Origin of the sequence: Photobacterium piscicola (genome assembly GCF_900166965.1) — a bacterium.
In the GTDB taxonomy this organism is placed as follows: domain Bacteria; phylum Pseudomonadota; class Gammaproteobacteria; order Enterobacterales; family Vibrionaceae; genus Photobacterium; species Photobacterium piscicola.
The window spans coordinates 1-57671 of sequence record NZ_FUZI01000012.1 but is presented as its reverse complement, the minus strand read 5'-3'; the positions used below and the strand labels follow the sequence as shown (position 1 = coordinate 57671).

General features: G+C 40.7%; 50 protein-coding genes, 1 tRNA gene and 2 rRNA genes (1 of these 53 running past the window's edge). 25 read left to right on the top strand and 28 right to left on the bottom strand.

Going from position 1 to position 57671, the window contains the following annotated elements; all coding sequences use genetic code 11:
• The 8 genes from rseP to rpsB all read right to left on the bottom strand — a co-directional run.
• A protein-coding gene (gene rseP, locus CZ809_RS18475) for a sigma E protease regulator RseP (RefSeq protein ID WP_080159002.1) crosses the window boundary here: on the bottom strand, positions 1 to 484 show its 5' portion. It extends 872 nt beyond the left edge of the window; only the first 484 of its 1356 coding nucleotides appear in the window; its start codon is at positions 482 to 484; its stop codon lies beyond the left edge, outside the window.
• A complete protein-coding gene (ispC, locus tag CZ809_RS18470; RefSeq protein ID WP_080159001.1) occupies positions 481 to 1677 on the bottom strand; it encodes a 1-deoxy-D-xylulose-5-phosphate reductoisomerase in 1197 nt (398 codons plus the stop codon). Before ispC ends, rseP begins: the two co-directional genes overlap by 4 nt.
• A gap of 66 nt (positions 1678 to 1743) precedes the next feature.
• Complete coding sequence (locus CZ809_RS18465) at positions 1744 to 2592, bottom strand: phosphatidate cytidylyltransferase (RefSeq protein WP_080159000.1); 849 nt, start codon at positions 2590 to 2592, stop codon at positions 1744 to 1746.
• Positions 2593 to 2699: 107 nt separating this feature from the next.
• On the bottom strand, positions 2700 to 3461 hold the full coding sequence (gene uppS / locus CZ809_RS18460) for an undecaprenyl pyrophosphate synthase (RefSeq protein WP_080158999.1): 762 nt from the start codon (positions 3459 to 3461) through the stop codon (positions 2700 to 2702).
• A 75-nt stretch (positions 3462 to 3536) separates the two neighbouring features.
• Complete coding sequence (gene frr / locus CZ809_RS18455; RefSeq protein ID WP_036793412.1) at positions 3537 to 4094, bottom strand: ribosome recycling factor; 558 nt, start codon at positions 4092 to 4094, stop codon at positions 3537 to 3539.
• A 70-nt stretch (positions 4095 to 4164) separates the two neighbouring features.
• Positions 4165 to 4893, bottom strand: coding sequence for a UMP kinase (pyrH, locus tag CZ809_RS18450; RefSeq protein WP_036793410.1), 729 nt, complete (start codon positions 4891 to 4893; stop codon positions 4165 to 4167).
• A gap of 92 nt (positions 4894 to 4985) precedes the next feature.
• On the bottom strand, positions 4986 to 5831 hold the full coding sequence (gene tsf, locus CZ809_RS18445) for a translation elongation factor Ts (protein ID WP_080158998.1): 846 nt from the start codon (positions 5829 to 5831) through the stop codon (positions 4986 to 4988).
• Between the two features lie 117 nt (positions 5832 to 5948).
• A complete protein-coding gene (gene rpsB, locus CZ809_RS18440; protein WP_080158997.1) occupies positions 5949 to 6677 on the bottom strand; it encodes a 30S ribosomal protein S2 in 729 nt (242 codons plus the stop codon).
• A gap of 367 nt (positions 6678 to 7044) precedes the next feature.
• Here rpsB and map point away from each other — a divergent pair, with 367 nt between their 5' ends.
• Together map and glnD are read left to right on the top strand one after the other, a co-directional pair.
• Entirely contained in the window at positions 7045 to 7884 is an 840-nt protein-coding gene (gene map / locus CZ809_RS18435) for a type I methionyl aminopeptidase (RefSeq protein WP_080158996.1), read from the top strand.
• A gap of 136 nt (positions 7885 to 8020) precedes the next feature.
• The gene (gene glnD / locus CZ809_RS18430) at positions 8021 to 10642 is read left to right on the top strand and encodes a bifunctional uridylyltransferase/uridylyl-removing protein GlnD (RefSeq protein ID WP_080158995.1); all 2622 of its coding nucleotides are present in this window, start codon (positions 8021 to 8023) and stop codon (positions 10640 to 10642) included.
• A 102-nt stretch (positions 10643 to 10744) separates the two neighbouring features.
• Here the strand turns inward: glnD and CZ809_RS18425 are convergent, their stop codons facing one another.
• The 3 genes from CZ809_RS18425 to CZ809_RS18415 all read right to left on the bottom strand — a co-directional run bounded on the left by CZ809_RS18425 (position 10745) and on the right by CZ809_RS18415 (position 12418).
• On the bottom strand, positions 10745 to 11206 hold the full coding sequence (locus CZ809_RS18425) for a flavodoxin (protein ID WP_080158994.1): 462 nt from the start codon (positions 11204 to 11206) through the stop codon (positions 10745 to 10747).
• A gap of 147 nt (positions 11207 to 11353) precedes the next feature.
• Complete coding sequence (truC, locus tag CZ809_RS18420) at positions 11354 to 12091, bottom strand: tRNA pseudouridine(65) synthase TruC (protein ID WP_080158993.1); 738 nt, start codon at positions 12089 to 12091, stop codon at positions 11354 to 11356.
• A gap of 9 nt (positions 12092 to 12100) precedes the next feature.
• On the bottom strand, positions 12101 to 12418 hold the full coding sequence (locus CZ809_RS18415; protein ID WP_080158992.1) for a YqcC family protein: 318 nt from the start codon (positions 12416 to 12418) through the stop codon (positions 12101 to 12103).
• Between the two features lie 157 nt (positions 12419 to 12575).
• On the opposite strand from CZ809_RS18415, the gene CZ809_RS18410 reads away from it, so the two are divergent.
• From CZ809_RS18410 to CZ809_RS18385, 4 genes are all read left to right on the top strand, one after another.
• Entirely contained in the window at positions 12576 to 13622 is a 1047-nt protein-coding gene (locus CZ809_RS18410) for a DUF3549 family protein (protein WP_080158991.1), read from the top strand.
• 33 nt (positions 13623 to 13655) lie between these two features.
• Positions 13656 to 13970: a DUF3301 domain-containing protein gene (locus CZ809_RS18405; protein WP_080158990.1), complete on the top strand. Its 315-nt coding sequence runs from the start codon at positions 13656 to 13658 to the stop codon at positions 13968 to 13970.
• A 2351-nt stretch (positions 13971 to 16321) separates the two neighbouring features.
• The gene (locus tag CZ809_RS18390; protein ID WP_080158989.1) at positions 16322 to 16552 is read left to right on the top strand and encodes a DUF2789 family protein; all 231 of its coding nucleotides are present in this window, start codon (positions 16322 to 16324) and stop codon (positions 16550 to 16552) included.
• 25 nt (positions 16553 to 16577) lie between these two features.
• Entirely contained in the window at positions 16578 to 16850 is a 273-nt protein-coding gene (locus CZ809_RS18385) for a hypothetical protein (protein WP_080158988.1), read from the top strand.
• A 39-nt stretch (positions 16851 to 16889) separates the two neighbouring features.
• Here the strand turns inward: CZ809_RS18385 and CZ809_RS18380 are convergent, their stop codons facing one another.
• Together CZ809_RS18380 and syd are read right to left on the bottom strand one after the other, a co-directional pair.
• Positions 16890 to 17666 (bottom strand): Zn-ribbon-containing protein, encoded by a 777-nt coding sequence (locus tag CZ809_RS18380; RefSeq protein ID WP_080158987.1) that lies wholly within the window; start codon positions 17664 to 17666, stop codon positions 16890 to 16892.
• A gap of 3 nt (positions 17667 to 17669) precedes the next feature.
• A complete protein-coding gene (gene syd, locus CZ809_RS18375; protein WP_080158986.1) occupies positions 17670 to 18224 on the bottom strand; it encodes a SecY-interacting protein in 555 nt (184 codons plus the stop codon).
• Between the two features lie 86 nt (positions 18225 to 18310).
• On the opposite strand from syd, the gene queF reads away from it, so the two are divergent.
• From queF to xni, 5 genes are all read left to right on the top strand, one after another.
• Entirely contained in the window at positions 18311 to 19162 is an 852-nt protein-coding gene (gene queF / locus CZ809_RS18370; RefSeq protein WP_080158985.1) for an NADPH-dependent 7-cyano-7-deazaguanine reductase QueF, read from the top strand.
• 121 nt (positions 19163 to 19283) lie between these two features.
• A complete protein-coding gene (locus tag CZ809_RS18365) occupies positions 19284 to 21563 on the top strand; it encodes a tetratricopeptide repeat protein (protein ID WP_080158984.1) in 2280 nt (759 codons plus the stop codon).
• A 132-nt stretch (positions 21564 to 21695) separates the two neighbouring features.
• On the top strand, positions 21696 to 23252 hold the full coding sequence (locus CZ809_RS18360; protein WP_080158983.1) for a GGDEF domain-containing protein: 1557 nt from the start codon (positions 21696 to 21698) through the stop codon (positions 23250 to 23252).
• 219 nt (positions 23253 to 23471) lie between these two features.
• Positions 23472 to 24845, top strand: a complete 1374-nt coding sequence (gene ppnN, locus CZ809_RS18355; RefSeq protein WP_080158982.1) for a nucleotide 5'-monophosphate nucleosidase PpnN — start codon at positions 23472 to 23474, stop codon at positions 24843 to 24845.
• A gap of 77 nt (positions 24846 to 24922) precedes the next feature.
• Entirely contained in the window at positions 24923 to 25702 is a 780-nt protein-coding gene (gene xni / locus CZ809_RS18350) for a flap endonuclease Xni (protein ID WP_080158981.1), read from the top strand.
• Positions 25703 to 25783: 81 nt separating this feature from the next.
• Here the strand turns inward: xni and rlmM are convergent, their stop codons facing one another.
• From rlmM to CZ809_RS18330, 4 genes are read right to left on the bottom strand one after another with little or no spacing between them, the layout of a single operon-like run.
• Positions 25784 to 26869 carry a 23S rRNA (cytidine(2498)-2'-O)-methyltransferase RlmM gene (gene rlmM, locus CZ809_RS18345; RefSeq protein ID WP_080158980.1) on the bottom strand — a complete coding sequence of 362 codons (1086 nt, stop codon included), beginning with the start codon at positions 26867 to 26869 and terminating at the stop codon, positions 25784 to 25786.
• Positions 26870 to 26879: 10 nt separating this feature from the next.
• Positions 26880 to 27284: a DUF423 domain-containing protein gene (locus tag CZ809_RS18340; RefSeq protein ID WP_080158979.1), complete on the bottom strand. Its 405-nt coding sequence runs from the start codon at positions 27282 to 27284 to the stop codon at positions 26880 to 26882.
• Positions 27285 to 27298: 14 nt separating this feature from the next.
• Positions 27299 to 27985 (bottom strand): alpha/beta family hydrolase, encoded by a 687-nt coding sequence (locus tag CZ809_RS18335; RefSeq protein WP_080158978.1) that lies wholly within the window; start codon positions 27983 to 27985, stop codon positions 27299 to 27301.
• Positions 27966 to 28886: a transcriptional regulator GcvA gene (locus tag CZ809_RS18330; RefSeq protein WP_080158977.1), complete on the bottom strand. Its 921-nt coding sequence runs from the start codon at positions 28884 to 28886 to the stop codon at positions 27966 to 27968. Before CZ809_RS18330 ends, CZ809_RS18335 begins: the two co-directional genes overlap by 20 nt.
• Positions 28887 to 29251: 365 nt before the next feature.
• Here CZ809_RS18330 and csdA point away from each other — a divergent pair, with 365 nt between their 5' ends.
• Positions 29252 to 30472 (top strand): cysteine desulfurase CsdA, encoded by a 1221-nt coding sequence (gene csdA / locus CZ809_RS18325; protein WP_080158976.1) that lies wholly within the window; start codon positions 29252 to 29254, stop codon positions 30470 to 30472.
• A gap of 20 nt (positions 30473 to 30492) precedes the next feature.
• Entirely contained in the window at positions 30493 to 30930 is a 438-nt protein-coding gene (csdE, locus tag CZ809_RS18320; protein WP_235865975.1) for a cysteine desulfurase sulfur acceptor subunit CsdE, read from the top strand.
• Between the two features lie 100 nt (positions 30931 to 31030).
• Here the strand turns inward: csdE and tcdA are convergent, their stop codons facing one another.
• Entirely contained in the window at positions 31031 to 31840 is an 810-nt protein-coding gene (gene tcdA / locus CZ809_RS18315) for a tRNA cyclic N6-threonylcarbamoyladenosine(37) synthase TcdA (RefSeq protein ID WP_080158975.1), read from the bottom strand.
• Positions 31841 to 31957: 117 nt separating this feature from the next.
• Entirely contained in the window at positions 31958 to 33151 is a 1194-nt protein-coding gene (gene mltA / locus CZ809_RS18310) for a murein transglycosylase A (protein WP_210434300.1), read from the bottom strand.
• Between the two features lie 436 nt (positions 33152 to 33587).
• On the opposite strand from mltA, the gene argA reads away from it, so the two are divergent.
• From argA to CZ809_RS18295, 5 genes are all read left to right on the top strand, one after another.
• Complete coding sequence (gene argA, locus CZ809_RS18305) at positions 33588 to 34916, top strand: amino-acid N-acetyltransferase (protein ID WP_107276836.1); 1329 nt, start codon at positions 33588 to 33590, stop codon at positions 34914 to 34916.
• A 131-nt stretch (positions 34917 to 35047) separates the two neighbouring features.
• Positions 35048 to 35203: a DUF5993 family protein gene (locus CZ809_RS21275; RefSeq protein ID WP_162841611.1), complete on the top strand. Its 156-nt coding sequence runs from the start codon at positions 35048 to 35050 to the stop codon at positions 35201 to 35203.
• A gap of 9 nt (positions 35204 to 35212) precedes the next feature.
• Positions 35213 to 35752, top strand: coding sequence for a disulfide bond formation protein B (locus CZ809_RS18300; protein ID WP_080158974.1), 540 nt, complete (start codon positions 35213 to 35215; stop codon positions 35750 to 35752).
• Positions 35753 to 35912: 160 nt separating this feature from the next.
• Positions 35913 to 36071 carry a DUF5993 family protein gene (locus CZ809_RS21560; protein ID WP_369925927.1) on the top strand — a complete coding sequence of 53 codons (159 nt, stop codon included), beginning with the start codon at positions 35913 to 35915 and terminating at the stop codon, positions 36069 to 36071.
• Positions 36072 to 36078: 7 nt separating this feature from the next.
• Positions 36079 to 36630 carry a disulfide bond formation protein B gene (locus CZ809_RS18295; protein ID WP_080158973.1) on the top strand — a complete coding sequence of 184 codons (552 nt, stop codon included), beginning with the start codon at positions 36079 to 36081 and terminating at the stop codon, positions 36628 to 36630.
• Positions 36631 to 36697: 67 nt separating this feature from the next.
• On the opposite strand, the gene recD is transcribed toward CZ809_RS18295, so the two are convergent.
• The 4 genes from recD to CZ809_RS18275 form a co-directional block, all read right to left on the bottom strand.
• A complete protein-coding gene (recD, locus tag CZ809_RS18290; protein WP_080158972.1) occupies positions 36698 to 38773 on the bottom strand; it encodes an exodeoxyribonuclease V subunit alpha in 2076 nt (691 codons plus the stop codon).
• Positions 38766 to 42386 (bottom strand): exodeoxyribonuclease V subunit beta, encoded by a 3621-nt coding sequence (gene recB / locus CZ809_RS18285; RefSeq protein WP_080158971.1) that lies wholly within the window; start codon positions 42384 to 42386, stop codon positions 38766 to 38768. The genes recD and recB overlap by 8 nt, the downstream gene beginning before the upstream one ends.
• A 285-nt stretch (positions 42387 to 42671) precedes the next feature.
• Positions 42672 to 46133: an exodeoxyribonuclease V subunit gamma gene (gene recC, locus CZ809_RS18280; RefSeq protein ID WP_080158970.1), complete on the bottom strand. Its 3462-nt coding sequence runs from the start codon at positions 46131 to 46133 to the stop codon at positions 42672 to 42674.
• Between the two features lie 214 nt (positions 46134 to 46347).
• Positions 46348 to 47340: a TDT family transporter gene (locus CZ809_RS18275; RefSeq protein ID WP_080158969.1), complete on the bottom strand. Its 993-nt coding sequence runs from the start codon at positions 47338 to 47340 to the stop codon at positions 46348 to 46350.
• Positions 47341 to 47502: 162 nt separating this feature from the next.
• On the opposite strand from CZ809_RS18275, the gene CZ809_RS18270 reads away from it, so the two are divergent.
• Positions 47503 to 48393: a LysR substrate-binding domain-containing protein gene (locus CZ809_RS18270; RefSeq protein ID WP_210434299.1), complete on the top strand. Its 891-nt coding sequence runs from the start codon at positions 47503 to 47505 to the stop codon at positions 48391 to 48393.
• Here the strand turns inward: CZ809_RS18270 and CZ809_RS18265 are convergent.
• Entirely contained in the window at positions 48390 to 49076 is a 687-nt protein-coding gene (locus CZ809_RS18265) for a DNA-3-methyladenine glycosylase I (protein WP_080158967.1), read from the bottom strand. The genes CZ809_RS18270 and CZ809_RS18265 overlap by 4 nt on opposite strands.
• Before the next feature lie 82 nt (positions 49077 to 49158).
• Between CZ809_RS18265 and CZ809_RS18260 the strand changes: the two genes are divergently transcribed.
• Both CZ809_RS18260 and dapD read left to right on the top strand, forming a co-directional pair.
• Positions 49159 to 49461, top strand: coding sequence for a YebG family protein (locus CZ809_RS18260; protein WP_065167310.1), 303 nt, complete (start codon positions 49159 to 49161; stop codon positions 49459 to 49461).
• Between the two features lie 338 nt (positions 49462 to 49799).
• Entirely contained in the window at positions 49800 to 50831 is a 1032-nt protein-coding gene (gene dapD, locus CZ809_RS18255) for a 2,3,4,5-tetrahydropyridine-2,6-dicarboxylate N-succinyltransferase (protein WP_080158966.1), read from the top strand.
• An 83-nt stretch (positions 50832 to 50914) separates the two neighbouring features.
• On the opposite strand, the gene CZ809_RS18250 is transcribed toward dapD, so the two are convergent.
• Positions 50915 to 51238 (bottom strand): hypothetical protein, encoded by a 324-nt coding sequence (locus CZ809_RS18250; RefSeq protein WP_235865974.1) that lies wholly within the window; start codon positions 51236 to 51238, stop codon positions 50915 to 50917.
• 330 nt (positions 51239 to 51568) lie between these two features.
• Between CZ809_RS18250 and gadC the strand changes: the two genes are divergently transcribed.
• The 4 genes from gadC to CZ809_RS18230 all read left to right on the top strand — a co-directional run bounded on the left by gadC (position 51569) and on the right by CZ809_RS18230 (position 56250).
• A complete protein-coding gene (gene gadC, locus CZ809_RS18245) occupies positions 51569 to 53092 on the top strand; it encodes a glutamine/gamma-aminobutyrate antiporter GadC (RefSeq protein WP_370738024.1) in 1524 nt (507 codons plus the stop codon).
• Positions 53093 to 53108: 16 nt separating this feature from the next.
• Entirely contained in the window at positions 53109 to 54053 is a 945-nt protein-coding gene (gene glsA / locus CZ809_RS18240; protein WP_080158964.1) for a glutaminase A, read from the top strand.
• A 15-nt stretch (positions 54054 to 54068) separates the two neighbouring features.
• Entirely contained in the window at positions 54069 to 55469 is a 1401-nt protein-coding gene (gene gad, locus CZ809_RS18235) for a glutamate decarboxylase (protein WP_080158963.1), read from the top strand.
• Between the two features lie 166 nt (positions 55470 to 55635).
• Positions 55636 to 56250 carry a trimeric intracellular cation channel family protein gene (locus tag CZ809_RS18230; RefSeq protein WP_080158962.1) on the top strand — a complete coding sequence of 205 codons (615 nt, stop codon included), beginning with the start codon at positions 55636 to 55638 and terminating at the stop codon, positions 56248 to 56250.
• Positions 56251 to 56571: 321 nt separating this feature from the next.
• Here the strand turns inward: CZ809_RS18230 and CZ809_RS18225 are convergent.
• The 3 genes from CZ809_RS18225 to CZ809_RS18215 form a co-directional block, all read right to left on the bottom strand.
• A tRNA-Asp gene (locus CZ809_RS18225) sits at positions 56572 to 56648 on the bottom strand.
• Between the two features lie 69 nt (positions 56649 to 56717).
• A 5S ribosomal RNA gene (gene rrf, locus CZ809_RS18220) occupies positions 56718 to 56833 on the bottom strand.
• Positions 56834 to 56970: 137 nt separating this feature from the next.
• Positions 56971 to 57671, bottom strand: a 23S ribosomal RNA gene (locus CZ809_RS18215); the annotation flags it as partial.

Genomic DNA, 57671 nt, shown 5'->3' with positions numbered 1-57671 from the left:
AATCAGATGTTTCGAGTCCAGAAACTGATTTTAGTTCCATTCCTGGAATAATTCCCGCTTTCGCCGCAATAGATTGTGGCGCAACTTCACCGATAACAGGCTTTAAAGCAGGCACGCCAATCAGGTACACCACCCAATAAGCAAAGATAGCAAACACAAAATTTGCCATTGGACCTGCCGCAACAATAGCACTTCGTTGCCAAATTTTCTTATTATTAAACGCCATATGACGTTTCTCAGGCGGAACCTCAGCTACCCGCTCATCAAGCATTTTCACGTAACCACCCAGTGGTATCAGCGCTAATGTGTATTCTGTACCATCTTTACCGACGCGATTAAATAAAGCTTTACCAAAGCCAATAGAAAAGCGTTCAACATAGACACCACAACGACGAGCGACCCAAAAATGGCCAAACTCGTGAACGGCGATCAGAATACCAAGAGCAACTAAAAAAGCGCTTAAATTACGGATAAATTCAATCATGCAAATTCCTTCGCAATAATGTCTAAAGCAAGCTCACGCGCTTGTTTATCGAGCACCATTACGGCATCAATATCATTAGGTTCAGTTAATACTGCGGTGTCTAACACTAACTTGTTTACTTTCGCAATATCAGTAAAAAGAATTTCATTGGCTAAAAAGGCAGCAACAGCAATTTCATTGGCCGCATTTAAGGTGGTGGTTGCTGCTTGACCTTTATAGCAAGCATCAATAGCCAGTTTCAAACATGGATAGCGATCAAAATCAGGAGCCATGAAAGTAAACTCACCGATCTGACTAAAATCAAGTGGTGCCACGCTAGATTCAATCCGTTGTGGGTATGCCATTGCACATGCAATTGGCGTGCACATATCAGGTAATCCCATCTGTGCGATGACTGAACCGTCTTTATATTGCACCATTGAGTGGATCACTGATTGTGGGTGAATAATCACCTGCATTTGTTCGCGACTGGCATTGAATAACCATCGCGCTTCAATGTATTCCAAGCCTTTATTCATCATGGTTGCAGAATCAACCGAAATTTTAGGTCCCATAGACCAATTCGGATGTGCAATCGCCATTGCCGGTGTAACAGCATCTAATGTATTGATATCAGTATAGCGGAACGGACCACCGGAACCGGTTAATAATACCTTACTAACGCCATGAGCCGCTAAATCACAACGTCCCATACGGCGTTGAATTTCAGCAGGTAATGCTTGAAAAATAGCATTATGTTCGCTATCAACGGGCAATAATTCTGCCCCGTATTTTTCACAGGCATCAATAAACATCTGCCCGGTCATAACCAATGCTTCTTTATTGGCTAATAAAATGCGCTTACCTTTTTTAACCGCAGCCATAGTAGGTAATAAACCTGCAGCACCAACGATGGCAGCCATAACCGTATCAACTTCATCTAATGCTGCGACGTGACAAATAGCGTCATCACCACCAGAGACTTGAATGTTTAACCCTGCTTGCACCACTAAGTTGTTAAGTTGTTCAGCGGCAGTTACAGATGCCATTGCCGCATATTTCGGTCGCCATTGTTGACACAGTTCAAACATTTTGTCGACATTAGAACCCGCAGCTAATGCGGTAACTTCAAAAGAATCAAGGTTTTGAGCGACTACCGCTAAGGTACTACTGCCAATCGAGCCCGTAGCACCAAGAATCGTTAACTTACGCATAAAATCACTTACAGTTACAAAAAAGGCAGCGAAATAGCTGCCTTTAGAAAAGATGGCTGTTATTAATTATATTAGCCACAGATAGAGTAATGCAAATACAGGTATCGCCGCCGTTAAGCTGTCAATACGATCCAGTATTCCACCATGTCCCGGTAAAATATTACCGCTATCTTTTATGCCGGAAACACGCTTGAACATACTTTCAACTAAGTCGCCTAATACCGAAATAATCACAGTAACAATAGCAATAAAGAACAGTTGGCCTAATGATGTGAACTCAATCGACAATAAATGCGATCCTAGCCAAGTAATAAATATTGCTAAACAAGCGCCACCAATTAAACCTTCAATGGTTTTATTTGGGCTAACTGCCGGCGCCATCTTATGCTTACCAAAGCGCTTGCCAGAGAAATAAGCGCCAGTATCGGCTGCCCACACTAATAAGCACACAAGTAAAACTAAGCAAGCACCGTGATACGGATTATTGTCATAATTCACGGCTCGGAGCATTAAAATACTCCAAAAAAAAGGCAATAATGTGAGCAAACCAAAAATTTGCTTTAGAAATGGTTTTTTAGACCAAAAATCCGCACTTTTGGGATAACTGATCGCCAATGCAGATGCGACAAGCCACCACAACCCACCAATAAGCAATATAGTGCGATAAATACCACCGGGATGAGAGAGTGACGCGGGATCTGTGGGTAATAGTGCAATACTTGCTACCAACGTAACACTCGGTAAAATCATTGCTTTAATACGCGATGATGCGTTAACAAACTGCGTCCACTCCCAAAAACCGACTAAGGTTATTGCAGCCATCGCAATAATAAAAGCGGGTAACGGCAGAAAAAAAATCCCTGCAATGACGAGTGGCGCGAGGATTAACGCGGTAATAATTCGTTGCTTAAGCAAGCTGCGTCCTCTTTTATAGGAAATATAATATTCAGTATTGGGCGATGCCCGTTACTTAAACAATAACGCCAACACACGACATTGTGCATTGGCGAAAATAATGTTTTTTATTTTAACAAAGCTTGTATCTGCTCGCCAGTACAACCAAAGCGGCGCTCACGATTTACAAACCATGCCACAGCATTTACCAAACTTTGTTCATCAAAATCTGGCCAATGTTGTTCAGTGAAATACAATTCAGCATAAGCCGTTTGCCACAGCATAAAATTACTAATGCGGCATTCACCACTAGTACGAATTAATAGATCAACATCCGGTAAGCCTTGAGTCACTAACCCCTGCGCTAAATCTTGTTCAGTCAGAGATTCAATGTCAAGTTGTTGTTCTACTACTCGCTGCATCATTTGCTTAGTCGCTTGGAGAATATCCCATTGACCACCATAGTTAGCAGCGACATTTAACACTAGCCCAGTGTTACCTTCAGTTAACAACTCTGCTGCAGCTATTTTTTTCTGCATTCGAGTACTGAAGCGACTTTTGTCTCCGATAATACATAATCGAATATTATTTTTATGTAGTCTTTTTACTTCACGACCTAAAACAGTCATGAATAATTCCATCAGTAGTGAGACTTCATCCTCTGGACGGCGCCAATTTTCACTGCTGAAAGCAAACAATGTAACAACTTTAATTCCGAGTCTATTTGCAGTAGAAACAGTCCTACGTACCGCCTCTACACCGGCCTTATGGCCAAATACTCGCGCTTTACCTTTGGCTTTAGCCCAACGACCATTACCATCCATGATTACAGCGATATGCTGTGGAAGATAGTCGGCTGAAGGAACAGCGTCTATTGAAGGTTGTCCCATATTTATCCCTCAAAAAAAAAGCGCCGTGCTGCCGCACAGCGCCTTAACTTTGGTCAGCTAAATTAAGAAGAAGTTTTAAACTTCCATTAGCTCTTTTTCTTTCACTTCAAGAACAGCTTCGATGTTCTTGATAGCTTCATCTGTTAGTTTCTGAATTTCATCTTGTGCGCGACGATCATCATCTTCAGAAATATCTTTATCTTTTAGTAAAGATTTAACTGTTGCGTTTGCATCACGACGAATATTACGTACCGCAACACGGCCTTGTTCAGCTTCTGCGCGTACAATCTTAACTAGATCGCGACGACGCTCTTCTGTTAGTGGTGGCAATGGAACGCGAATAACAGTACCTGCTGACATTGGGTTTAGGCCCAAATCAGACATCATGATCGCTTTTTCAACTTTCGCTGATAGTTCACGATCAAAGACAGTAATCGCTAATGTACGTGAATCTTCAGCAACCACGTTAGCAACTTGCTTTAGCGGTGTGCTTGCGCCGTAATACTCAACATAAATAGTATCAAGTAGGCTTGGATGTGCACGGCCAGTACGAATTTTAACCAATTGACCTTTCAGTGCATCAACACTTTTTTCCATGCGCGTTTGCGCGTCTTGTTTGATTTCGTTAATCACGATAAATACCTTAAATTATGCTGTCATCATAGCGCTGAGCGTCAGCGCCATATTAATCAATTTACAAGGCTTAAGCGTTAGTGATCAGCGTACCTTCTTGCTCACCCATAACGACACGGCGTAATGCGCCTGGCTTATTCATGTTAAATACACGAATTGGCATGTTATGGTCACGAGCAAGGGTAAATGCAGCTAAATCCATTACCTTAAGTTCTTTTTCAAGTACGTCTTGGTAGCTCAGCTGTTCACAAAGCGTTGCATCTGGATTTTTAACTGGATCATCCGTAAACACGCCTTCAACTTTTGTTGCTTTCAATACTACATCAGCTTCGATTTCGATACCACGAAGACATGCAGCAGAATCTGTTGTGAAGAACGGATTACCTGTACCTGCAGAGAAAATAACAACGCGGCCTTGACGTAACTGACTGATTGCATCAGCCCAGTTATAATTATCACATACGCCGTTTAAAGGAATAGCAGACATTACTCGCGCGTTCACATAGGCACGGTGCAGCGCATCACGCATTGCTAAGCCGTTCATTACCGTTGCTAGCATACCCATGTGGTCGCCCACAACTCGGTTCATACCTGCTTCAGCCAGGCCAGCACCACGGAATAGGTTACCGCCACCGATAACAAGGCCGACTTGAACACCTAATTCAACGAGTTCTTTTACTTCTTGTGCCATGCGGTCAAGAACTTGAGCGTCGATACCAAATCCTTCTTTACCTTGCAGAGCTTCACCGCTTAGTTTTAAAAGAATACGTTGATAAGTTGGTTTAGGGTTTGTGGTCATGTTTTTTTTACCTTCCAGGCTGATTTTAAGATATAGAGTTGTAAAAAGACCGCAACCTCGGTTGCGGTCTTTGATATTCTGATTAAAAAGGATTAACCTTTTTGAACAGCTGCTACTTCTTCAGCAAAGCTCATTTCTTGAGCTTTCTCGATACCTTCACCAACTTCTAGACGTACGAAGTCAGTTACTGTAGCGCCTGTTTCTTTCAAGATGTCGCCAACAGTTTTCTTAGGTTCCATGATGAAAGCTTGGCCAGTTAGAGAAACTTCGCCAGTGAACTTCTTCATGCGACCTTCAACCATCTTCTCTGCGATAGCTTGTGGCTTGCCTTCGTTCATAGCGATTTCAACTTGAACTGCGCGCTCTTTTGCAACAACTTCAGCTGGTACGTCAGATGGGTTAACGTATTCAGGGTTAGATGCAGCAACGTGCATTGCAATGTGCTTAAGTGTTTCTTCGTCGCCGTTACCAGCAACAACTACTGCGATACGAGTACCGTGAGTGTAAGCAGAAACCTTATCGCCAGCGATGTATGCTACGCGACGGATAGAGATGTTTTCGCCGATCTTAGCTACTAGCTCGATACGTGCTTCTTCAAATTGTGCTTGAAGTTCTTCAACTGTTGCGTGGCTAGCAAGTGCTGCATCAGCAACAGAGTTAGCGAATGCAAGGAAGCTACCATCTTTAGCAACGAAGTCAGTCTGGCAGTTTACTTCAACAAGTGCTGCTTTACCGTCAGCATCTTTGATGATGATAGTACCTTCAGCTGCTACGTTACCTGCTTTTTTAGCAGCTTTAGCAGCACCGCTCTTACGCATGTTTTCGATTGCTAGCTCAATATCAGCGTTAGCTTCTACTAGTGCTTTCTTACAATCCATCATACCTGCGCCAGTACGTTCACGCAGTTCTTTAACTAGGGCAGCTGTAACTGTTGCCATGTGATAATCCTCAGATTTGAATTCGTTGAGTAAAAATCAGGGGCCATTATCGGCCCCTGGTAACCATTCTTAGTTTACGCAAGGTAACTTAAGATGCTTATGTAAAGCAGCAGGCTATTAAGCTTCAGCTACGAAACCGTCTTCTTCTGCTTGAACAGCGATATCTTGGTTACGAGCTTCTTTAACAGTTTGAGCTACAGCACCAGTGTAAAGCTGAATCGCGCGGATTGCGTCATCGTTACCTGGGATAACGAAATCAACGCCGTCTGGATCAGAGTTAGTATCAACAACAGCAAATACTGGGATACCTAGGTTGTTAGCTTCTTTGATTGCGATGTGCTCACAGTCAGCGCCGATTACGAACATTGCGTCTGGTAGGCCGCCCATGTTCTTAATACCACCTAGTGATTTCTCAAGCTTTTCCATTTCACGAGTACGCATAAGCGCTTCTTTCTTGGTTAGCTTTTCGAAAGTACCATCAATAGATTGAGCTTCAAGATCTTTAAGACGCTTGATTGATTGACGAACAGTTTTCCAGTTAGTCAACATACCACCCAACCAACGGTTGTTTACGTAGTACTGGTCACAGCTAATTGCTGCTTCTTTGATTGATTCGCTAGCTGCGCGCTTAGTACCAACGAAAAGAACTTTACCTTTACGTGCAGCAATTTTTTCAATTTCAGCTAGTGCTGCATTGAACATTGGTACAGTTTTTTCTAGGTTGATGATGTGTACACGGTTACGAGCGCCGAAAATGAATGGCTTCATTTTTGGGTTCCAGTAACGAGTTTGGTGACCAAAGTGTACACCAGCCTGAAGCATGTCGCGCATTGATACAGTTGCCATTGAATAATCCTCTATGGGGTTAGGCGTCCACATATCCCATCTTAAAACCGACCCGATAACAGCGTATTGCTGTTGTTACCTACAATAAGTAACTGAGCACCCCGGCAGATGTGTCGATATGTGTGAATAATAAATAAAGTATGTGTAATCCAATCAAGTTGCACCATCACACGCAATGACCTCACCACTAAGGTTAAATAATTGCTTATAACAGATACAAAATCACTGTTTACGGCGCGCTTTATACCATAGAACGACTAATAAAATCCAGTCAAAATTGGACATGAGAACTAATCTTATCTTCCCTTTAACCCCTTGCGGCTGGTAATATAGTCCCACACAGAAACATACAGATTGAGACGATTTTATGAGCATTAAGATCAAAACGGCTGAAGAAATTGAAAAAATGCGTGTTGCTGGCCGCTTGGCTGCAGACGTATTAGAAATGATCGAACCGCATGTAAAGGCAGGTGTGACGACAGAAGAGCTAGACCAAATCTGTCATGACTACATCACACAAGTTCAACAAGCTATTCCGGCACCGTTGAACTACCACGGCTTTCCTAAATCTGTGTGTACCTCTATTAACCACGTTGTTTGCCACGGCATTCCTGCATCAGCAGATGAAATTGTTGTAGAAGCTAACGGCAAATATAACAAGCCCGCAATATTGAAAGATGGCGACATCATTAATATTGACGTGACAGTGATTAAAGATGGTTACCATGGTGATACTTCAAAGATGTTTGAAGTAGGTGAAGTATCTCTTGAAGACAAACGCCTTTGTCGTGTTGCTCAAGAAAGCCTTTATCTGGCTATCAAAAAAGTAAAACCGGGTGCGAAAATTGGCGATCTAGGTACTGCCATTCAAAAATTCATCAAAGCGGGTAGCAGCCGTTTTTCTATCGTTAAAGATTACTGTGGTCATGGTATTGGTAACGAATTCCATGAAGAGCCACAAGTGGTTCACTACAAAAATAGTGATCGCACAGTAATGAAAGAAGGCATGTGTTTTACTATCGAACCGATGATCAACGCGGGTAAATTCAGCTGTGAATCAGACGAGCAAGATGGTTGGACGGTGTACACAGTTGATGGTAAAAAATCAGCACAGTGGGAACATACCTTATTAGTAACTAAAGATGGTTGTGAAATCTTAACACTACGTAAAGAAGAAACATTGCCACGTTTAATGCATAACGCATAATTCGTTATCTGCATTAGCACCGTTGCTAAAATAAAAAAAACCGACCTTCTGCGTCGGTTTTTTTATATCTAGCGATACAGTTCATGATTCGAAATGGTTATAGTAAATACAAGACATCCTTACCGCACGGACAGCAATGACAGATCTTTTAGCGACGCAACTTTCTGATTACCTCGACGATGCCATTACTCTCGACAGCTTACGTAGTGCACTCACCCATTTTGCTGAAGAGCAAAAATCGCAATTTAAACAACAAAAATCCATTGTTGATTTAGTCACAGAACGCAGTCATTTTATTGATCAATTATTAATTCGATTGTGGCGTTTTTATGGGTTTGAACAACAACCTGACTTAGCATTAATCGCTGTAGGTGGTTATGGTCGTGGAGAATTGCATCCATTATCTGATGTTGACCTATTAATATTAAGTCAACAGCCATTAGCGGAAGACGTTGCGACCAATGTCAGTGCTCTAATAACATTACTATGGGATTTACGTTTAGAAGTCGGCCAAAGTGTACGTACCGTTGAAGAATGTATTGCCGTTGGTAAAGACGATCTGACTGTCGCCACTAATTTAACTGAATCACGGTTTTTATGTGGTAACCAACAAACATTCCACCAATTAACCGTGGCAATTAATTCACCTTCCTTTTGGCCAAGTGAAACATTTTATCAGGCCAAAGTTGAAGAACAACGCATTCGCCATGCTCGTTATCACGACACCACCTATAATCTTGAACCTGACATCAAATCAAGTCCTGGTGGCTTACGTGATATTCATACCCTTAGCTGGGTTGCACGACGTCATTTTGGAGCCACCAGCTTATTAGAAATGAGTCATCATGGTTTTTTAACCGATGCTGAATACCGAGAGCTAGTTGAATGCCAAAATGCATTGTGGCGAATTCGATTTGCCCTTCATATAGAGCTGCGTCGTTATGATAATCGTCTCACCTTTGATCACCAAACCTCAGTAGCAGAAAACCTCGATTATCATGGTGAAGGTAATCAAGCAGTCGAAATGATGATGAAAGCATTTTATCGCATTTTGCGCCGTGTGGCTGAACTCAATAAAATGTTATTACAGCTGTTTGATGAAGCAATCATTAAACCAGACTCTCGCCTTGCGCCCATTGTACTCAATGATGATTTTCAATTACGAGGCAATTTAATCGAAGCCACCAAACCGGCCTTATTTCAAGCGCGACCAGAAACCATTCTCGATATGTTTCTTCATATTGCACAAAATTCTGATATTGAAGGTATTGCCGCGCCTACCCTACGTCAATTACGCACCGCTAGACGCCGACTCAACCGCTTTTTGATTGACATTCCTGCGGCTCGTGAAAAATTTATGGAGTTAGTACGCCAGCCCAATGCGCTTCAAAAAGCATTTCAATTAATGCATCGTCACGGCGTTATTGCGGCCTATTTGCCACAATGGAGTCACATTGTAGGCCAAATGCAATTTGATTTATTTCATGTGTATACCGTTGATGAACACAGCATTCGTGTTATTAAAAATCTGCATAAATTTAACGATCCTAATCAACATTCACAGCACCCGATTTGTTGTGAGGTTTATCCGCGTTTAATTAAAAAAGAAATCTTAATCTTGGCTGCGATCTTTCACGACATAGCTAAAGGACGTGGCGGTGATCACTCCGAATTAGGTGCGGTAGATGCTTATGATTTTTGTATCGAACACGGGCTGTCTCACCCTGATGCTGAAACGGTTTCATGGCTGGTGCAAAAACACTTATTAATGTCAGTCACCGCTCAACGACGTGATATTTATGATCCAGAAGTCGTGGCCGAGTTCGCTAAACAAGTGGGTGATGAAGAGCATTTAGATTACTTGGTATGCTTAACCGTTGCTGATATTTGTGCCACCAACCAAGATCTATGGAATAGTTGGAAACGCACTCTATTGGCAGAATTGTACTACTCAACCCAAAAAACATTACGCCGCGGGCTAGAAAAAACCCCAGACATGCGTGATCGTATTCGTCACAATCAACAACTCGCATCGGCAATATTACGCGGAAAAGGGTTTATGCCACGTGATATTGAAGTGCTATGGCGTCGCTTTAAAGCTGATTACTTTCTACGTCATACACATAAACAATTGGCATGGCATGCACAAGCATTATTAACACACAATGGTGATAAACCAATTATCTTGATGAGTAAAAAAGCCACCCGTGGCGGCACTGAAGTATTTATCTACAGCAAAGATAAAGCCAAACTGTTCGCAATTGTGGTCTCTGAGCTAGATAAGAAAAATTTAAGTATTCATGATGCTCAGATAATGAATAGTAAGGATGGTTATACGCTAGATACTTTTATGGTACTTGATCCTAACGGCAAAGCGATTAATGAAAACCGCCATGTGGGTATTATTCGTAATTTAACCAAAGCCCTTACCGCGATGAAGTCTGAGCGTAAAATTCGCCGAGCACCACGCAAATTACTCCATTTTAATGTACCGACCAAAGTTGAATTTTTATCAACCAAAACTGGACGCAAAACTATGATGGAGTTAGTCGCATTAGATATGCCTGGATTATTAGCAAAGATCGGCGCTGTATTTGCAGATCTTAATGTGAGTTTACAAGCCGCTAAAATCACCACTATCGGTGAGCGAGCAGAAGACTTTTTTATTATTGTTAATGAAACGGGTGGACGCTTAACCAAACAACAACAGCAGTTATTACGTGAAACATTAATTACGACTATCAATAAACATGCGTAAATCACACGACCATGTTGAGATATAAGATTAATACCCCGTTAATGACTAACGGGGTAACTCTCGATCGCAATGTCAACAATCATTTTTATTTCAATGATATAGTTACGCCGCAGCTTGATCTGCACTCGCTACAAATTGTGTAAACCATGCATCTGCAACGTCTAACGGCTCAAAATGCACCCCAGCATCAATATCTAATCGAGGTTGAACTGATGTCGAATTGAGCTCAGTTAATAACGTATCAAATTGACGTCCTGCCCCACAAAAACGATCTTCCCCATAACTAGAATCACCTAAAGCAATGACACCATAACGTTGCTTGGGCAGTAGAGGGAATTGATCCTTCAGCGCGACATATAACGGTAATAGATTTTCTGGAATCTCACCTTGACCGGTGGTCGACGTTATCACTAACACAGTATCAGCATCATAGGCCATGAAATCATCGAGTGTTGAGTCAAAGAAAATCTCAACGGGCACCGAGGTTAATTTTGCGGCTAATGCTTCTGCTAACTCTTCTGCTCCGCCATATACAGAGCCTACAAATATGCCTAACTTATTCATTGTCCGCTCTCCTTTGCTGTCAGACGTCCTCAATAAGGGACTATTACCAATCTGGCAATTACACTAAAGAAAAGCAAGTGCTGACGTAAATTTAAGCTGATAAGTTTGCGCTATCGCCCATTCACCACCATTGAACGCTATTTTATATTATGCATTTAACAGTAATGACGGTGACCAATTAAATGTCGTCATAACACGTTGCCAAACATCATCAACATCAGCGCGAATATCTAGTGCAGCACCTGTTAATGGATGAATAAATTGTAATCGTGATGCGTGCAGCATCAAACGATGACAATCAAGATTTTCACGGAACATACGATTGTGCTTACCATCGCCATAGTTAACATCACCAATCATATGATGGTCTAAGTGATGCATATGACGGCGTAATTGGTGTTTACGTCCGGTTTCTGGTTGCAGTTCAATTAAGCTATAACGACTGGTCGCATAACGCCCTACTGCAATATCAGTTTCGACTGTCGCTAATGGCGCATAAGCGGTAACGGCCGCTTGAGGCTCTTTGTCTTCGGTCGCTTTTTTATCTGCAATTTTATCTAGCATCACTTTAAGCGGATAATCCAGCACTGCCGCTTCTTTTACCCAGCCTCTCACTACCGCATGATAAGTTTTATGCATTTCTCGACCAGCAAAGACTGGCATCATCAATGCTGCAACCTCACTGGATAAGCCAAATAAAAGTACCCCAGATGTTGGCCTATCTAAACGATGCAATGGAAACACATGCTGCCCAATTTGATCGCGCAATGTTTGCACCACAAATACAGTTTCGTGGCTATCTAACCAAGAACGATGCACCAACATGCCTGCAGGTTTATTTACTGCAATTAACGCATCATCTTGATATAAAATTTCCAGTTCCATTATGCTCACTTAATGTTTAAATAATTGATCAATTTCACGTGTTGTTGCCACAATATCTAGTACACCGACTTGGTTTTTCATTGCTTCTTCTACATAAGGTGAAATAGCAAATTGGGTCGGCAATGGTAAGCGTTGCACGATTAAATAACGTAATTTAGGAATAAAAATCCATTGAAGCCACTGATGACAATCTAAAGTATCAATCGCAAAAGGTTCTGTACTCGCTAATGCTTGTGGCTCAGGAGCAACCTCTTGCCAATATTGGTGCTGTTGTAGAATATTTTCTAATTGAGTGAGTAATTGCTGACTTTGATGATATTTATCCATCATAACTCCTCTTTTATTGATAATAAAAACGGCGCAGGATAGCATTTTGGCCCAACAGCCCCAACTATATTATGGTGATTAGCGATCTATTCACAGGTATGCTGACTTAATACGATTACTTAAACTAACAAGCTAAATTGAAGGAGCTTTATTTATTATGTCCATGGAAACCTTTCATACTTTAACCCAATTGCTTGATAACGCAGGTTGTCGTTACAATATTTTTGATTTAGGTCGTCGAGTGAATGAAATTGATAACGACCAATTTAAAGCAGTTGAAGAGAATCGTCAGCCTTATCCATGGCCACTTCAGCAGCATGCCCATATTGCCATTTCATTTTGGCAACATCAGCAACCACCTTGGGTGTGGTTTTTACGCTTACCATTGGATGAACGTGGGCTACTAAAACAAGCGGCTGTTGGTGATTTTATTAAATATGTCATTGAAGCTATGGGCGCAAGTTTAAACAGTACCCCTACCGAAGATGAACAACAAAAGCTTGCCAACAACCCTTATACGTTTAAGCCCAATGATGACAAGATGGCGATATTTAATGCGCAATTACGAGTATTACTTAACCTACCGCCTAGCCAATACTATGCCGATGCACAAGCTTACTTATCAGGCCAACAAGATTGGTTACAATGGCAACATGTAGGTCTACAAGGCTTAGCTGATATCTGTGCTCGTATGTCACAACACAATAACGCAACCTCGTTACGTAAAGCGTTAAACCATCTTCCAATGACGCCACTGTATGCATTACTAGGTTGCCTTGAGCATTGCCCTATTCCTGCACCATTAGCACAACGTATAACGGAACGCTTAACGCTAGAATGCCAACAACAGCAACCCGATTTATTTTTGATATCAGCGTTAGTACGTGCCCTTGCAGGTAGTGCACCACAACAATTACAGCAAACCCTAACGACTATTTTGCATCAACCATCGTTATGTCACCGCGAGGTACTTATTGCTATCGCTGGTCGTTGTTGGAGTGGTTTTACTGATATAAATATCGCCTCATTATTTTTATTACGTTTAGCTGAAACCCAAGATCAAACATTGTTTAATCAACTATTTACTGATTTAGTCATGCAACCATTATTACGTGGAATCATGTTGCAGATACTTCATGGTCAAGCGGATCCAGCACTGATCAATGCTATTCAAAAATTACAACAGCATGCTAAAAATCACTAATCGCATTCACCGTTTATAAAGGCTTTTTACTCTATGAATAACCTGTTCGGTATTTTAATTATTGCTATTATCGGCGTCTTATTTTGGCAACAACGACGCCAAACTGAATTAGCGCAGTATTACATTGAGCAGCGTTGTAAAAATATGGGCTTGCAGATGATCAGCTTTGCGAGAGGTGAGCAAAAGCTCAAAGATCATCATGGAGAATGGGGCTGGCGAACAGTATTTGTGTTTGAGTTTTCAACTGATGGTATGGATATCTATCAAGGTTATATTGAAATGAAACGTTTACGTGCGAGTTATTTTTATGTGCCGCCGCACCGTATTCCTGAAGGCTGCGATTATTAACTTTTTCTCGCTCCAAAAAGAATGGGCGCGACAATAAATATTGTCACGCCCTTAGATATTACTTTTGTAGCAATCCAGCTACTGTCGTGCTCCCTGCTATCAATCCTTGATATACAAATCCCCAGGTAAATCTTAACTTCATCCTAGAAGTCATTCTTCGGTAATCCCTGACCCATCAGTATATCCGCTACTGACTCTCTCTCCGTGAAGGAGGTGTCCTTTACTCCACAAGAAGTCATCCTAACTTCATCATGAAATTTGTCCCAATTCCATCCTAGAATATTGTCATCCTGACAAATAGATATCCTATCTATAGCCCTCTATCCCAGAGAAGCCTATGCATCCTCGCTAGATGATAGTCCGCATCATCTATATGCTCATCCTGAGCGGCCAATTCCGTGGCTATTCCTAAATCCTTGTCAGCTCCAGCTGATGACAATATCTTACCTCACCAGAAAAATGACGCAATATTAAATATTCCATTAATTATTTAATATTAATCTTAACAAATAAACATATCAATTTAAGGTAATGATATCATTGGATTTTATAAATAATCAGTCATCATAAGTGAGACTTAATAACGAAGTTATCCCACAAGCTTGTAAGAGATCTCTTACAAAATAAGTAGAAAAACGCTCATTTATTATAATATGAGGTGCGAGGTGCGAGGTGCGAGGTGCGAAGTGCGAGGTGCGAGGTGCGAGGTGCGAGGTGCGAATAAAAGCAAGTCATCCTCAAAGAATCAAATTTAACACGTTGTCATTTGATACATTACTTTGGGAATAGCACAAAAAAGAACGGGCGCGACTTTCGTCGCGCCCTGAGGTCTTACTTGCAGCAATCCAGCTACTATGTTGCTCCCTGCATCCATCCTTTGATTGCTGTATTCCGTCAGCATTGTCCTTTATACTTCTTCCTGAAGTTGTTCCTTTGGCCATCCTAACCCGTCATCACATCCTGTTCTGACTCTCATCTCCTTCCTGGAGGTGTCCTTTACTTCATCCTGAAGTGATCCCTTATGCCTCAATCCTAGAGGTGTTCCTTACTTCGTCCTGAAGTTATCCTAGCCTTCCTGACAGATAAACATCCTGTTTACCTTAATACCGTATCCTACAGTGTTCCTTTCACATTCCATGTTTGATAAACCATCCTAGCTTACCAATATCTCATCCTGAGACTGCCTGTATCCGTGGCGCTTTCCTGTTCCGTTCCGTCGTATCCTTTCGACACCATTAATACTATGTGAATTACCGACTAAATCCTATATAGAACAAAATATCTTTTTTACCACCTTCTAATTAATCAAATAAAAATGAAAAATAAAATCCATTATAACAACAACTTAAATTAAACCAGTGATTATGTATGTATTAATAGCATGCTTATCTCCCACATATTTGTAAGAGATCTCGCACACAGCCAATAGATAAAAACCATTCATTATTTATCATACTTTTTTACATGAAGTAATATATTGTTATTATACAAATAGATAGAGGTGCGAGGTGCGAGGTGCGAGGTGCGAGGTGCGAGGTGCGAGGTGCGAGGTGCGAGGTGCGAATAAAAACAAGTCGGTCTTAAATAATCAAAACAAATCTATCACGATAACTGATTAGATTATTTTTCTTCCAAAAAAAAAGAGAGGGCACGACTTTCGTCGTGCCCTTAGGTCTTACTTGCAGCAATCCAGCTACTGTGTTGCTCCTTGCATCCATCCCTTGACTGCTGTGTTCCATCAGCATTGTCCTTTATACTTCATCCTGAAGCTGTTCCTTGGCTATCCTAACCCGTCAGCACATCCTGTTCTGACTCTCATCTCCTTCCTGGAGGTGTCCTTTACTTCATCCTGAAGTGATCCTTTATGCCTCAATCCTAGAGGTGTCCTTTACTTCGTCCTGAAGTTATCCTAGTCTTCCTGACAGATAAACGTCCTGCTTATCTTGATACCGCATCCTACGGTGTTCCCTTCACATTCCATGTTTGATAAACCATCCTAGTTTACCAATATCTCATCCTGAGACAGCCTGTATCCGTGGCGCTTTCCTGTTCCGTGGTGTCAGTTCCTTTCGACACCATTAAGATTACGCTTTTCTTTATTATTCACAATCAGTGCTTAAAAACTTTTTGATATTTATTTTCATCCAACACTAACTAAAAATAAAATAACAACTAAATATCAATAACATAATTATTAACACACAGTAATATATGCTAATAACACACTCAATATCTCACGGCTTTGTGAGAGATCTCTTACAACAGCATTAGCTCTTTGACTAAGGTGACTATTTACACAGATATCCACTATACTCACACAGAGAGAATACCTTGCTAAATAAGGAATATAGATGGAAGCATTCAACCATAATTTGGCTAATTTATTCAGTCAATTAGGCTTAGATAACTCAACCGAATTTATTGAGCATTTTTTATGCACACATTCATTAGCGCCCTCACAAAAATTAGCTGATGCCGCCTTTTTTACTCTCGCTCAACAACAATTTATTAATGAAGCTCAACAACAAGATGCCGATTGGAGTGAAGTGATTGACCAACTAGATACGTTACTTCGAAAATAAGCGCAATATTTATCAAGGAACCATGATGTCAACCATCACTCAAGAAATAGAACAGGTGATAGCAAGCTTAGTCGCTGAAAATAAACAACCATCGACAGCATTAATTAAAGCTCGTCTCACCACACCATTACCAATTCCAATCATCATAAAGGCGTTACAAGCTTGGCAAAAAAATGCCAAAGTGCCGCATATAGAAAAGCAACAGCAGGTATTAACAACCGAGCAACGCCTTGAACAACTTGAACAGCAAGTACTGACACTTTCAACACGTTTAGCGCGCTTAGAAGCTGATCGCTAATAATAAAAAAGCACCTAATTAAAGGTGCTTTTTTAATTATTACTGAAAATTCCACGACATATTAGACACAATTCGGCACCGGTCACATTTAAAGTGGAACAAGCCATGCAATGCTTCTGGAACTCGCCATTCACCACCACAACTTGGACATCGACGTGTTAATTCAGCCGCTTTGCTTTCACCGCCAACACGGTATTGATAATAATACGTTGGCACCTCGGTGGTCGCTTCAATATGACGACATAAATCACGCCCACGCACAAACAATTCACTGTCTACATCACCAATTTCAGCCAATGCCATTGCCACCGCCGTTGGGCTTTTAATGGCCATTTGAATTTCATCAAAAGCTTGCCATTCAGTTTGCCATTTAATGATCGCTTTATAATCATCATCCGTCGTTGCCCCTGTTTGATATAACGGAATCGGCAATAACGTATCGCCACTACGTAGCGGCGAACAACTATGAACATAAGTGGTATAAAGCACTTGCCATGATGGAGAAAAGCTTTCAGCGACTGAATCTGAATTAAGATCAACCCCTAGTATTTTTATTTTAGGCGCGAGCAAACACGCATTTGTTAATTGCTCATAACATTGATTGACTTGCGGGCTATTAAATCGAGAATGAAGACTTTCTTTCTCCGGGCACACAACGCGAACGCGAAAGATGCCATCATCAATAACAACAGGAAATTCACGTCCAAGTACTTGACCGTTATAGCGTAATGCATCCATTAAGCCATTAATAGCGACATCTACTTGCGATAACGTTGTGTTATCAAAACATTCAAATTGTAACTCAACAACAAACACGTGTTACACCTCGACGACTAATGGCTGCAATTGCTGTAAGAACATCACTACATCATTTGCTAACACTTGACGAGTATCTTTACCCAATGTTTCTAACACCACTTGGCCGGTCATATTACAAATAGAAATGACTTGTGATTCATCATCTACAACCGCAATAAATACCGTGGGTTTCAGCTTCATTCGACGTTGAGTCACCAAATGTCCAAGAATATTTTGTTGTAAACGTTCAATATCATCGTCATTAAATGCTTGTAATAAATCTAACGATAAATCACCAAACATTGCGCCCATATCACCACTAAATTGCGATCCATAAAAAGCATTGATATCGCTATGGAGTAATAAATCCATGCCTTTTTCAACACCATCTAAACCAATAATAGGCTGACGTTGAATGGGTTTCCAAGTTACATTTTGGCCATCATCTGCAATAACACAGGGTGAGATAAGACCCACTAAATGTTCACTTTCGGGAAAACCGCGATCTGCATCACACCATGCTTGTAAATAACGAGCAGAAAAATCAGATAAAGCGCAGGTAACAGGATGATTCATTCGCAACCTCATAAAAGATTCAGTAAACTTTAGGTTTAAACCGTTTCGACGGACATCTATTCTAATCCAAGAGTGTCATAGACAGTATGAGTAAATATAAAGACGCTAAAGAATTAGCAGGTTTAACCCTTGGCAAAAAGACTGAGTATAAAGATCAATATGATCCATCATTACTGCAACCTGTGCCAAGAAGCTTAAACCGTACCGATATTAATATCAGCGATGATGCACTGCCATTTACTGGCTATGATATTTGGACATTATACGAATTATCTTGGCTCAATAATAAAGGCTTACCACAAGTTGCAATTGGTGAAGTACGTTTACCTGCATCAAGCCCTAATCTTATCGAATCAAAATCCTTCAAACTATACCTTAACAGTTTTAATCAAACTCGTTTTGATAGCTGGCAAGATATTGCAGATACTCTGCAAATTGATTTATCGCGTTGTGCTGGCGAAGATGTTGATGTCACCATTCAGCCCCTCACTGATTTTAATGAGCAACCTATTGTTAATTTCTTTGGTGAGTGTATTGACGATCAAGACATTGAAATTAACGACTATGCTTTTAAGCCAGAATATCTTGAAGGTGCCGCTAATAACAACGATGTTGTAGAAGAAATTGTTCATAGTCACCTACTAAAATCAAACTGCTTAATCACTAATCAGCCTGATTGGGGTAGTGTACGTATTGCTTATAAAGGCAACCGTATCGACCGTGAAAAATTACTGCGTTACATTGTGTCATTCCGTAATCATAATGAATTCCACGAACAATGTGTTGAGCGTATTTTTAACGATATTATGCGTTTCTGTCAGCCTGAATTATTAACTGTTTATGCACGTTATACCCGTCGTGGTGGTTTAGATATTAATCCATACCGTACTAACATGGGCAAAACGCCAAGTGATAATTTCCGTCTCGCACGTCAGTAATTAGATCCTAACGACGAATTCAACATTAAGTCCGGCAAAAACCTTTACTTTGCTGGACTTGATATATTAACCCAGTAAAATCAATACCATCTTGTGTGTTATTCTGCTGCTTTGAGATTATATGAATTTTCGTAGCCTATTTCTTTCTGGGTTAGTATTACTAACATTGTCATTTGATCTTCAAGCAAAACTATACAGCTCACCAATCCTTACTGAAGCACACAATTTATTAGTTAATCAACCTGAGCGAACGCTCACTATCACCCAAAACTATCTTGAGACACGACGTCTTAGCCAACCTCAAGATCCATCACGGGTTCATCTTAACGGTGAAGCGGATCATTCAACACGCACCCCTCTTAACACCATTAATGCACTACAACTCCAGGCGCAGGCGTTATCTCTGCTACAACGACCAGAACAAGCCATTAGCGTTATTAAAAAAGCTGAAAAAAAAGCCCTTAACAATAAATTTATGTTCAGTGTCTTTGAAAGTCGTATTTTATTGGCTCAATTTTACTGGGTTAATTTAAGTAACAGTGCAACAGCACTAAAAATACTGAATACGCTCAGTGTTGAGATCAAGCACTCACCGCCAATAAAGCTCACCAGCCAAGTGCACGAGTTAAAGTATCAATCACTGATGTTGCGTGCTCGAATTGAATCCAGCTTAGGCAATGATGAAGCGGCAGAAAAACTATTTATCAAAGCAAAAGGATATCTAGCCGCATTTGACGATAAAGACGAAACCATTAATTATCAACTTACATTAGGTCAGCATTACTTACGCCATCATCACTATGATATGGCACTTGATCGCTTATTAAGTGGTTATTGGCTCGCCGTAGAACATGAAGATCAACCCCAAATCGCACGCGCCAATTACGAATTAGCACAACTGTTTGAAGAACGCCACGTGTTTGATAAAGCATTAGAACATGCCACACAAGCGGGTGAGTTTTTTGAACGCTATAAACAAACCCAACAATTGGCTAAAACACTCACCTTAATTGCTTCTATCTATGAGCAACAAGGGCGCTATAACCTTGCTTTAGTACATTATTTTAATGCCCTCGACCAAGAGAATCAGCTTAAACACGATGTCCGTTCTGCCAGTTTACGCCTGAACATTGCGCGGGTTTATTTGCATTTATATAACTACTCTAAAACAGAACAATATATTGTTCAGGCGCGTAACCTTGCTCTTCAAGGTGGTAATGAAAATATTGTGGCCGAAAGCCAAATTCTACAAGGGCAATTAGAACTCGAAAAAGGCGCCCTCGACGATGCCATTACTTCATTGCAAGCTGGATTAATTTCAGCCAGTCGTATTGGTGCAACAAATTTGCAATTAATGGGTGAATCAATATTGTCAAAAGCGTTTGAAAAACAAAATGACTATTACAACGCTTTACTCAGTCAACGCCGTTACGAACAACTGTATGTAGGCAAACAAAAAAACGCGACCAAAAGTAATACTGAAGTCTTTAAGCAACAACAAAAAATGATGGAGCGTTCACTAAAACTTGAAGAAATGGAACGTGAGCAATTCATTAATAAAAACGCACTCTATAAACAACAGCAGATATCTTTAGCCCTTATGGGAGGGTTAGTGATTATGTTATTGCTACTGTGGCGTCGCCAACATATTAATAAACAATTAAAACAGCAACTCACCAAATTAACCACCGATTACTATACTCACCCACGTAGTGGTTTACGTAATCTACGCATGCTTAACGCACGACTCGCTAACTCGCTTCAACAAAGTAGTGCTAACTTTGAACAATGGCACCTTGGTGAGATTATTAATGAGCCGTTAAGCGATCGACTACGGTTTGCCTTATTTGAAGTTTCATTTTTAAAACATATTTCGTTAGAGAAAGGCTATCAGCAAGGACTTGCAGCAGAAAAAGAATTTGGTAATTATTTACAACTGCAAGTATTAGAGCCTGCGCGTATTTATCATTTTTCTGACGCGATGTTCTTATATATCGAGCCCAATGCACGCTTGAGCTGTGATCCGAGACAACTTGCCGACTCAATCCAACAGTTAATTGATAATTATACGCAGCCATTAAATATCGAAAATTCGTTACAAATTGGCATGGCAGAATACCCATTTTTACCACGCTCATATACCGCGATTAATGACCAAGAATTAATTGATATTTTACTGATGGCTGTTGATGCCGGCATTAGCCTCAATCATAAACAACCAGGGAGTCACTGGGTTCACTTATCTGCCATTGATGCAGCGCCAGCGGCCAGTTTTGTGAGCGATAATATTCGTCGTTCTTGCGTTGAAGGAATAGAAAAAGGATTAGTAAAAGTCCGCAGTTCAACCAATAGTGACGTAATCTGGAACTACGATCACAATCCTAACAAAGATATCAATTAAATATATAAATGACTCATAACTTTGTAAAATATCACTAACTATTGTATTTTATTTTTGATAGCATATTTTTAAAATGATAGTAACATCATGAATTAAATAACTTTTAAGTGTATTAACACAGATGCATAACCAATGACAGATATCAGTGAAATTGTTGCTGAAGTTAACATTCTAAAACAACAATTAGACCACGCTCAACTTTCTTACCGTGATTCTAACCTAAAATCGCGGCGTGAAATTGTGATATTAAAACGTCTGATTACTCGTTTAACTATTGCTTGTCGAGGTCTTGATAATGAACTCGACCACACATTGCAATCCATAACCCATGATCTTGAACAGCCTTTAGAGATTAGTCGTCTTATCCCTCGATTAGCGATTGTTGAACGACTTGTTATTCAACAAGCCGATATGATCCAACATCAAAATAACCATTTACAACAACAGATTAATCAACGCGGTCATACCCTATTACAACACCCTAATTTACCCGCATCATTACAGCAAGATTTAGATCATCTGTTCAACCAACAACCATCAACATTATTAGATAATCATCAACGTATAGTTCGCTTACTTGAACTCTATGAACGCACTATCAAATTAATAACAGCGAATAATAAGTCTTCGTTATCTAAAGATAATCTGCACCATTTTAGCGTTGAGTTGGTAGCAGAATTACAACAACTTATCACCGAAATAGACTTTACTAATGAGCAAGGACAGCAGCTATTTGCTATTCGTAATCAATTGGTACAAGGCGTCGATCAATCTGCACTCTTGGCTTTATTAGTCCAAGTTTTACGTCTTATTGTTTCAGGTACCCATAACGAACGTTACGCATCACAACGATTTCTAAACACCCTAAATAGTGATTTAGCCTCACTCCAAAAAAATACCGCCCAAACAGCTAGTTCTTTTTCTGTGCTACATCAACATCGACGTGATTTTAATAGCGGCATATCAACGATTGTCTCAAATATTAATCAAGAGCTTAAGATTAACAACTCACCAGCAATCAACTCTTCATCATGGGCAAATATTACCCATGAATTACAACAATTAGCACTACGTAATAGCCAACTAGAACAGCGAGAACAAGCGTTAATTGAACAGTTAAACCATAACGATAATAAAGTGCAGCAATTACAACAACAAACGTATAGTTATCACCAACGATTAAGCCAACAAGAACAAAATATTTTTCGAGATAAATTAACCTTAACTTACAATCGTAGTGCGTTTAATGATCGTATTGAACATGAATATCAACGTTGGTTGCGCTATCAAAATCCATTACTTTTAGTGCTGATTGATATCGATAACTTTACCCAGTTAAATAATGATTATGGCCATCATGCGGGTGATAAAGCGCTTAAAATTATCGCGCAAACTATTAGCCAACAATTAAATTCGACAGATTTTATTGCGCGCTTTAATGAAGATGCCTTCGTTTTACTAATGACCGATATTGATCAACAACAGTGTCAGCAATTAATGAATGATATTCGAACCGCTATTACTCAATTACCACTGCATTTTAAAAGTCAGAGTATTACGATGTCAGTGTCTATGTGCTCTTCGTTTTTCAACAATCATGACACGCCTAAAAATGTCATTCAGCGTATTGAAACCGCCCTTCGTCACAGCCAAGTTCAGCGCAGTAATAGCATTATTCATCAAGATTAACCCTCCCCAATTATCGTATCCATTTCATTACTGGGTACTTATATTATTACTATCATTTACTGGTCAAAGATAAAATCACTGTGTATGGTAATAATATAAAATAATTTATCTTACTGTTCTTTATTTGATTTTTGCACCAGTCCTGTAGTGAATACACCTTGCCTTCTGCCTTGTCTTAATAAATGAACATGCTGTTTCATCATTACCAGGGAGGTTATTATGATTACGCATATCAGCCCTATCGGCGCTATGAATCTATTATCACAAATAGAAGCCGACAGTCTAAAAGCAACAGCATCCAGTGATTTATATCGCTTATATCGTAACTGCTCACTCGCGGTTTTAAACTCGGGCAGTCATACTGATAATTCCAAAGAATTGCTTGAGAAACACCTCGATTTTGCGATTAATTTATTACGTCGTGAACGTGGGATTAAAATCGAACTTGTGAACCCACCAGAACATGCTTTTGTTGATGGTCGTATTATTCGTGGCATTCAAGAACACATGTTTTCAGTGTTACGCGATATCATTTATGTCGATATGCACATCGCACGTCGAAATGATATTGATCTTGCTAGCGCGCCCCATATTACCGATTTCGTATTTAGTCTGTTACGCAATGCTCGTACCCTACATGCTGGTGAAGATCCCAATATTATCGTGTGCTGGGGCGGCCACTCAATTAACCCAATTGAATACCAATACACTCGTGAAGTCGGCAATGAACTAGGCTTGCGTGAACTTAATGTTTGTACTGGTTGTGGACCGGGCGCAATGGAAGGACCAATGAAAGGTGCTGCTATTGGTCACGCTAAACAACGTTACTCTGGCAGCCGTTTTATTGGTTTAACTGAACCGTCAATTATTGCCGCAGAGCCACCAAACCCAATTGTCAACGAACTGGTTATTTTACCCGACATAGAAAAACGTTTAGAAGCCTTTGTTCGCGTGGGCCATGGCATCATTATTTTCCCAGGAGGAGCTGGTACTGCAGAAGAATTGCTCTATATTTTAGGGATTTTGATGCATCCCGATAATGCAGAACAACCGCTACCATTGATTCTTACAGGTCCCAAAGAAAGTGAAGCTTATTTCCGTACCCTAGATGATTTTATTCGTGACACGTTAGGCGAAGCTGCAACCCGACATTATCAAATTATTATTGGTGATCCTGCTGAAGTTGCACAAGTAATGAAAGCGTCAATGGCACGCGTAAAAGAACACCGTTTAGCCACTGGTGATGCTTATTGCTTTAACTGGTCACTGACGATCCCTGAAGATTTCCAAATGCCATTTGCACCAACACATAAAGCCATGGCTAGTTTAGATTTACACATGGATCAACCGAAAGAAAAACTGGCGGCTAATTTACGTCGAGCATTCTCAGGTATCGTGGCGGGAAATGTCAAAGAAGAAGGCATTCATGAAATCGAACGTTATGGTCGCTTTAAAATTGACGGCGATAAAGTCCTAATGCAACGCATGGATAAACTCCTCAAAAATTTTGTGGAACAACAACGCATGAAATTGCCCGGCAGTAAATATGAGCCGTGTTATGAAATCGTTAATAGCCACGAACAGTCAAAATAATATCGTTATTTGATTACAGTTTTGCGTACAATAAGGAGCCTTAGTGCTCCTTTTATTCATCTACATAGAATTTATTTATGGCTATTCACCTTGTTATTATTGATGCATTAAACCTTATTCGCCGTGTTCATGCCGCGCAACCGGGGCAACCCGATGTCGACAACACCGCAAGAGTATGTTGTCAGGCATTACAGAAAATAATTAATAGCACGGAACCGAGCCATATTGTGGCAGTGTTTGACCATAATAGTGATGACCGAGGTTGGCGAGCAGAATTACTGCCACACTACAAAGAAGGTCGTAAACCGATGCCACCAGAATTATTAGCGGGTATGGATAGCATTCAAGATGCATTTATGACAATGGGCATTGATTCACTATTATCTGATGGTGATGAAGCCGATGATTTAGTGGCAACCTTGGCATTAAAAGTCGCCTCTCGCAGTGAACAGGTCACTATTGTTTCAACTGACAAAGGCTATTGTCAGTTACTACAACCGACGTTACGTATTCGTGATTATTTTCAACAACGCTGGCTTGATAGCCCTTTTATTGAAAAAGAATATGGTGTTAAGCCACAGTTATTAACTGACTATTGGGGATTAGCAGGCATTAGTTCCAGTAAAATCCCGGGTGTTGCCGGTATTGGTCCTAAAGCGGCAGTGGAGTTATTAAGCCTCTACCCTAATCTTGACGCGATTCTCACTGCTACTGATCTTGCCCCTAAATGGCAAAAAAAAATCACCGGTAATGAAGAGACAGCTCGTGCATCCAAAGCAGTGGCAAGCCTAAAGACTGATTTAGAACTTGGCTTTAATTTACAAGATATTCGTTATCACGATGCCACTCAGAATTAATAATGTATAAATACTAGTGCTAAAAAAAACGCCACCCTCAAAAGGATGGCGTTAATAATCATTCGCTACACTACCTGCAAATTAATATGCAGAGCGATTATCTAAGCGTTGAATATGCACCGTAATTTCTTCACGGTCATGATACAAATGTTTCGCTTGCAGCTTAAACTTCACGCCGTTTTTAATCAGCAGTACTTTTAGATTTTCAATATCTTGTAGCACTTCGTCATAACGACCTTTCATTGGCAGCTTAAGGTTAAAAATAGCTTCTTTGGCCCATGCTTTGATTAACCATTCACCAATAAGGTGCGCTACACGAGCGGGTTTTTCAATCATGTCACATACAATCCACGTAATATTCTTACGTGCAGGCTCATATTTAAAACCATCAACTGCATGATATTTAACTTGACCGGTATCCATTAAGCTTTGCGCCATAGTACCGTTATCAATCGCATGAACAAACATCGAACGCTTCACTAATTGATACGTCCAACCACCAGGACAGGCACCTAAGTCAACACTCCACATACCCGGCGCTAAACGCTCATCCCACTCCTCACGAGGAATAAACACGTGAAATGCTTCTTCTAATTTCAACGTTGAACGGCTTGGCGCATCTGCAGGGAATTTCAGACGTGGAATACCCATAAAGAACTGTGAGTTATTTTGTGGGTAAGAATAACCAACAAAACAACAACCAGGGGCAATAAAGCACACGTGTAATACTGGCTTTTTGTGGTTATCTTTAACGTATAAAATATTACGCTTACGCATTGCTTGACGTAGTGGCACCGTAAATTTACGGCAGAACTTCAACAGTTCTTTCGCTTCATTAGTATCAGGGGTTTCAATACGTAAATCACCACAAATAGGAAAGTCTTCACTAATGGCATCTAAAATAGGTGAAATACGATCTTCTGTTGGTAAACCTGTTAGCATTGCTGATGTTGCAAACATTTGACGAGCAAAAATCAATTGCGAAAATGGCTGCAATTGAATGAATTTATTTGCATCACCTGCTTGGTAAAACTCAAATAACACATAACCTGAATTGTTTTTCACCCGAGGGAAACCAAACAATTCCAGCGTATTTGCTTTGTCTTGAACCTCTCCGGCACATTCTTTTTCAAAGCCAGGACGACAGTACAATAAAACTTGATTCACGTTGGAACCCTCAAGCTGAACGCCAGGTGGCTATTGCAAGCATCACCCAGCCAATAATAAAACATATTCCGCCCATCGGGGTGATGGGACCAAACCATTTAATGCCAGTTAAAGCCAAGGCATATAAACTGCCGCTAAAGCAAATTATACCGATGACAAAAAACAGCGCCGCGTATGATAACGCTTTTGATGGCAAAAAGCGTGACAATATTCCACAACCTAATAATGCTAAGGTATGCCACGCTTGATATTGAACCCCAACTTTAAACACATCGAGTAAGTGCGGTGCTAAGCGGTGGCTTAATCCATGAGCAGCAAAGGCTCCTAAAGCCACCATTACTACACCACTGCAAGCAGCAAACATCAGCATTAATCGTGATTGTTGACGCTGTTTCGCGGTTAATTCAACCGTCATGAGTACACCTCTAACTATGCTACTTCACTATCAACACAATTTTTAATAAAGGCCGCTAAGGCTTCGATTGCAATAGTAATATTTTCAGCTTCAGTATGACCTGATGCTTTACGTGGTTTAAAGCCGTGATCACCATCAGCTAAAAATTGATAATGCACTTGAGCGGAAAAAGGCCACTGCTCGACTTCACTGCGCACCCCAAAGGTATCGCGTTCACCTTGTAAAATAAGAGTAGGGATCGTGGTGGTTGCAAGATGATCACCGCGATAATTTTCAGGCTTTGCAGGCGGATGGAAAGGAAATCCAAGACAAGCAACACCGCGAACTTTCGCCGCACAGTTATTAACTAGAGGTGTTTGGGCTGCAATATCCGTCACCATCAAACTCGCCATTCGTCCTCCCATTGATTTACCACCAATGACTAACTTGCCATTATCAAACTGTTCGATATGGGTTTGAAAATCGAGTAATAATTTAGGTTGGCGATCTGGCGGACGCTTTTTACCATCCTCTGCACGTTTGATCATATAAGGAAAATTAAACCGCACTACTTGAATATTATGTGCCGCTAACCCCTGTGCAACCGTCGTCATGAAGGCATGATCCATCCCAGCACCTGCACCATGAGCAAATAAAAATGTCGCTATAGCATGTTCAGCATCAGGGCCATCAAGTAGATATTCACACTTCTTCAATGACATCAGGCATATCCTCTTGCTCTTTGCGGGCTTTATTTAAAATCCAATCGCGGAAAATTTGAATACGACCAGTGTCTGCTTGTTTTTCCTGACACACAAAATAAAATGCATTTTTACTCACCAGAATTTCATCAAACGGACACACTAATCGTCCTGCTTCTAATTCCGGTTGCGCCAATACATTATTTCCTAATGCAATACCTTGGCCGTGAGCTGCTGCTTGCAATACCATGGTCGAATGACTAAATATCGGCCCTTGGTTAACATTAACGTCTTTCACATCATAATGACGCACATAGTTCTTCCACTCTTTACGAGAAGTATCATGTAAAAGTGTGTGTAGCTTTAAATCATCGATAGTACGTAATGGTTTGCTACCAACTAATAACATCGGTGAGCATACTGGCATCATAAATTCTTGATACAGTTTATCCGCACGTAACCCCGACCAATTACCTCTACCGTAATAAATTGCTACATCAACATCATCAGTTAATGAACCTTCGTCAAGATCAACCGCTTTTATACGGACGTCTATTTCAGGGTGTTGCTCATTAAAATCGGTTAATCTTGGCACTAGCCATTGAATAGCAAAACTAGGAGGTAAACTAATGGTTAATGCACCTTTAGAGCCTCTTTCTAAGACCTTATCAGTCGCATCTGAAATGGATGAAAAGATATCTTTAATATCAAGAAAATAGCTTTGCCCTTCTTCAGTTAGCAGCAATGAACGATTGCGACGACGGAATAACTTTAACCCTAAAAATTCCTCTAAGGCTTTAATTTGATGGCTAACTGCGGCTTGAGTAACAAACAGTTCTTCAGCTGCACGTGTGAAACTTAAATGCCTTGCGGCAGCTTCAAATACCTTCAATGAATTAAGTGGCGGTAAACGTCTTGACATACTTTTCGAGGCTCTCTAATGCATTAGTTTTTTTCATCTCAAACATTATAAATTGTCCATTGTTTAAGTGCTATATAAACCCTATCATTCGTTCCGTAGTGTCAATGAACATTTTGTGTTTTGCCCTCTGGCTAACCGCTGAATTGACATTACGATGTTGTGTTTGCATATTGTCCGGATCCTGCCGGATCGGTAGTTATCTACCTCTTTACTTCCTGTATTTTGACTTATGCGTCAAAGTAATTGTTAGCACTGCGCCCCAACGCAGTGCTATTTTTTTATTGGTTTAAAATCACCGCAACACTTGCTCTTCCTCGCATTTATTAGCATCATCGATAATTCAAATTTCTGTAATGTGACTAGCTATGACCATACCATTCGATATCAAACAAATTCAAACCCAATTTCCAGCCTTGCAACATTCAGATGTCGCACCGCGAGCGGTTTATTTAGACAGCGCAGCCACGGCTCAAAAACCTGCGATTGTTATCGATACGCTAACTCATTATTACCGTGGTTATAATGCCAATGTCCATCGTGGTAGCCATAGCTTAACCGCCAATGCAACCTTCGCTTTTGAACAAGCACGTGCCACAGTGCAACACTTTATTGGTGCAGCCAGCCCAAAAGAAATCATCTGGACGCGTGGTGCAACTGAAGCTTTAAATCTTATTGCACAAACCTACGCTCGCACTCATTTACAAGCAGGAGATGAGATTTTAGTCAGTGAACTTGAACACCATGCCAATATCGTGCCTTGGCAAATGGTCGCAGAACAAACCGGCGCTAACGTCATTAAAATTCCAATGCGTCAGGATTGCACATTAGATATTGATGCTTATCTGCGTTTATTGTCGAATAAAACCAAAATTGTTGCTGTTGCTCATATCACGAATGTTACCGGTACTCGCAATCCAATTGAATCAATGATAGCAGCAGCTCACCAGTATGGTGCAGTAGTCGTTGTTGATGGAGCGCAAGGGATTGCACATGAACCTGTGGATGTGCAAGCACTTGATGCCGATTTCTATGTCTTCTCAGGGCACAAAATTTATGCGCCAGCAGGTATTGGAGCACTTTATGGTAAACAAGCACTACTTGAAGCGATGCCACCCTGGCATGGCGGTGGAAAAATGGTCGATAAAGTCTCATTTAATGGCACTAGCTATGCGGGTTTACCGGGGAAATTTGAAGCGGGTACCCCCAATGTTGCTGGTAGCTTAGCGCTTGCAGCAGCCATTGACTGGTTACAAAGTATTGACCGTCAAGGCGCAGAACAACACATTGCCGATTTACGTCAACAAGCCTTAGACGGTATTCAGGATATTGACGGGCTACGTATTATTGGCCTTCAGCCTCACGCAAGCTTATTTTCTTTTATTGTCGATGGGGTTCATCATCAAGATATAGCCACATTACTTGACCAACAGCATATTGCCCTGCGTGCTGGCCACCATTGTGCTCATCCAATGTTAGATGCGCTAGGCTTAACAGGAACATTACGAGTATCATTAGCCCTTTATAATGATCAACAAGATGTCGCGCGATTTATTGCAGCGCTACATAAAGCCTGTGATTTATTATAGTTACAGCCAAGGAAAACAACATGACCACCACTATGACGCTTCCTCAGCACCCTTTTGGCTCTGAGATCACCACCACTGATATTATTGCCCAAATGCAAATCGCAACGGGATGGGAAGATCGCTACCGTAACGTTATTCAACTTGGTAAGAAACTGCCACAACTGGATGACAGCTATAAGCAAGATCAACTTAAAATCAGCGGTTGTGAATCACAAGTGTGGTTACATCATCAAGTTGTTGATGAACACTATTACTTTATCGCTGATTCAGATGCACGTATTGTACGAGGCTTAATTACTTTAGTATTAGCCGCTTATGATGGTAAAACAGCGGCAGAAATTAACGCTTTTGATATCGATACCTACTTTGATAACTTAGGTCTAATTACCCACCTAAGCCCTTCACGCGGCAATGGTTTAAAAGCGATTGTCGAACAAATAAAACAACTTGCGCACTAATATTCCACCGACTTAACGCCTCTTCTTGCCAGTTAGATACAAAAAAGCGGATTCCAATGATGATCCGCTTTTTTGTCTTTATTATCGTAGAGACGACATATTATTGACGATGTTTTTCAATCAATTTCTTAATAATATGCGCCACAGCAACAAAACCAAAACTTGCCGTTACAACAGTTGCAGCACCAAAACCACTGGCACAATCCATACGTTTAGGCCCTTCAGCCGTCGCTTTTATCGCACACACAGAACCATCTGCTTGGGGATATTTCAAATGCTCAGTGGAATAAACACAATCAATCCCAAATTTACGCTTAGCATTTTTAGTGAAGTTATGGTGGTGACGCAATGTTTCACGTAATTTTCTAGCCAATGGATCTTGAATCGTTTTAGTTAAATCAGTGACTTGAATTTGAGTAGGATCTGTTTGTCCACCAGCGCCACCAATGGTAATAACTTTAATTTTATTACTTTTACAATATGCCAATAATGCGGCTTTTGCTTTAAGGCTATCAATCGCATCCAATACATAATCAAATTCTTTTGATAAATACTGTGCTTGGTTTTCAGGACTAATAAAATCATCAATTAAATTAACTTTACAGTCTGGGTTAATTAATTGAATACGCGCGGCCATTACTTCAATTTTGCTTTGACCAATAGTGCCAGTCAGCGCATGAATTTGACGATTGATATTAGTTACACAGACATCGTCCATATCAATTAAAGTTAGCTCACCAACACCAGATCGCGCTAACGCTTCTGCAGCCCATGAGCCAACACCACCAATACCAACCACACACACATGTGCAGCACGAAGGATTTCAACTTCACTGTTGCCATATAAACGACGAGTGCCGCCAAAACGTTGGTTATAACTATCGGATGCTGGGGTATCTAATTCACGCATACTGGTTCTACACTGCTTGAGGTGGATAAACAAAGAGTGCGTTTTTATACGCACTCTCAAAACAATTGTCCAGTCAGAGCAAAGAGATCACCGTGGCGATCTCTTTAACTATCGCTCTTATCTTGGCATTAACCACGGATCTTGAGTTGCCGTTCCTTTCAGACCTAAACGCCAAACACGACCAAAATGCTTATAGTGACCAGCATCAGTACCCGCTTTTGCCCCCATTCCATGATATAAATCCAAGTGATTTTTCTTCACAGCACCGCCAGTATCAAGTGCTAATAATAAGCGTAATACATGCTTACCTGTCCAGTTACCTTTTGCGTCTAGCTGTGGTACTTCTGCTAATAATACTGATCCCATAGGAATGTATTTACGATCAGCCGCAACAGCTGCATTGGCTAATAACGGAATACCTGCACTGCCTTTAACATCTAATGTTTTACGTGGGGAGAAAAAAACATAAGATGGATTTTGCTCTAATAGTTCACGTACTTCACTTTCACTATGGTTAGCGACCCAGTTTTGAATCGCTTGCAGTGACATCTTTGATTTAGGCACTTCACCACGGTCAATTAACACACGGCCAATACTGACGTAACGGTGGCCATTTTTACCTGCATAACCAAAATATTGCAGCTGGTTATTATCTTCAAAATGAACAAAACCACTGCCTTGTACTTCCATCATAAATACATCAAGCATGGATTTACTGTAGCCCAGCACTAACCCTTTACCTGCTAGCGCACCATTATAAATTTGTTCACGTGAAGGACAGCGGCCTTTACATGTTGGCATTGCATAAATTGGGTAACGGAAAACACTGGTTGGTTTATGGCGTAATTCAATCACTGGCGAATAATAGCCCGTAAACATCACATTGCCTTCACCATTAGCACCACCCATTTGTGCGGCCTGAATGCCATATTTAGCTAATGTGCTTGGGTTACCACTATGCTTAGCCCAATTTTCTACTTGGTTATACAGTGGCTCAAATTTACGCGCCATTGACGATGAACGCGAAGTTACCATTTTAGCTTGTGGAGCAAACGTACTGTAATCATGTGCTTTAGTTGATTCAACCTGTGAAACTTTATTTAACACATGATCAAAATGCTGACCTAAATATTGATGTGCTAACGGATTACCAGCTGTCGCTAAGCTCGGTTTTTCCGTTGTTGTACTCTCTGGAGATGAACACCCCACCAAGCTAAAAAGAATCATTGCAACTGTTGCTTTACGTAACACGATAGATAAGCCTATAAAAGTTTTATAAAAATGTAAAAGTGATAACTCGCTTACTTTCATAAAAGCAGTAAACGGATGCCAATACTAACAAACACCATCTAAAAATAAGTAATTATTTAAAAGAATCTACAGACAAATGACATAACGCTATCAAAAGATCTAAGACTAAGAGTGGCGAACAAAAGTTCCATTGAAAGAATGAAATATACTGTAAGCGTTAAACTCCCGTCCAATAACATCGTAATTATCATCTAATAAATGCTTGTTCTTCATATAAATAAAATGGTGACTACGCTTTTAAAAATGCCCTTCACAACCAAACTACAACTCACATAATAAGCGATTACACATAAATCCCCGCAATAGCTAATATGAATATTTAAGCACAGATAATGATTATTACTAATTTCGGAAAAATCACATTTAAATGCTGCGCAAACCACATAATTGATTTAATTTATTGGTTATAAATTAAACATTGATATGGATATCGCTTGTGAATACACGTAAGACCCCTTTAGTGAAAGGATTTCGTCAGTCAGCCCCTTACTTAAATGCCCACGTAGGAAAAACCATGGTGATCATGGTTGGGGGTGAAGCCATTGCTGATCCCAACTTTGCCAACATAGTTAACGATATAGCATTACTACACAGTTTAGGTATTCATATTGTAATGGTGTATGGCGCTCGACCACAAATAACCACCCTCTTAGAGCAGCAACATTATGATAGTCCTTATCACAAAGGGATCAGAATCACTGATGCACACAGTCTAGAGATAGCGAAACAGGCCGCTGGGCAACTTCAACTGGATATCACCGCTCGCTTTTCAATGGGTCTCAATAATACCCCGATGGCGGGATCTCAAATCAATGTTATCAGTGGTAACTTCATTATTGCGCAACCACTGGGAATCGATGACGGCATTGATTTTTGTCATAGTGGTAAAATACGCCGAATCAATAACAACGCCATAACCAGCCAATTAGAACAAGGATCGATTGTATTACTTGGCCCTATCGCCAGTTCGGTCACCGGTGAATGTTTTAACCTCACCTCAGAAGAAATTGCCACTCAGGTAGCGATTCGATTACGGGCTGATAAATTAATTGGCTTTTGTTCAGAGCAAGGGGTTATTGATAACAACAATGACATTATTTCAGAGTTATTACCGCATGACGCAGAACAGGTATTACAACAACTGATCGATCATGATGAACAACAATCAGGTACAGGTCGCTTTCTTCGAGGTGCAATTACTGCTTGTCATGCTGGCGTACCTCGCAGCCACTTATTGAGCTATAAACAAGATGGGGCACTCATTCAGGAACTGTTTTCACTTGACGGAATTGGCACTCAGATTGTGATGTCAAACGCAGAGAAAATACGTCGCGCTAACATTAATGATATTGGTGGAATTCTAGATTTGATTCAACCATTAGAAGCTGAAGGCATTTTAGTTCGCCGTTCTCGTGAACAACTAGAACGTGAAATTACCCTTTTTACCGTCATTGAACTTGATAATCTTATTATTGGTTGTGCCGCTCTTTACCCTTATCCTGATGAAAAAATGGCAGAAATGGCTTGTGTTGCGATTCATCCTGATTTTAGAGACGGTGACCGAGGCGTGTTATTACTCAATAAATTATGTCAACAAGCTCGCGATACTGGTATTGATAAAATATTTGTCCTTACCACCCGCAGTGTACATTGGTTTCGTGAACAAGGATTTTATGAATGCGACATCGAACAATTACCTGTAATAAAAAAAGATCTCTACAATTATCAACGTCGATCTAAAATACTCATAACAAATATAAATTAATAAACCTCAAATTTGTAACAAAGTGTTAATTCACTATTCAGTAATGTGTGGTAGTTTTAAAGTTGGTCACCTAAATGTAACAACAATAATTACTATACATAACATACAAAAGAAAGGTTAAATAATTTCTTATGATGAGTTTATTATTTCTACTTGTACTCGTTGCAATGCTCTGCGCGTTTACAGGAAAAAAAAGTGCCAGTTATATTATTTTCGCTATCACTGTTGTTTTGGGACTGTATTGGTTCCATCACCATGCAACAGATCCCTTGTCTATTTTACTTTAAGGGGGATGCATGAATAATAAAAATGTTGCACTACTCAATACGTTAGGCCTATTAGGAATCACCTTCGTTTTATTAATGGGATCTGTACTTCAAGTTGTACTCAATGAATTACCGTGTCCCCTATGTTTATTACAACGCTTAGGCTTCATGATGGTGATGTTTGGTTTTATGCTTAACGTCATTTATGGGCCCCAACAACGCCACTATGGCGTATTAATCATCGGCGCACTCTTTGGTGCTGCGACAGCATTACGTCAAGTGTCATTACACGTCATTCCAGGTACGCCAGGATTTGGTAGTCCGATATTTGGTATTCATTATTATACTTGGGCATTTATTATCTTTTGTCTTACCATCGTAGGTGTTGCTGTATTACAGCTACTATGGAATAAAAGCTGGAATAACACTGATTATAAAATGAGTAGGTTTGGTAAGTTTGTATGCTTACTGGCTATTTTTGCTGTTGTCGTTAACGTGGCATCGACATTTATTGAATGTGGTCCTTACCAATGTCCAGATAACCCTGTTAGCTATTGGTTATTTAATTAACTAATATAAAAACACACTTACCAACGCCAGCTTATGTCTCAATATGCTGGCGTTTTTTATTATTTTATTTTTACTTTAAATATAAGTCTGTTACCAATAAATACGCATAAGGTATACTACAATAACTGTATTTTTATTCAAAAAAGGGCTATTAATATTCATGCTGTGTATTTTTGTGTTCTGTCTCATATTAATAACAATGTTAACTGCACTTAAAGGCAAAAGAAAACTGAGTTATGCCATGTTTGCACTAACATTCATTGCTGGCTCTATTTTGCTAAAGCATCACATTGTATACACTCTGCCGATCTCAATTTAAGTATTCTATGAACAATCAACTTATTAATCGACTCAATATTTTAGGTTTACTTGGGATCACCGCTATTCTTGCAATGGGCTCAATTATTCAATTAGTCTTTCATGAATTACCGTGCCCTTTATGTCTGTTACAACGCATAGGGTTTATGATGGTGATGTTTGGCTTTATGCTGAATATTCGTTTTGGTCCTCAACAGCCCCATTACGGTATTATTTTATTGGGTGCATTATTTGGTGCAATAGCAGCACTACGTCAAGTGTCACTCCACTTATTGCCAAATGATCCTGGCTATGGAAGCCCCTTACTCGGTATGCATTATTACACATGGGCTTTTGTTATTTTTGTTATGACAATTGTCGGGGTAGCCGTATTGTTATGTCTTTGGCGACAAGAAAAAAACACCGCCAATCACCGTATTAAGAATATCGGTAAATTAGCCTGTTATCTCGCCGTCATTGTCGTATTAATTAATATTGTCTCAACCTTCATTATGACCGGACCACATGTTACCCCAGCCGATCCTCATAGTTATTGGTTGTTGGATCAATTCAAAAAATAATGTCACGCTAAAAAATACAATGCCAGCATTAATACTGGCATTGTTCGCTCAAAGATAACCAATAACATTACACTAATAATTGTGCTAACCCACTGGCACGTTCAGTTCGAACTTGGACACTTTTAGTAATAATATCCATTGGTGCGTACAGGTACAAACGCGACTTGGCACGGGTAATACCGGTATAAATTAATTCACGGGTTAAAATAGGTGTGTACTCCGCAGGTAACACCATTAACGTATCATCAAATTCCGATCCTTGTGATTTATGGATCGTCATCGCATACACCACTTCATGTTCAGGAATACGACTCGGTAAAATACCGCGAATAGTACCGTCAGGCATTTCAAAATAAACCCGTAATCGACGTCGTCCACTATCAGGATCTATTTCTGGCTCTAGCATCGTCATGCCAATGTCACCGTTGAATAATCCTAATGCGTGATCATTACGGGTGATCATAATCGGACGACCGACATACCATGTTTCATCATTGGGTGAAATTCGACCTCGATGGGTCAATTCTTTTTCAATCCGTTGATTTAAACCGACCACACCAAAGTCACCTTCACGTAAGGCACATAACAATCTGACATTCGCAAATGCTTTTAATACTTCAGCGGGTGTTTTATCGCTTTTTATTGCATCAAGATAATCAAGATAAAACGTCACTACTTGATTAATCATAGCAACGTACGTTTCACCACCTAATGGATAATGGTGAATATCTTTAAACCCTTGTTGCCAAACTTTATTTACCAGTGCTGGTTTACCTTGATTTATCGCTTTAGCTAACTGACCAATACCCGATAATGCATGGAAACGGTAACTCTTTTGTAGCATGCACAAACAGTCTGTCACCACACTTAAACCAATATTATTTGAGTGTAGATCAAATCCTGTTAGCTGACTTAATAGCAATCCTTGCTGGGCACTGTAGCCTTGGGTTGAAAAAGAACAGATATCGCCTAGCACTGCTCCCGCTTCAACAGAGGCTAATTGATCTCGGTCACCCAATAAAATTAATTTAGCCCCTTGTGGCATCGCGTCTAATAATCGCGCCATCATCGGTAAATCGACCATAGAAGCTTCATCAACAACCAGCACATCAAGGTGCAACGGGTTATCTTTATGATGCCTAAACTCAACCCGATTTGGGATCGAACCCAGTAAACGGTGTAATGTACTTGATTGAGTTGGGATTAAATCTTTAATCACCTGTGGTACAGCCAATGATTTGATGGCCGAACCAATCGATTCCGTTAATCGGGCTGCGGCTTTACCTGTCGGTGCCACCAACATAATATTCGGTTTATGTTCACCATTAGCTTGCATCACTAACGCCGCCAATAATTTAGCTACAGTGGTGGTTTTACCTGTACCCGGCCCGCCAGAGATCACTGCAAACTGACGCGTTAATGCCATTGCTGCAGCCACTTTTTGCCAATTTAAGCAGCTCGTCGTTGGTACTAAACTGTCTAATGGCTGTAAATCTGTTATTTGCTGCGCTTGTTGTAATACGCTATCAATCGCCATCCAATCAAGCTGCAGTGGCTTGACAATATTCAAAAAATCACAGGTTAGTTGTTGGCGTTGCTGGCTATCAGTGACACCTTGCAAAGCGTGATATAAATGACCATAACTTGGCTGAAATAAATCATTTAACGCTTGATGCATCAGGCTCAGTTGTTGGCCTTGCCACTGCGTATCATCACTTACTTGACCTTGATTAGTCGCCATTTCCACTATCCGTGTTGCAACAGTTTGTTCAAATTGCCAATAACGATTAAGGTATAAACGACCATGATCAAACACCAAAGGACTCGCTTGTAAGCCTTGTGATTGAACATTCGCTACCACATCAAATTGCGCTAATAATGACGCCCATTGGGTTAATTCAGGTAAGCCATCAACTAACGCTACCGATAATCGGCTGGATAAACCAAATAAGTGCTGCTCGCGCAATTGATCTAATTGAATACACACATGGCCTTTGCCTAATTCATAACTCACTAACGCAGCCATTAGTGCCGCCAAATCCTGTTGCGATTGCGGACTGTGTAACGCCACAAATTTAGCAAACTGATAATCAAGCTGCCGTAATCCACCCTGTTGAGTGAGCTTTTGTAAACGCTTAAGCATGCGGTAGCGCTCCTTTCATCAATAAATCCAAATCATCAAGTAATTGTTCACTTGGGCGCGCATAAAAAATACCACTGTCACTCCCCGCCTGAATGCCGCGTAAAAACAAGTAATACACCCCACCAAAATGGGTCTCATAGCTGTAATTAGGTATACGACTGCGCAGAAAACGTTGCAATGCCAACGCATAGATTTGATATTGCAAATCATAACGGTGTTCACGCATCGCGGTTTTCAATTGCTCACCTCGATACACTTGCGGATCATCACCAAGATAATTTGATTTCCAGTCTAAAACATAATATTTACCTTGATGCTCAAACACCAAATCAATAAAGCCTTTTAGCATTCCACTCACGGTTGCAAAGCCTAACTCTCCGGCTTTAGCTGATAGCGGATCATGTTTTGCAATGATCTTATTAAGTGCCACTGCTTGTAAAATCTCAATCGGCAATAAAAATTCCATTTCCGTTAATCGTTGCGACGCTGTTTTATCCGCCAACCGCAACGTATCACCATCAAGCGCACAAGTTAATACATCCTGAATTAACTGCTGCAACACAGGTAACCACGCTAATTCATAATTTTCTAGTTGCAGTAATTCGGTTAGTTTCGCAACCGTTTCAGGACAATCAACCGCAGCAGTAAAGTCAATTTCTTCAAACACAGTATGTAAAAAAGTACCAGGGCGCGCACCACGTGGAAAAGTATAAATAGAATATTGCGGCTCTAATTCTAACTCGCCATCATCACTCTCTTCGGTGACATTTTGCACCGAATCAATATCAAATCCAGGCAAATCTAAACTACTATCATGGGCGGTTTGATGGCCTTGTTTGACTAAATTAGAATAACTGGTCATCCACCAATTACGTTCCAATGAGGTTGAAAATGGGCGTTTAATCAAGGCCTCAGTTACTTCATCTTGAGGCTGCCATTGAACATCAGCAAGCTGTGGCGGCTCAGCGACCGTAATTGCAATTTGGGCTTCACAGAGCTTAGCTAAGGCTAATTCAAGTGCTGCCACACCACCAGCTTGGCCATTCTGCACTAAATGCCCCATTGCCGAGCGATGCAACCCCGTTGGTTCTTTGGTGCTACGACCATTACGAATTGGTGCCATACCGACATAACACCCATAAACTGCACGGGTTAATGCCACATAAATTAGGCGTAGATCTTCAGCTAATCGTTCTTTATCAGCTTTTTCTATTGCTGGCGCTTGTTTCGCAATATCGAGTACCGTGATGTTATCCACTTCATCGTGATATTTAACTTCGCCTTTGCTATCAACTTCACGGTAACTGCACACAAACGGCATAAAGACTAAGTCGTATTCCAAACCTTTTGATTTGTGAATGGTAACAATCTGCACCAAATTACGTTCTGATTCTAACCGCATCACTTGATCATCAGCATTACCGTTTGGTTCTGCTACATGTTCAGCTAGCCAGCGCAATAGAGCATAATCACTGTCTAGCGTCTGACTTGCCTGTTGCAATAACTCACCAATATGCAGCAAATCAGTCAATTTACGTTCACCGCCATCTTCGGCTAATAAGCGCTCCGCAATTTGATTTTTCGCCATCACACTGCGCAACATTGGCATTACACCGCGTTTTTGCCACTGCTGACGATATTGCTTAAAACTATTAACCGCAATTTCCCATTCATTCTCATCATTATTGAGTTGATCGAGTTCAATCGCAGTACGTGCAAATAATCCTGAAGCCAATGCTGCACGTAATATACGATCATCTTCAGGGGTTAATACCGCTTGCAATAACCGTTGAATATCGGCTGCTTCTGAGGTTGAAAAAACACTATCACGGTTAGACAAATAAACACTGGCAATGCCTTGTTTGGATAATGCTTCACGCACTAAGTGCCCTTCAGTACCAGTACGTACTAATACCGCAATATTACCCGCAGCAATCGCATGTTGCTGTTCACCATCTAAAAAGTACGCTTGGTGCTGTTGTGATTGAGTCAGAATATGTTGAATTTGTGCCGCTGTAGCTGCGGCCATTGTCGCTTGATAATTACCTTTAGTTATTGGCTTACCGTCAGGGCTATCTTGTAACCAAAACGTCAATGCATGTTGTGCTTCACCATTTAACCACCAGCTACGTTGAGCCGCTTTAGGACTATGATCAACCGCTAAGAATTCAATATCTTGATCATAAATAAACGGACTATCTGGCTGTTGAAACACGCTATTAACCGCAGCAATCATATTGGCTGTCGAGCGCCAGTTAGTCGCTAATGTATAGTGATCAGTAACTTGGCGACGGGCTTGAATATACGTGAAAATATCGGCGCCACGAAAGGCATAAATAGCCTGCTTAGGATCACCGATCATAAACAAACCACATTCAGGATGATGGCGGTAAACATCACTAAAAATACCGTATTGCAATGGATCGGTATCTTGGAATTCATCAATCATCGCCACCGGATATTGGGCTCGAATTTTACTTGCGAGTAGATCATCAACATCATTATCAATTGCAGCGCCTAACTGCGTCAGCAAGTCATCAAATGATAACCACCCTTTACGCGCTTTAGCGTCAGCCAATAATTGACGACAATGCTCAATTGCATGGGCTAATAGTGGCTCACGCAAGTTAGCCGGATTATCTAACAGTTCAGCAATAACATTAAAAACCGCATGCTCAGGCGCATCACCTTTGGCCGTTTTTTCAATTAATGTCTGCTGATGGAAGCGAATCAAATTATCAGGCAGTTCATAACCAACAGTAGGTTGCGCAGCCCATGCACTGACTTGCTCAATCCAATTGGGTAAACTTTTTTTGGTATAACTGCGTTTATTGATACCAGAATTAGCAATTAAAGCTTCAATATCTGCTTGATGCTGACGCCACAACGCTTTTACTTCATCAATCCGCACAATATTTTGCTGGTGTAATTGTTCTAACGATTCAGTCATCGCCACCACGGATAATCGCACTGGCGCACCAGTTAAACTATTGCCAATTTCTTTTAATAATTTAGTTGGTGCAGACCAAATTTCACGAACCTCATGCGCCAGAGCTGGCGGCAAGTGATAAAAATTACTACGCCAATAATCTGCAACCACCAACTTTTTTAATTGGCTTTCATCAGTCACAAATTCATTATTAAATCGACTGCCTGATTCAAACGCATTTTGAGTCAGCATTCGTTGACAAAAACCATGGATAGTATAAATCGCGGCTTCATCCATCTGCCGTTCGGCTTGTAAGAGTAGGGTTGCGGCTAATTTATGATCTGGATATTCATTTAATAACGGCGCAATAACAGGATCGTGGCTAACACCACGACTAAACGCTAACCGCGCATCATGAATACGGGCACGAATACGATCACGTAATTCTGCCGTCGCCGCTTCTGTGAAAGTTACCACCAAAATTTGATCTACGGTCAATTGCTGTTGATGACGCGTCGCCTCACTACCATGCGCTAACAATAACCGTAAATACAAACTTGCGATGGTAAAGGTCTTACCGGTGCCTGCTGATGCTTCGATCAAACGCGTACCATGCAATGGAAACGTCATTGGTTGCAGAATATTCGTTAGTACGTCATCCGTTGTTAGTACTTCAGTCGCCATTATGTTACTCATCCCATGGTTGCTATATGTAACAACAGCACTAGCCTGATAGTTTTCAATTTCAGTAATTTGGCTCGTTATTATGTGACCCAACACTTATAAGTAAATATTGGCACCTAATATTCTGTTGTGTTCCTATATTGTGAGAACTTACTCACGGTTTATACGACGGTGGTTAGTTAGTATCAGCGCCAGAAACTTGGTCACCTCTGGACCTGTGGCCGCACAGCGAACACCCTACAACTAACAATGATTTGCTGGCGGCCACACTACTTCACTACCGCATTATTCTGGCTTAATTTCTTTACTGTTCACCACCACAGCTTGTAACACCAATGCCGCTAATTGATTCGCTTCTTGTGCCACATCATCATTCCACTGCGGCCATACTCGCTGAATATAATCATCACTACCTTCCCCTGCAAACAAGTAACCATCGTTAAAACATTCAGCCATTTTTGTCAGGGCTTTTTGTTCGGTTTCTTCATCACTCTTCCAACTACCATCACGGCCAATATGGGCTTGTATGGCTGCCATCGCAGTTTTAGGAAAATAGGCTAACGGTTGATTTAAACCTTGGTAATACAGTTCAATCAACTGCTGTAAATAAGCTAGCGCTTGCTGCGGTTCAATAATTTGTAATTCAAACTGCTTATCAGTACCAATGATATGGGTAACCTGTTGAGTTTCAGGCACCGATATAGCCAAACATAAATGATCAAGCCAAGCCGTTAGCAGATCTTGTGGACGAATTTTGCCAGTACGGTAACGTAAAAGACCTGACTGATAACGCTGCTTGAGCCAGCCTTGTAAAACAACATTATGCTGAGCTACCTGCACCGTGATCGCCACTTCTTGATCCGCTAATGGTGCATGAATTAATGGCTCAATCACATCAGTTAAATTCGCCACCGCTTGGCGACTAGCCGCTAAATCAAGATCACCAAATGCCGCCACAGGTAAAGTACCCGCAGCCCGTTGTTCAGCGGCAAACTGATGATAAATGACATCAAGATCATCATTTTTTAACTTGGCATCTAATAATAATTCCAATAACTGATCGCGAATTAAATAGCTTTCCAACCCGTTAAGAACAAACGGCTCATCATCTTCTAATAACCCCATTGGCGCTTCAAAATACACTTTAAGACGACGGTTAAAGAAATAACGTACTGGTAAACGCCAAAAACGTTGTAATTCTGCTAACTCTAGAACTAAAACCTGATCATCAGCCATCGGTTCAGCAACTAACGCATCAAGTTGAAATGGCGCACTTGCTTGCCCATCACGGTTAGCCGCAGGTAACCATTCAATCGCAAAACTGGCGTGATCGCCAATAAACGCACTGGGGCTAAACGGCACTAACGGGTGATGTTGAATTAACTGTTGTTTGATATTGTTTGCAGAGACATCTACCGCTAACGGTTGATCGCCCGCGCAGCAATAGCCTTGCTGACAATACTCCACCAGCTCACTGACTAACACTGATGGTACTTTTGGGGCATTGTCTTGAATCGAACGTCCAACATAGCTGATATATAATGTTTGTTGAGCGGATAACAAGGCTTCTAAAAATAAGTAACGGTCATCATCTCGACGAGAACGATCTCCAGCCTTAGTGCGGCCATTCATAAGATCAAACCCTTCAGGAGCTATATTACGCGGGTAAGCCCCATCGTTCATTCCTAATAAACACACCACATTAAAAGGAATTGAGCGCATTGGCATCAGGGTACAGAAATTAACTTGTCCAGCTAAGAAACGTTGACTAACGCGCTCACCAGAGAGCTTATCTTGCAAGTATTGTGTCAATACCGCTGGCGTGATTTGCCCTTGATAACCCGCATCTTGCAATTGCTGATGCAACCGCTGCAAGTTATCGCGAATCGATTTTAAAATTAACTCACCTTCCAGCTCAACTACAAAAAAATCATCCAGTAGCTGATGTAATAACTCCGCCCATTGATTAACGGTTTGTGCTTGTGCCAACGCGTAACGATATTCAATTAAGCTATCGATGAATCCCGCTAATTGTCCTGCTAATTCAGCATCTAACCCTTGTACTTGTTCATAAGCAGAGATCCCTGCAAACAGCCCAGTATCATGTGGCATTGCATAACCTAACAGCATTCGCTGAATACCAAATAGCCATGTATTTTGCAGCTGTTCAGGTAAATCAAATTGACTGGCTGTGTGTTGATCAAGCCCCCATCGAATACCTGCTTCTTCAATCCATTGTTTGATTTTTTCAAAGCTAATACTATCAAAACCAAACTTTTCCATCACCGCTGGTACTTCTAACAGTTCTAATAATTCAGAGGCATGACAGCGGCTATCAGGTAAGGTAAGTAAACGTAAAAATGCCAATAAAATAGGATTTTCTTGCTCTGCCGTACGGTCAGAAATAGAGAAAGGAATGTAACGATTACCCGGCGCATTACCAAATACCGATTGAATTGCGGCACTGTAAGCATTGATATCAGCCACCATCACAATCACATCACGCGGCTTTAGGGTTGGATTGGCTTCAAACATCGCTAGCAATTTATCATGCAGTACTTCCACTTCACGCATTGGGCTATGACAAGCGTGAATGGTAATAGACTGATCATCAGTAGCAATCGGGAATTTGTGCTCGCTGGAATCGAGTTGAGTATCGTCTTGACGATCTTGAAGGTTTAAAATATCTGCTTGAATAGCATGTAACAACGTATCTGCTTCAATATCAACAAAACCTGCGTCGACTTCATTGACTTCCATTGCCGATAACAAATAAATATTATCTCGCCCAAGTTTCCCCATCGATGCTAATAAGCTATTACCAACAACATCATTGTGCATGTCATCGTCATAATTATTTTGATCGTTGTCTTTAAGCACTGACAATAACGCCTCAACATCATCAGCAGTGGCGATATTTTGTAGCTGTACTCGTTGTCTCGCCGCTAAACGTGCCAGATGTTTACGATCGCGAATATCACCCCAATAATATTTACACGGGTTAGTAAACATTAAATGGACATCAATATGTTCACCAATAGCAGCTAACGCATCGAGATAACGTGGTGGTAAGGAAGAAATACCAAACACAAACAATCGTTGCGGTAATCCCGCCGCCAGTAACGCCGCCTTACCTTCATTACCAGAATAATTGTTCAGCGTTTCAATAAAGTGATCGTACAAATTAGCACGATGATACGGTGATTGTTCTAAGGCTAAGGTTTGATCGTAAAGCGCTTGCCATAAGATCGGTTGCCACGGGTGCTCATCATTAAGCTCTGTGACGGTTTCGCCCGCTTCCCATTGCTGGATCCATTCGGGGCGATACACTAAATATTGGTCAAAAATATCGGCTATTTTTTCAGACAGTTGGTAACACTTTAGCGAGTCATTATCGTTTTCTAAATAACGCTGTAATGGTTCAAATTCAGGTTGATCAAATTGTTGTGGCAATACCTGCATTAATTTCCATGTCATCGCTTCTTTATTAAATGCACTTCGCTCGGGCACATCAGCCAAAACTTGAGTAAACATTTTCCAAATAAAAGTCGCAGGTAATGGAAATTCTATATTTGCCGCCACCCCAAACGAGGTCGCTAATTCCATTTTTAACCATTGTGACATACCTGGACTTTGTACCAGAATTTGCTCTTTTTCAAACGGATTCGCTAACGGCTGTAAGCGGATCAATTCAACGAGTAATGATTTAAGCAAATCAAGCTGATTTGAATGATAGACAGTGAACACGCAGATATTCCACAGCAGAAAAATAGATAACCAAATTGTCTACCATCACTGAGATACTGTAAATAAATACAGCTTAAAAACGCCAAAAAGCACCACAATTAATATCAATACGTTGTATAAACACCAATAAAAAAGCCCAGCCAAATTGACTGGGCAACACACTCAACATTTATGGGTACAGCAACACATTCGTGAAATTACTGCACCATTGCTATCAAATGTTGTGTGGACAGATTTCACTGCGTTGGAATAATCGACTCACTGGTCGATAAAAAGCTAAATAGCGAATGGCTACATAACCAATAATGATACTTGCAACATATAATTCAATTGTAGCTAAACCATGAACTTGAGCGACATAGTGAGCATCAAAGCCATAACTCTTCATCCAAGCAGCGGTTTTAAATAAGGCCGTCGCACCAATCGCCATAGGGAAAGTAAAGGCGGCATAACCTGGGCTAAACTCTAAGCGTAATAATCGGAAAAAGGCTAAGTAGATCACCGCAGTCATTAGCACTGCAATACCACCTAACATCGCCACGATCACTGGTGACGGTGTAGCGGTAATTGTTAGGTAACCCGCCAAAGATAGACTTGCAGGCGCTGCCATAATCGCAATGGTTGGTTTAGCGCCATCAGGCACTTCATCACGGAACATAAATCGGTAGATCATCATTGGTAACATCACAGCATAAGCAAGCATACCAAACATCAATAATACATAGGCAAGTGGGTGTAATGCTGCCACACCAGGAAATGACACATCAGCAACAATAATACCAATCGGCGGCACGAACCAACTCGGTACCATATGGTGTAAATGGAAATCACGCGCACGGTGGAAAAGGAATAATGCTAAGAAAATAACATGTAATCCAACCGCAAATAGCCAAATATATACACCAACAGTGATCGAGCCATAAACACTGACGGCTTTTGATACCACCATTAATGCCATCGCAAATGTGGGTACGACACTACCAACAACGTGATGAGATAAATCACCCCACAATAGTTTTGGATGCACTAAAAATTTAGCCATTAAAATGAGTAGCATCCCTGCGGCAATCACCGCGCCGGTAATCTGTCCATAACCATGAAGTTGGGCACCATTTTCCCAACACCATAAAATACTGCCAATACCTAATGCTAACCCAGCCATTGGTGTTGGCGCACCAGCGAGTTTTCGTTTTGTTGCTGCAATCATATTTTTACTCCGCTTGAATGATAGCAATAGCGAATTATTGTTTTGTTGCTTGCAGTATACCCGTTTACCAACGTTTATAATAATTGAATATATTTAAAACAGTGTTAAGATTGATTTAACAATAAGACGGACATGATTCGCCTTACGTCTTTTAATGAGGTAATGATGAATATAGCGTTAAAACAACTCAAAGTTTTTGTGACTGTAGCGCAAGAAAAAACAATTACCGCCGCTGCAGAAAAATTATTTTTATCAAAGCCTGCTGTTAGTATGGCGCTCTCTGAATTGGAAAAACAGTTAGATCATAAACTGTTTGATCGCAACAACAATCGTTTAATAATCAATGAACAAGGAAAACGACTATTACCTCTTGCTGATGAACTTTTAGCTCGTTCAAATGCGATTGAAAATTTATTTGATCAAGCGGGTCCATTAACTGGTCAATTAAAAGTAGGATCAAGTGATACCGTAGGTAATCAAGTAACCCCCTTTTTATTACGCGATTTTAGACTTGAAACCCAACATCGAGATCAAACATTATTTATCTCAAACACCGCTCAAATCTGTCATAAGCTGACAGAATTTGAATTAGATGTGGGTTTAGTGGAAGGCAAAGTACAACACTCAGATCTTGTTGTTCAACCGTGGCTCAGTGATCAAATGGTGATTGCCTGTCACCCACAACATCCATTAACACAGATTGAAAATTTACAGCTATCAGATCTCGAAAGTTCAGAATGGGTATTAAGAGAGATAGGATCAGGCACGCGTGAATTTTTTCTAAATCGTATTTCACCACGACTAGATAAATGGACCACGTCATTTGAATTAAATACTACTGAAGCTATCATCAATTGCGTCAGTGCCGATTTAGGTATTACCTGTATCTCTCAACGAGCAATCATACATGCGGTTGAAGAACAACGCGTCGCCATACTAACGATCCCCCTTGATATGAGCCGTCAATATTGGATGCTGTATCATCAAGAAAAATATCAAAGCCCATTATTAAAGCTATTTTTGACATTTTGCCAACAGTGGCAACTTGATTAAACGCGATTATCACCCACACTAAAAGCAATAATTTGGCTGATCTGCGTTAATGATCGGCCTGATTGTTGTTGCCAATGATTAAATGCATTCTGCGCTGCGCGTAATGATTTTAACGTATCACGGCCGCCATCAATAATATCGGTATGACGTAAATAAGCTTCCACATCTTGAGTAAATAAAAAACTATCTTTACCCAAACCACGCAAACTATACGCCCCAGTCTTACCGCCTAAACGACAACCATTTTTCTTTAAATATAGCCATAATCCAACAATGTCCTGCTCAGGCCAATCGGCAACCATGGTAGAAAATGAACCATATTCCAATGCCGCCCGATGGATCATATTGGCATTTTCAGGGATCGTCATGACCTTTTTTAAATCTCGAATAATAGAAGCATCTTGGGCTTTTCGCTCCCACATTTCAGTTGGCATCAAGCCCATTTTTTCAATATCAAACTCAAAAAATGCTTGCTCAAAGGCAGGCCACTTATTACGCACAACTTGCCAACGAATACCACACTGAAACACTTTTTGCGTAAATTCAGCTAACCAACGGTGATCAGGAATTAATTTTAATTGCTCATTATTCAATGGGGTTGTTAATAATTGTTCTAAATTTAATTCACCGCCCTTTCTTTCAGCAGCACGATGATAAATCTGGTTAAATTTTTCTCGAGTCATCACATTCACACGCTTAGCACTAGACTCACTCACCATACTACTGTATAAGCGACCAGTAAATAAATTTTAGGAGAGGATGACCATGGCAGTTATCGTCAAATATGTAGTAGAGCGCAACGGGGAAGAAAAGATGACTTTTACCTCTAAATCCGAAGCCGACGCATATGACAAAATGCTTGATATGGCAGATGATATGTTTGCTTTATTAAGTGAAAGTGACTTATTTGAAGATGAAGCAAAACAAGAAGAACTATCTATGTTCTTAGCGCAAAAGCGTGAACAAGTCTTGGTTGCTTTAGGCGCAAAAAAAGCCAAACCAGCACCAAAAGCAAAAGCTGTAAAACCTGAAGTTGTTGCCGATGAGCAACAGCAAGACGCCGCATAATTTTTCGATTATTCAGTTTGTCGTCGAAAGCCTCCTAATGGAGGTTTTTTTTTCTTTATATTCTCCCCCCCCCCACTTGTCACTTTTCTCTGCGTCATTATGAACAAATAAAAGTTTCAAAATGAATTGTATTATGTCCGTTTTTCGTCAATAAACTATCATTTTGCTCTGATTATCAGTTCAGCTCTTCTTTATTTTTGTAACTGTCTTTATGATAGATAAATTAGCGGTAAACCATCGATTAACTCAATAGGCAATCACTGACTTTAGTTATTGATGATCGCATTATTTTAATTACCGCATCGTATTATTTTATTTGAAATGGAGAACAGGTAATCATGTCTAGCTTTTCACTTGCCCTAGGTACTGCAACTAAAAACCGAGATGGAAAAATTATAGAAGCGTTTTTCCCTACCCCAACGCTACATCCATCTGAACAACTTGTAAAAGACATTGCAGCTATCGTAGATTATCACGGTGGTAACCAAGCGATTGAGGTTACACCTGAGCAATGTGCTGCAATTGCATCTGCCTTTGAAGATGCTAATGATGAAGTAAGCGCACAATTTGCAGCTAAAGCAACATTGTCTTCACAGCCACTGGTTATGGTTATGCTTAAAACAGACATCTCACCAGTATCTGTTGCTGAAGGTTTCTTAAAACTACAACTTATTTCTCACCGTTTAGTGAAACCACACGGTTTAGTTCTTGATGGCATCTTTGGTTTATTACACAACATTGCATGGACAAACCAAGGTCCTATCGACTTACCAGAACTTGCTGAGCGCCAAATGGATGCGCGTCTTAATGGCGAAACTATCACTGTTGATTGCGTAGATAAGTTTCCTAAAATGGTGGACTACATCGTACCAACAGGCGTACGTATTGCTGATACATCCCGTGTTCGCTTAGGTGCACATGTGGGTGAAGGCACCACTGTTATGCATGAAGGCTTCATTAACTTCAATGCTGGTACAACAGGCGTAAGCATGGTTGAAGGGCGTATTTCTGCAGGTGTTATGGTGGGTAATGGCTCTGACATCGGTGGTGGCGCTTCAATTATGGGTACACTATCAGGCGGCGGTAAAGTCGTGGTATCCATTGGTGAAAATAGCCTTTTAGGTGCCAATGCTGGCCTTGGTTTCCCTCTGGGTGATCGTTGCACTATTGAATCAGGCTTATATGTTACTGCTGGTTCAAAAGTACAAATGCTTGATGCTGACGGTAAAGCTGTTGAAACAGCCAAAGCACGCGATCTTGCAGGTAAAGCAGATCTCTTGTTCCGTCGTAACTCAATGACAGGCCAAATTGAATGTTTAACCAATAAAACAGCAATTGAACTAAACAGCGAACTGCACAGCAATAACTAATTAATATCTGCTACTCAATGATCGCCAACGGCCGCAATGCTGCTATATATTGGTATAACAAATAGCATCGCGGCCGTTTTTAATTATGCTTCAGTCTCGAGTTGTGGCTTTTTCTTAATAATATAAATAAAGGGATTCGCAAATGAGAATTTACTTCCCTGAGTAGTTAAGCGCTTATCTCGCATCGCCACTAATACTTCTTTTTGTACTTTAACCAAAGCAAAGAAGCGCAACATCATAAAACCAATTAAAATCGGTAAAAATACTGAACCCGCCTCATTTGACTGCAAAATAAAACTGATCGCCATCCAACCCACAATCATCGCGACTAATAAATAAAACGACGCGGTTTTCAATTCAATTCTAACTTCTGAGTCCGTTTCATTACGCTGGAAAAAAAATTTCACTGGTTGTTCCCTAAAATCAATCTATTGAATTTCATTTTTACATAATTTCCTACGCAATAATATTAACAACATCAACCCATGCATACATTTCACGCCAACAACAAAAACATTTCATCACTATGATTCACAATTCTAATCAACCACACAAAGCAAAAAAATACTCAACCTACATATATGCAACCTAAACAATGCTTTTTATGCGTGTAAATACATATATGTTGGTGCTATTTTTTATAGAGTGAATTTATTAAAACAGTATAAAACGTTCTGTTTTTAGTCCACAAAACCTAACAATAAAAATTTAAATATCTTTGATTATGAAGTTGGTTAATGATGACTAGTATAGATAAAGCAAAAAAAGGGGGGATCAGCATATTCGCGTTGGCAATGTTAAATATCGTTGCTGTTGTGAGTTTGCGTGGTCTTCCAGCAGAAGCTGAATACGGACTGAGCTCCATTTTTTATTATATTTTTGCCGCCGTTGTCTTTTTAATTCCCGTTTCACTCGTCGCTGCTGAACTTGCTACAGGTTGGTCGGAAAAAGGCGGGGTATTTCGCTGGGTGGGCGAAGCATTTGGTCCACGTTTAGCGTTAGTTGCTATTTTCATGTTATGGATCGAAGTTACTGTATGGTTCCCAACCGCACTGACTTTTGGTTCAGTATCACTTGCGTTCATGGGCCCAGATCAGTCATGGGACCAAGCATTGTCCCAGAATAAATTCTTCGTATTAGGAATAGTGTTAGCGATTTACTGGTTAGCTACTTTTATCGCTTTACGTGGTACCGCAGCGTTTTCTAAAGTCGCTAAATGGGGCGGTTTAATTGGTACGGTTATTCCTGGTATCGTGTTAATTATTTTAGGTTTCTCTTACCTATTCTTCTCAGGTCGTCCACCACAAGTGCAATTATCTTGGCATGATGTGATTCCTGACTTTTCTAACTTTAATAATGTTGTTTTAGCTGCCAGTATTTTCTTGTTCTATGCCGGCATGGAAATGAACGCTATTCACGTTAAAGAAGTTGATGACGCACCACGTAACTACCCTATTGCGATTGCGATTGCTGCAATTGGTACTGTGTGTGTATTTGTACTAGGTACACTGGCTATCGCTTTTGTTATTCCTCAAAAAGATATCAACTTAACTCAAAGTTTATTAGTCGCTTACGATGATATGTTTGCTTGGGCGGGTATCAGCTGGGCTGCGCCAATTATGGCTGCATGTTTAGCACTTGGGGTACTTGCAGGGGTTGTCGGTTGGGTTGCGGGTCCTTCATCTGCATTGCTTGTTGTTGCTAAAGGCGGTTATTTACCTCGCTTTTTCCAATATACCAATAAACACGGTATGGCAACGCACATCATGATGGTGCAAGCTTTCTTGGTGACCATTATTTCAGTTGTATTTGTAGTATTACCTTCTGTTCAAGCTGCTTATCAAATTCTAAGCCAATTAACAGTCGTACTTTACCTCATTATGTATCTGTTAATGTTCGCTGCCGCTATTCACTTACGTTACAGCCAACCTAACCGTCCACGTCCATACAAAATCCCTGGTGGTGATATGGGCATGTGGATCATCGCTGGTGTCGGTTTCTCTGGTTCACTATTAGCGTTCATCTTCTCTTTTATTCCACCAAGTCAAATTGCGGTGGGCAGCCCTGAAGAATACGTTGGCTTCTTAGTCGTCTTAACGGTGATCTTCGTATTAATTCCATTGTTTATATACAAAGCTCGTCAACCTCACTGGAAAGATCCAGCAGTGACTGACTTTGCACCCTTTACTTGGGAAATTGAAAACGTACACCCTGGTGTTATTAACCCATCAGACAAAATTACTCATACCTTGAATCAATAGTGTTAAGGATGCGTCAATGTCACAACTAAATGAAAAGCTTGCTGTCGTTATGCAGCAAGCGCTAGACGAAGCAAAAACAAATATGGCAGGCGACAATGCCTCCTATATTCCTTTTTTAGCTTCCGTACCATCAGAATTAACAGGACTGGCTTTCGTTTCTGTTACTGGTGAAGTGATTCAATTACAAGATGCTGATTATAAATTTGCGATTGAGTCTATTTCAAAAATCATGACGCTCGGGTTAGTGCTTGAGCAATCTGGAGCAGATACATTACACAGTAAAGTCGGTGCAGAACCTACTGGCATGCCATTTAATTCAGTGCTTGCCCTTGAACTACACCAAGGTAAGCCCTTAACCCCCCTCGTCAATGCGGGCGCTATGGCAACAGTGAGTTTAGTTAAGGCGACAGATAAAGAACAACGCTGGCAGCAGATTTTACATTTCCAATCACTGCTCGCAAACAGTGCGATTACGCTCTCTGATGAAGTCAATCAATCTGAGCAAACCACTAATACTCATAACCGTGCTATTGCATTGTTATTAGAGTCATCTGGTCGTATGTACTCAGAGCCACTTGAAGCTTGTGATGTTTATACTCGCCAATGTTCCACCCTATTTAATGCGGTAGAACTAGCAACAGTAGGGGCAACACTGGCTAATGGCGGTAAAAATCCATGTTCAGGTGAACAGTTAATTCAACCTCAAAATATTCCCCATATTCTTGCAGAAATGGCGATGGAAGGTCTTTACGATACCTCTGGCGACTGGGCATATGATGTTGGTCTACCCGGTAAAAGTGGTGTCGGTGGTGGTTTATTAACAGTGATACCCAACATTGGCGCACTCGCAGCATTTTCACCACGACTAGACCCATTTGGCAATAGTATTCGTGGTCAGCAAATGATTAAACATGTTACTCAAGCAATGGCTTGGAACTTATTTAGCAGTAAGCAACATTAAGGTAGGAAGAAAATTATGGCTCTTCATGAAGTAAACCGTCAATCAGGTAATGATCCAATCTTTGGTTCAGAAGCGATTAATAACGTTGCGGCAACTACCAAGCTACCTCAGCAAGAACAAGCACCCAATGTGATCTATCAAATGATTCGCGATGAACTTTATCTCGATGGTAATTCACGTCAAAACCTAGCCACGTTTTGCCAAACATGGGAAGAAGACGAAGTTCATAAATTAATGGATCTATCTATTGATAAGAACATGATAGATAAAGATGAATACCCTCAATCAGCAGAAATAGAAGGACGTTGTGTCCATATTTTAGCGGATTTATGGAATTCACCTGAATCAGTAACAACCGTTGGTACTTCAACAACAGGTTCGAGTGAAGCCTGTATGCTTGGTGGTTTAGCAGCACTTTGGCGTTGGCGTGAAAAGCGTCGTGCGCTAGGTCAACCAACAGATAAACCTAATATGGTTTGTGGTCCTGTTCAAGTATGTTGGGAAAAATTTGCCCGCTACTGGGACGTAGAAATGCGTGAAACTAAAATGGACGAAGGGCATTATTTCATGACCCCTGAAGACATGTTAGAACTTGTTGATGCTAACACCATTATGGTTGTGCCTACTTTTGGCCAAACCTTTACAGGGCTATACGAAACCGTAAAACCATTATCAGATGCACTAGATACTTATGAGCATGATACTGGTAACTCAATTGATATTCACGTTGATGGTGCAAGCGGCGCAATGTTAGCACCTTTCTGTGCACCAAATATTGAACCTTGGGACTTCCGCCTTGAACGCGTGAAATCAATCAGTACTTCTGGCCATAAATTTGGTTTATCACCACTAGGTGTAGGCTGGGTTGTATGGCGCAATAAAGAAGATTTACCTGAAGGCTTAATCTTCCATGTTAACTACCTTGGTGGTGACATGCCTACTTTTGCACTAAACTTCTCTCGCCCTGCGGGTCAAATTATATCTCAATACTATAATTTCCTTCGCTTAGGCTTTGAAGGTTACCAACGTATTCATAATGCAAGCTACGATGTGTGTGAATATTTAGTTAAAGAGCTTAATAAGTTTAATCTATTTGAGTTCTTATTTGATGGTAATCGAGAAAAAGGGATCCCTGCAATTTCATGGCGCTTAAAAGCTGATGTGAATGTACCGTTTACTCTTTATGATGTTGCTGATCGTTTACGTACTCGTGGTTGGTTAGTACCTGCTTATAGCCTGCCTGCAAATGCTCAGGAAATTGTGGTGCAACGTATATTAGTTAAACAAGGTCTAACCGTTGATCTTGCTAATCTATTAATCGCTGACTTTACCCGCTCTATTGAATTTCTTACTTCACATGCAGCCTCTCAATGTACTGCTGAAGATGTAAAAACATTTGATCATAGCGGTCGATAATATTTTCTAATCTCACATATAAACATCATAAAAAAGGTCGGATTTCCGGCCTTTTTTTATTTTTGAAAACACTATCACCATTTTTACTCTCTGGTATGAACACCACTGCATGTTAGTATCAAGTTTAAATTTATTCCCGTGATATTAATATGTTATAGGCTTATTTATGCTAATTCACACCATTGAAATTATCTGTATCGTTGCCTTTGCATTAAGTGCGGTAATAAGTGAAGCTAACATAGGTAAAGATATCGTTAGTGTCATGGTATTAGGTTGGATAACAGCACTTGGTGGCGGTACTGTACGAGATATTATTCTTTCAACAGGACAAGTATTTTGGATTAGGGATCCCTCTTATTTTTGGACGGCACTGATTACTTCTTTTGTCGGCTTTTTCCTCGCGCCCCACCTTCGTAAAATAAAAGCCGAACGTTTGATCGTTGTACTCGATGCCATTGGAATTGCAATGTTTTCCGTACTCGTCACTAAGAATATGGTTGCCGAGCATTATGCAGGTTATGTTGCAGTTACTATGGGAATGATCACCGCAGTCTTTGGTGGTGTATTACGTGATGTTATTCTGGCTCGGCCAACAATGTTCAATAATACTGAATTTTATGCCAGCCCGGTGATTATTGGTTGCTACCTTTATATTCTTCAAATTAAATTTTCAATCAGTCCTAATATTGCCACTCTAACCAGTATTAGCTTTATTATTATTGTAAGAATGTACATTGTGATCAAAAAAATCACCTTCCCTAATTGGTTACTCTTAAAATAATCCATCTATACTATGCTGAAATAGATGGATTATTTGCGCTTTCCTTTCGAGATGACGGATGATAGCCACACTATCGTTGCCATTTTCTACAGATGTAAAATATGCCTAATCTTTCGATTCAGGTTTCTTCAATAATGTGACGTGGACGGGACTTGCTATACCGAACATCAGCGCGCCCCCTGAGTGTCAGGCCACTAAGCTAAGGTTCCCAATAAAAAGTTAATCAACTGAACTACCACTCCGTAGTGTCTATTCCGCTTCATTTTACTTTTAGACAGACGAAAAAAAACCTGAATCTTTCGATTCAGGTTTCTTCAATAATGGCGGAGTGGACGGGACTCGAACCCGCGACCCCCGGCGTGACAGGCCGGTATTCTAACCAACTGAACTACCACTCCGCAGTGTCTATTCAGCATAAATGCAACTTGTTGTCTCTACCTTTATAAAAAGATAAAAACGAATTTGAAGCCTGGCGATGTCCTACTCTCACATGGGGAGACCCCACACTACCATCGGCGCTATTACGTTTCACTACTGAGTTCGGCATGGGATCAGGTGGGTCCATAACGCTATGGTCGCCAAGCAAATTCTGGTTTATTTATTGTCTTATGACAATAAATAGCAATCTGGGAAAATCTAACTAGTTGTTCTCAACACGCATTCAAGCGTTTGTAGAGTCCGTCTCTTCTCTTATGAGAAGGAAAACCCCTTGGGTGTTGTATGGTTAAGCCTCACGGGCAATTAGTATCAGTTAGCTCAATGCCTCGCAGCACTTACACACCTGACCTATCAACGTTGTAGTCTTCAACAACCCTTTAGAGACCTTAAAGGTCTAGGGATGACTCATCTTGAGGCTCGCTTCCCGCTTAGATGCTTTCAGCGGTTATCGATTCCGAACTTAGCTACCGGGCAATGCATCTGGCGATACAACCCGAACACCAGCGGTTCGTCCACTCCGGTCCTCTCGTACTAGGAGCAGCCCCTCTCAATCATCCAACGCCCACGGCAGATAGGGACCGAACTGTCTCACGACGTTCTAAACCCAGCTCGCGTACCACTTTAAATGGCGAACAGCCATACCCTTGGGACCGACTTCAGCCCCAGGATGTGATGAGCCGACATCGAGGTGCCAAACACCGCCGTCGATATGAACTCTTGGGCGGTATCAGCCTGTTATCCCCGGAGTACCTTTTATCCGTTGAGCGATGGCCCTTCCATTCAGAACCACCGGATCACTATGACCTGCTTTCGCACCTGCTCGAATTGTCATTCTCGCAGTCAAGCGGGCTTATGCCATTGCACTAACCTCACGATGTCCGACCGTGATTAGCCCACCTTCGTGCTCCTCCGTTACTCTTTGGGAGGAGACCGCCCCAGTCAAACTACCCACCAGGCACTGTCCGTAACCCCGATAAGGGGTC

Coding starts and splice junctions, on each gene's coding strand:
- ispC (WP_080159001.1), bottom strand. CDS start 1,677: ATGCGTAAGTTAACGATTCTTGGTGCTACGGGCTCGATTGGCAGTAGT.
- uppS (WP_080158999.1), bottom strand. CDS start 3,461: ATGGGACAACCTTCAATAGACGCTGTTCCTTCAGCCGACTATCTTCCA.
- pyrH (WP_036793410.1), bottom strand. CDS start 4,893: ATGACCACAAACCCTAAACCAACTTATCAACGTATTCTTTTAAAACTA.
- tsf (WP_080158998.1), bottom strand. CDS start 5,831: ATGGCAACAGTTACAGCTGCCCTAGTTAAAGAACTGCGTGAACGTACT.
- rpsB (WP_080158997.1), bottom strand. CDS start 6,677: ATGGCAACTGTATCAATGCGCGACATGCTTCAGGCTGGTGTACACTTT.
- map (WP_080158996.1), top strand. CDS start 7,045: ATGAGCATTAAGATCAAAACGGCTGAAGAAATTGAAAAAATGCGTGTT.
- glnD (WP_080158995.1), top strand. CDS start 8,021: ATGACAGATCTTTTAGCGACGCAACTTTCTGATTACCTCGACGATGCC.
- CZ809_RS18425 (WP_080158994.1), bottom strand. CDS start 11,206: ATGAATAAGTTAGGCATATTTGTAGGCTCTGTATATGGCGGAGCAGAA.
- truC (WP_080158993.1), bottom strand. CDS start 12,091: ATGGAACTGGAAATTTTATATCAAGATGATGCGTTAATTGCAGTAAAT.
- CZ809_RS18415 (WP_080158992.1), bottom strand. CDS start 12,418: ATGGATAAATATCATCAAAGTCAGCAATTACTCACTCAATTAGAAAAT.
- CZ809_RS18410 (WP_080158991.1), top strand. CDS start 12,576: ATGTCCATGGAAACCTTTCATACTTTAACCCAATTGCTTGATAACGCA.
- CZ809_RS18405 (WP_080158990.1), top strand. CDS start 13,656: ATGAATAACCTGTTCGGTATTTTAATTATTGCTATTATCGGCGTCTTA.
- CZ809_RS18390 (WP_080158989.1), top strand. CDS start 16,322: ATGGAAGCATTCAACCATAATTTGGCTAATTTATTCAGTCAATTAGGC.
- CZ809_RS18385 (WP_080158988.1), top strand. CDS start 16,578: ATGTCAACCATCACTCAAGAAATAGAACAGGTGATAGCAAGCTTAGTC.
- syd (WP_080158986.1), bottom strand. CDS start 18,224: ATGAATCATCCTGTTACCTGCGCTTTATCTGATTTTTCTGCTCGTTAT.
- queF (WP_080158985.1), top strand. CDS start 18,311: ATGAGTAAATATAAAGACGCTAAAGAATTAGCAGGTTTAACCCTTGGC.
- CZ809_RS18365 (WP_080158984.1), top strand. CDS start 19,284: ATGAATTTTCGTAGCCTATTTCTTTCTGGGTTAGTATTACTAACATTG.
- CZ809_RS18360 (WP_080158983.1), top strand. CDS start 21,696: ATGACAGATATCAGTGAAATTGTTGCTGAAGTTAACATTCTAAAACAA.
- ppnN (WP_080158982.1), top strand. CDS start 23,472: ATGATTACGCATATCAGCCCTATCGGCGCTATGAATCTATTATCACAA.
- xni (WP_080158981.1), top strand. CDS start 24,923: ATGGCTATTCACCTTGTTATTATTGATGCATTAAACCTTATTCGCCGT.
- CZ809_RS18340 (WP_080158979.1), bottom strand. CDS start 27,284: ATGACGGTTGAATTAACCGCGAAACAGCGTCAACAATCACGATTAATG.
- CZ809_RS18335 (WP_080158978.1), bottom strand. CDS start 27,985: ATGTCATTGAAGAAGTGTGAATATCTACTTGATGGCCCTGATGCTGAA.
- CZ809_RS18330 (WP_080158977.1), bottom strand. CDS start 28,886: ATGTCAAGACGTTTACCGCCACTTAATTCATTGAAGGTATTTGAAGCT.
- csdA (WP_080158976.1), top strand. CDS start 29,252: ATGACCATACCATTCGATATCAAACAAATTCAAACCCAATTTCCAGCC.
- csdE (WP_235865975.1), top strand. CDS start 30,493: ATGACCACCACTATGACGCTTCCTCAGCACCCTTTTGGCTCTGAGATC.
- tcdA (WP_080158975.1), bottom strand. CDS start 31,840: ATGCGTGAATTAGATACCCCAGCATCCGATAGTTATAACCAACGTTTT.
- mltA (WP_210434300.1), bottom strand. CDS start 33,151: ATGAAAGTAAGCGAGTTATCACTTTTACATTTTTATAAAACTTTTATA.
- CZ809_RS21275 (WP_162841611.1), top strand. CDS start 35,048: ATGATGAGTTTATTATTTCTACTTGTACTCGTTGCAATGCTCTGCGCG.
- CZ809_RS18300 (WP_080158974.1), top strand. CDS start 35,213: ATGAATAATAAAAATGTTGCACTACTCAATACGTTAGGCCTATTAGGA.
- CZ809_RS21560 (WP_369925927.1), top strand. CDS start 35,913: ATGCTGTGTATTTTTGTGTTCTGTCTCATATTAATAACAATGTTAACT.
- CZ809_RS18295 (WP_080158973.1), top strand. CDS start 36,079: ATGAACAATCAACTTATTAATCGACTCAATATTTTAGGTTTACTTGGG.
- recD (WP_080158972.1), bottom strand. CDS start 38,773: ATGCTTAAGCGTTTACAAAAGCTCACTCAACAGGGTGGATTACGGCAG.
- recB (WP_080158971.1), bottom strand. CDS start 42,386: ATGGCGACTGAAGTACTAACAACGGATGACGTACTAACGAATATTCTG.
- CZ809_RS18275 (WP_080158969.1), bottom strand. CDS start 47,340: ATGATTGCAGCAACAAAACGAAAACTCGCTGGTGCGCCAACACCAATG.
- CZ809_RS18270 (WP_210434299.1), top strand. CDS start 47,503: ATGATGAATATAGCGTTAAAACAACTCAAAGTTTTTGTGACTGTAGCG.
- CZ809_RS18265 (WP_080158967.1), bottom strand. CDS start 49,076: ATGACTCGAGAAAAATTTAACCAGATTTATCATCGTGCTGCTGAAAGA.
- CZ809_RS18260 (WP_065167310.1), top strand. CDS start 49,159: ATGGCAGTTATCGTCAAATATGTAGTAGAGCGCAACGGGGAAGAAAAG.
- dapD (WP_080158966.1), top strand. CDS start 49,800: ATGTCTAGCTTTTCACTTGCCCTAGGTACTGCAACTAAAAACCGAGAT.
- gadC (WP_370738024.1), top strand. CDS start 51,569: ATGATGACTAGTATAGATAAAGCAAAAAAAGGGGGGATCAGCATATTC.
- glsA (WP_080158964.1), top strand. CDS start 53,109: ATGTCACAACTAAATGAAAAGCTTGCTGTCGTTATGCAGCAAGCGCTA.
- gad (WP_080158963.1), top strand. CDS start 54,069: ATGGCTCTTCATGAAGTAAACCGTCAATCAGGTAATGATCCAATCTTT.
- CZ809_RS18230 (WP_080158962.1), top strand. CDS start 55,636: ATGCTAATTCACACCATTGAAATTATCTGTATCGTTGCCTTTGCATTA.